The organism is Ancylobacter sp. TW_SC_1 (assembly GCF_056836805.1).
Map to the genome: position 1 here is coordinate 2,989,495 of NZ_CM166365.1, position 54,647 is coordinate 3,044,141.

56 protein-coding genes, 1 tRNA gene and 1 pseudogene (2 of these 58 only partly in view) are annotated in these 54,647 nt (G+C 68.0%); 18 read left to right on the forward strand and 40 right to left on the reverse strand.

All coding sequences use genetic code 11. The features are described from left to right. Positions 1-378 carry the 5' portion of a DUF2306 domain-containing protein gene (locus AC1PZ7_RS13800; RefSeq protein ID WP_482355785.1) on the reverse strand. The gene continues 21 nt to the left of window position 1, outside the view, so 378 of the gene's 399 nt are visible here — the first part of the coding sequence; the start codon lies at positions 376-378; the stop codon falls past the left edge of the window. A gap of 150 nt (positions 379-528) precedes the next feature. After that, positions 529-1,080 (reverse strand): single-stranded DNA-binding protein, encoded by a 552-nt coding sequence (gene ssb / locus AC1PZ7_RS13805; RefSeq protein WP_482355786.1) that lies wholly within the window; start codon positions 1,078-1,080, stop codon positions 529-531. A 260-nt stretch (positions 1,081-1,340) separates the two neighbouring features. Here ssb and AC1PZ7_RS13810 point away from each other — a divergent pair, with 260 nt between their 5' ends. Both AC1PZ7_RS13810 and uvrA read left to right on the forward strand, forming a co-directional pair. Then, positions 1,341-1,496: a hypothetical protein gene (locus tag AC1PZ7_RS13810; RefSeq protein ID WP_482355787.1), complete on the forward strand. Its 156-nt coding sequence runs from the start codon at positions 1,341-1,343 to the stop codon at positions 1,494-1,496. Positions 1,497-1,594: 98 nt separating this feature from the next. Further along, positions 1,595-4,498 carry an excinuclease ABC subunit UvrA gene (uvrA, locus tag AC1PZ7_RS13815; RefSeq protein WP_482355788.1) on the forward strand — a complete coding sequence of 968 codons (2,904 nt, stop codon included), beginning with the start codon at positions 1,595-1,597 and terminating at the stop codon, positions 4,496-4,498. A gap of 237 nt (positions 4,499-4,735) precedes the next feature. On the opposite strand, the gene AC1PZ7_RS13820 is transcribed toward uvrA, so the two are convergent. Further along, positions 4,736-5,818 (reverse strand): COX15/CtaA family protein, encoded by a 1,083-nt coding sequence (locus AC1PZ7_RS13820; RefSeq protein ID WP_482355789.1) that lies wholly within the window; start codon positions 5,816-5,818, stop codon positions 4,736-4,738. A 155-nt stretch (positions 5,819-5,973) separates the two neighbouring features. On the opposite strand from AC1PZ7_RS13820, the gene AC1PZ7_RS13825 reads away from it, so the two are divergent. After that, a complete protein-coding gene (locus AC1PZ7_RS13825) occupies positions 5,974-6,216 on the forward strand; it encodes a DUF2842 domain-containing protein (protein ID WP_482355790.1) in 243 nt (80 codons plus the stop codon). Positions 6,217-6,231: 15 nt separating this feature from the next. On the opposite strand, the gene AC1PZ7_RS13830 is transcribed toward AC1PZ7_RS13825, so the two are convergent. From AC1PZ7_RS13830 to AC1PZ7_RS13840, 3 genes are all read right to left on the reverse strand, one after another. Then, positions 6,232-7,707: a tyrosine-protein kinase family protein gene (locus AC1PZ7_RS13830; protein ID WP_482355791.1), complete on the reverse strand. Its 1,476-nt coding sequence runs from the start codon at positions 7,705-7,707 to the stop codon at positions 6,232-6,234. Between the two features lie 91 nt (positions 7,708-7,798). After that, positions 7,799-7,876 (reverse strand) — tRNA-Pro (locus AC1PZ7_RS13835). Positions 7,877-7,897: 21 nt separating this feature from the next. Continuing rightward, complete coding sequence (locus AC1PZ7_RS13840; RefSeq protein WP_482355792.1) at positions 7,898-8,425, reverse strand: GNAT family acetyltransferase; 528 nt, start codon at positions 8,423-8,425, stop codon at positions 7,898-7,900. Positions 8,426-8,561: 136 nt separating this feature from the next. On the opposite strand from AC1PZ7_RS13840, the gene AC1PZ7_RS13845 reads away from it, so the two are divergent. Next, the gene (locus AC1PZ7_RS13845; protein WP_482355793.1) at positions 8,562-9,227 is read left to right on the forward strand and encodes a nitroreductase family protein; all 666 of its coding nucleotides are present in this window, start codon (positions 8,562-8,564) and stop codon (positions 9,225-9,227) included. Here AC1PZ7_RS13845 and amaB read toward each other — a convergent pair. After that, complete coding sequence (gene amaB / locus AC1PZ7_RS13850; protein WP_482355794.1) at positions 9,200-10,744, reverse strand: L-piperidine-6-carboxylate dehydrogenase; 1,545 nt, start codon at positions 10,742-10,744, stop codon at positions 9,200-9,202. The genes AC1PZ7_RS13845 and amaB overlap by 28 nt on opposite strands. A gap of 367 nt (positions 10,745-11,111) precedes the next feature. Here amaB and AC1PZ7_RS13855 point away from each other — a divergent pair, with 367 nt between their 5' ends. Continuing rightward, positions 11,112-11,504 (forward strand): septal ring lytic transglycosylase RlpA family protein, encoded by a 393-nt coding sequence (locus tag AC1PZ7_RS13855; RefSeq protein ID WP_482355795.1) that lies wholly within the window; start codon positions 11,112-11,114, stop codon positions 11,502-11,504. Positions 11,505-12,267: 763 nt separating this feature from the next. On the opposite strand, the pseudogene AC1PZ7_RS13860 reads toward AC1PZ7_RS13855, so the two are convergent. The 6 genes and pseudogenes from AC1PZ7_RS13860 to AC1PZ7_RS13885 form a co-directional block, all read right to left on the reverse strand. Beyond that, positions 12,268-12,537, reverse strand: a pseudogene (locus AC1PZ7_RS13860) (MerR family transcriptional regulator); the annotation flags it as partial. 23 nt (positions 12,538-12,560) lie between these two features. Beyond that, the gene (locus tag AC1PZ7_RS13865) at positions 12,561-12,866 is read right to left on the reverse strand and encodes an integration host factor subunit alpha (protein WP_482355796.1); all 306 of its coding nucleotides are present in this window, start codon (positions 12,864-12,866) and stop codon (positions 12,561-12,563) included. Between the two features lie 99 nt (positions 12,867-12,965). Beyond that, positions 12,966-13,937 (reverse strand): beta-ketoacyl-ACP synthase III, encoded by a 972-nt coding sequence (locus AC1PZ7_RS13870; protein WP_482355797.1) that lies wholly within the window; start codon positions 13,935-13,937, stop codon positions 12,966-12,968. Continuing rightward, positions 13,934-15,010 carry a phosphate acyltransferase PlsX gene (plsX, locus tag AC1PZ7_RS13875; protein WP_482355798.1) on the reverse strand — a complete coding sequence of 359 codons (1,077 nt, stop codon included), beginning with the start codon at positions 15,008-15,010 and terminating at the stop codon, positions 13,934-13,936. Before plsX ends, AC1PZ7_RS13870 begins: the two co-directional genes overlap by 4 nt. A gap of 121 nt (positions 15,011-15,131) precedes the next feature. Continuing rightward, complete coding sequence (locus tag AC1PZ7_RS13880; protein ID WP_482355799.1) at positions 15,132-15,671, reverse strand: YceD family protein; 540 nt, start codon at positions 15,669-15,671, stop codon at positions 15,132-15,134. Further along, complete coding sequence (locus tag AC1PZ7_RS13885; protein ID WP_482355800.1) at positions 15,668-16,231, reverse strand: ubiquinol-cytochrome C chaperone family protein; 564 nt, start codon at positions 16,229-16,231, stop codon at positions 15,668-15,670. Before AC1PZ7_RS13885 ends, AC1PZ7_RS13880 begins: the two co-directional genes overlap by 4 nt. A gap of 215 nt (positions 16,232-16,446) precedes the next feature. Here AC1PZ7_RS13885 and AC1PZ7_RS13890 point away from each other — a divergent pair, with 215 nt between their 5' ends. Continuing rightward, on the forward strand, positions 16,447-16,983 hold the full coding sequence (locus AC1PZ7_RS13890; protein WP_482355801.1) for an outer membrane protein assembly factor BamE: 537 nt from the start codon (positions 16,447-16,449) through the stop codon (positions 16,981-16,983). Between the two features lie 33 nt (positions 16,984-17,016). Here AC1PZ7_RS13890 and AC1PZ7_RS13895 read toward each other — a convergent pair whose 3' ends face one another. The 9 genes from AC1PZ7_RS13895 to glyA all read right to left on the reverse strand — a co-directional run bounded on the left by AC1PZ7_RS13895 (position 17,017) and on the right by glyA (position 24,791). Next, a complete protein-coding gene (locus AC1PZ7_RS13895; RefSeq protein WP_482355802.1) occupies positions 17,017-18,258 on the reverse strand; it encodes an NAD(P)/FAD-dependent oxidoreductase in 1,242 nt (413 codons plus the stop codon). 61 nt (positions 18,259-18,319) lie between these two features. Next, positions 18,320-19,084 carry an ABC transporter substrate-binding protein gene (locus AC1PZ7_RS13900; protein WP_482355803.1) on the reverse strand — a complete coding sequence of 255 codons (765 nt, stop codon included), beginning with the start codon at positions 19,082-19,084 and terminating at the stop codon, positions 18,320-18,322. Between the two features lie 108 nt (positions 19,085-19,192). Then, a complete protein-coding gene (gene thiL / locus AC1PZ7_RS13905) occupies positions 19,193-20,188 on the reverse strand; it encodes a thiamine-phosphate kinase (protein WP_482355804.1) in 996 nt (331 codons plus the stop codon). 8 nt (positions 20,189-20,196) lie between these two features. Beyond that, positions 20,197-20,676 carry a transcription antitermination factor NusB gene (gene nusB, locus AC1PZ7_RS13910; RefSeq protein ID WP_482355805.1) on the reverse strand — a complete coding sequence of 160 codons (480 nt, stop codon included), beginning with the start codon at positions 20,674-20,676 and terminating at the stop codon, positions 20,197-20,199. A gap of 6 nt (positions 20,677-20,682) precedes the next feature. Then, positions 20,683-21,174 carry a 6,7-dimethyl-8-ribityllumazine synthase gene (ribH, locus tag AC1PZ7_RS13915; protein ID WP_482355806.1) on the reverse strand — a complete coding sequence of 164 codons (492 nt, stop codon included), beginning with the start codon at positions 21,172-21,174 and terminating at the stop codon, positions 20,683-20,685. A gap of 42 nt (positions 21,175-21,216) precedes the next feature. Beyond that, entirely contained in the window at positions 21,217-21,807 is a 591-nt protein-coding gene (locus AC1PZ7_RS13920; protein ID WP_482355807.1) for a riboflavin synthase, read from the reverse strand. Further along, on the reverse strand, positions 21,807-22,919 hold the full coding sequence (ribD, locus tag AC1PZ7_RS13925; RefSeq protein ID WP_482355808.1) for a bifunctional diaminohydroxyphosphoribosylaminopyrimidine deaminase/5-amino-6-(5-phosphoribosylamino)uracil reductase RibD: 1,113 nt from the start codon (positions 22,917-22,919) through the stop codon (positions 21,807-21,809). The genes AC1PZ7_RS13920 and ribD overlap by 1 nt, the downstream gene beginning before the upstream one ends. Positions 22,920-22,952: 33 nt before the next feature. Continuing rightward, entirely contained in the window at positions 22,953-23,477 is a 525-nt protein-coding gene (nrdR, locus tag AC1PZ7_RS13930) for a transcriptional regulator NrdR (protein ID WP_482355809.1), read from the reverse strand. Positions 23,478-23,486: 9 nt separating this feature from the next. Continuing rightward, positions 23,487-24,791, reverse strand: a complete 1,305-nt coding sequence (gene glyA / locus AC1PZ7_RS13935) for a serine hydroxymethyltransferase (protein WP_482355810.1) — start codon at positions 24,789-24,791, stop codon at positions 23,487-23,489. Positions 24,792-25,029: 238 nt separating this feature from the next. Here glyA and AC1PZ7_RS13940 point away from each other — a divergent pair, with 238 nt between their 5' ends. Continuing rightward, positions 25,030-26,058 carry a histone deacetylase family protein gene (locus tag AC1PZ7_RS13940; RefSeq protein WP_482355811.1) on the forward strand — a complete coding sequence of 343 codons (1,029 nt, stop codon included), beginning with the start codon at positions 25,030-25,032 and terminating at the stop codon, positions 26,056-26,058. A gap of 7 nt (positions 26,059-26,065) precedes the next feature. Here the strand turns inward: AC1PZ7_RS13940 and AC1PZ7_RS13945 are convergent, their stop codons facing one another. From AC1PZ7_RS13945 to AC1PZ7_RS13960, 4 genes are all read right to left on the reverse strand, one after another. Continuing rightward, positions 26,066-27,220 (reverse strand): GGDEF domain-containing protein, encoded by a 1,155-nt coding sequence (locus AC1PZ7_RS13945; RefSeq protein ID WP_482355812.1) that lies wholly within the window; start codon positions 27,218-27,220, stop codon positions 26,066-26,068. Between the two features lie 107 nt (positions 27,221-27,327). Next, positions 27,328-27,849, reverse strand: coding sequence for a transcriptional regulator LdtR (ldtR, locus tag AC1PZ7_RS13950; protein WP_482355813.1), 522 nt, complete (start codon positions 27,847-27,849; stop codon positions 27,328-27,330). A 138-nt stretch (positions 27,850-27,987) separates the two neighbouring features. Continuing rightward, positions 27,988-28,419 (reverse strand): DUF6163 family protein, encoded by a 432-nt coding sequence (locus AC1PZ7_RS13955; RefSeq protein ID WP_482355814.1) that lies wholly within the window; start codon positions 28,417-28,419, stop codon positions 27,988-27,990. A 25-nt stretch (positions 28,420-28,444) separates the two neighbouring features. Further along, positions 28,445-29,506: an enoyl-CoA hydratase/isomerase family protein gene (locus tag AC1PZ7_RS13960; protein ID WP_482355815.1), complete on the reverse strand. Its 1,062-nt coding sequence runs from the start codon at positions 29,504-29,506 to the stop codon at positions 28,445-28,447. Between the two features lie 246 nt (positions 29,507-29,752). Between AC1PZ7_RS13960 and hemB the strand changes: the two genes are divergently transcribed. From hemB to AC1PZ7_RS13990, 6 genes are all read left to right on the forward strand, one after another. Next, a complete protein-coding gene (hemB, locus tag AC1PZ7_RS13965) occupies positions 29,753-30,814 on the forward strand; it encodes a porphobilinogen synthase (RefSeq protein WP_482355816.1) in 1,062 nt (353 codons plus the stop codon). A 19-nt stretch (positions 30,815-30,833) separates the two neighbouring features. Further along, the gene (locus AC1PZ7_RS13970; RefSeq protein WP_482355817.1) at positions 30,834-32,177 is read left to right on the forward strand and encodes a branched-chain amino acid ABC transporter permease; all 1,344 of its coding nucleotides are present in this window, start codon (positions 30,834-30,836) and stop codon (positions 32,175-32,177) included. Between the two features lie 8 nt (positions 32,178-32,185). After that, positions 32,186-33,412, forward strand: coding sequence for a threonine ammonia-lyase (locus tag AC1PZ7_RS13975; protein ID WP_482355818.1), 1,227 nt, complete (start codon positions 32,186-32,188; stop codon positions 33,410-33,412). A gap of 78 nt (positions 33,413-33,490) precedes the next feature. After that, a complete protein-coding gene (locus AC1PZ7_RS13980) occupies positions 33,491-34,006 on the forward strand; it encodes an RDD family protein (protein ID WP_482355819.1) in 516 nt (171 codons plus the stop codon). Positions 34,007-34,089: 83 nt separating this feature from the next. Continuing rightward, entirely contained in the window at positions 34,090-34,839 is a 750-nt protein-coding gene (locus AC1PZ7_RS13985) for an arginyltransferase (RefSeq protein ID WP_482355820.1), read from the forward strand. 87 nt (positions 34,840-34,926) lie between these two features. After that, positions 34,927-36,939, forward strand: coding sequence for a PhoX family protein (locus AC1PZ7_RS13990; RefSeq protein ID WP_482355821.1), 2,013 nt, complete (start codon positions 34,927-34,929; stop codon positions 36,937-36,939). A gap of 283 nt (positions 36,940-37,222) precedes the next feature. Here AC1PZ7_RS13990 and parC read toward each other — a convergent pair whose 3' ends face one another. Continuing rightward, the gene (gene parC, locus AC1PZ7_RS13995; protein WP_482355822.1) at positions 37,223-39,457 is read right to left on the reverse strand and encodes a DNA topoisomerase IV subunit A; all 2,235 of its coding nucleotides are present in this window, start codon (positions 39,455-39,457) and stop codon (positions 37,223-37,225) included. A gap of 338 nt (positions 39,458-39,795) precedes the next feature. Here parC and AC1PZ7_RS14000 point away from each other — a divergent pair, with 338 nt between their 5' ends. Further along, on the forward strand, positions 39,796-40,140 hold the full coding sequence (locus AC1PZ7_RS14000; protein WP_482355823.1) for a hypothetical protein: 345 nt from the start codon (positions 39,796-39,798) through the stop codon (positions 40,138-40,140). Here AC1PZ7_RS14000 and recO read toward each other — a convergent pair. The 10 genes from recO to rpoZ form a co-directional block, all read right to left on the reverse strand. Continuing rightward, the gene (gene recO / locus AC1PZ7_RS14005) at positions 40,137-40,862 is read right to left on the reverse strand and encodes a DNA repair protein RecO (RefSeq protein WP_482355824.1); all 726 of its coding nucleotides are present in this window, start codon (positions 40,860-40,862) and stop codon (positions 40,137-40,139) included. The genes AC1PZ7_RS14000 and recO overlap by 4 nt on opposite strands. 9 nt (positions 40,863-40,871) lie before the next feature. Then, positions 40,872-41,786, reverse strand: a complete 915-nt coding sequence (gene era / locus AC1PZ7_RS14010; protein ID WP_482355825.1) for a GTPase Era — start codon at positions 41,784-41,786, stop codon at positions 40,872-40,874. Further along, complete coding sequence (rnc, locus tag AC1PZ7_RS14015; protein WP_482359651.1) at positions 41,783-42,502, reverse strand: ribonuclease III; 720 nt, start codon at positions 42,500-42,502, stop codon at positions 41,783-41,785. Before rnc ends, era begins: the two co-directional genes overlap by 4 nt. Beyond that, a complete protein-coding gene (gene lepB / locus AC1PZ7_RS14020) occupies positions 42,499-43,254 on the reverse strand; it encodes a signal peptidase I (RefSeq protein ID WP_482355826.1) in 756 nt (251 codons plus the stop codon). The genes rnc and lepB overlap by 4 nt, the downstream gene beginning before the upstream one ends. Before the next feature lie 122 nt (positions 43,255-43,376). Beyond that, complete coding sequence (gene acpS / locus AC1PZ7_RS14025) at positions 43,377-43,787, reverse strand: holo-ACP synthase (RefSeq protein WP_482355827.1); 411 nt, start codon at positions 43,785-43,787, stop codon at positions 43,377-43,379. Between the two features lie 7 nt (positions 43,788-43,794). Beyond that, a complete protein-coding gene (locus AC1PZ7_RS14030) occupies positions 43,795-44,571 on the reverse strand; it encodes a pyridoxine 5'-phosphate synthase (RefSeq protein ID WP_482355828.1) in 777 nt (258 codons plus the stop codon). Positions 44,572-44,576: 5 nt separating this feature from the next. After that, positions 44,577-45,170: an orotate phosphoribosyltransferase gene (gene pyrE, locus AC1PZ7_RS14035; protein ID WP_482355829.1), complete on the reverse strand. Its 594-nt coding sequence runs from the start codon at positions 45,168-45,170 to the stop codon at positions 44,577-44,579. A 67-nt stretch (positions 45,171-45,237) separates the two neighbouring features. After that, positions 45,238-45,432: a CsbD family protein gene (locus AC1PZ7_RS14040; protein WP_482355830.1), complete on the reverse strand. Its 195-nt coding sequence runs from the start codon at positions 45,430-45,432 to the stop codon at positions 45,238-45,240. A gap of 66 nt (positions 45,433-45,498) precedes the next feature. Beyond that, positions 45,499-47,700: a RelA/SpoT family protein gene (locus tag AC1PZ7_RS14045; protein WP_482355831.1), complete on the reverse strand. Its 2,202-nt coding sequence runs from the start codon at positions 47,698-47,700 to the stop codon at positions 45,499-45,501. 155 nt (positions 47,701-47,855) lie between these two features. Continuing rightward, a complete protein-coding gene (gene rpoZ / locus AC1PZ7_RS14050) occupies positions 47,856-48,236 on the reverse strand; it encodes a DNA-directed RNA polymerase subunit omega (RefSeq protein WP_482355832.1) in 381 nt (126 codons plus the stop codon). Between the two features lie 241 nt (positions 48,237-48,477). Here rpoZ and AC1PZ7_RS14055 point away from each other — a divergent pair, with 241 nt between their 5' ends. Further along, positions 48,478-49,101, forward strand: a complete 624-nt coding sequence (locus AC1PZ7_RS14055) for a LabA-like NYN domain-containing protein (protein ID WP_482355833.1) — start codon at positions 48,478-48,480, stop codon at positions 49,099-49,101. Positions 49,102-49,106: 5 nt separating this feature from the next. Beyond that, positions 49,107-49,778: a uracil-DNA glycosylase gene (locus AC1PZ7_RS14060; protein ID WP_482355834.1), complete on the forward strand. Its 672-nt coding sequence runs from the start codon at positions 49,107-49,109 to the stop codon at positions 49,776-49,778. Between the two features lie 6 nt (positions 49,779-49,784). Here AC1PZ7_RS14060 and epmA read toward each other — a convergent pair whose 3' ends face one another. After that, positions 49,785-50,828 (reverse strand): EF-P lysine aminoacylase EpmA, encoded by a 1,044-nt coding sequence (gene epmA, locus AC1PZ7_RS14065; RefSeq protein WP_482355835.1) that lies wholly within the window; start codon positions 50,826-50,828, stop codon positions 49,785-49,787. Between the two features lie 137 nt (positions 50,829-50,965). Between epmA and efp the strand changes: the two genes are divergently transcribed. Continuing rightward, positions 50,966-51,535 carry an elongation factor P gene (efp, locus tag AC1PZ7_RS14070; protein ID WP_482355836.1) on the forward strand — a complete coding sequence of 190 codons (570 nt, stop codon included), beginning with the start codon at positions 50,966-50,968 and terminating at the stop codon, positions 51,533-51,535. Between the two features lie 170 nt (positions 51,536-51,705). On the opposite strand, the gene smpB is transcribed toward efp, so the two are convergent. Both smpB and dapA read right to left on the reverse strand, forming a co-directional pair. Beyond that, positions 51,706-52,179, reverse strand: coding sequence for an SsrA-binding protein SmpB (smpB, locus tag AC1PZ7_RS14075; protein ID WP_482355837.1), 474 nt, complete (start codon positions 52,177-52,179; stop codon positions 51,706-51,708). A gap of 40 nt (positions 52,180-52,219) precedes the next feature. Continuing rightward, a complete protein-coding gene (gene dapA, locus AC1PZ7_RS14080; protein WP_482355838.1) occupies positions 52,220-53,110 on the reverse strand; it encodes a 4-hydroxy-tetrahydrodipicolinate synthase in 891 nt (296 codons plus the stop codon). A 408-nt stretch (positions 53,111-53,518) separates the two neighbouring features. On the opposite strand from dapA, the gene AC1PZ7_RS14085 reads away from it, so the two are divergent. Next, positions 53,519-54,647, forward strand: the 5' portion of a protein-coding gene (locus AC1PZ7_RS14085) for a transglycosylase SLT domain-containing protein (RefSeq protein WP_482355839.1). The gene runs 1,046 nt beyond the window's last position; the window shows 1,129 of its 2,175 coding nt (coding positions 1-1,129); the start codon lies at positions 53,519-53,521; the stop codon falls past the right edge of the window.

The window sequence follows — 54,647 nt, forward strand, 5'->3', positions numbered from 1 at the left end:
ATGCATGATGCGGCCAGGCCAGAAGGTGAACAGGCCGGCCAGAACCAGTCCCCAACAGAACAGGCCGGCCATCCCCGCGGCGTGGCGGGCAACCTCGCCCCGATGGGCCCGGATGAGCGCCATGGGAAGCGCCCACACGACGAACAGCGAGAGCAGATGGATCGGCCCGAACGGCCCGAACCAGCGCATCTGGTGGATCCAGAACGAGGACAGCGCCACCGTCGCCATCAGCCCGGACCAGAGCCAGCCGAACGCGCGATGCGGCAGCGTGCCCTTCGGCGCGGCAAGCTGCACGGCCCCCAGCCCCAGCGCGGCGAGGGCGCTGAAGGCGTGGAGGCGGATCGCCGGCGAAGCGTCAAGCAATGGTGCGAGGTTCATGCGGCAACCCACCCGACGGTTCGCTCGCCCGCAGCAGTACTCACCCGCAGGCGCGCGCCTGCCAGCGGCGCGGGCCCATGCCCTCGCGGAAGGAAGCCCCCCTCGATCGGCTCCCCCGGAAGCGATCCGGCGGGAGCCGGTCACTCCGGTTCAGAACGGAATTTCGTCGTCGAGATCGCCGCCGCCACTGGAACCGCCGCCGAACGTGCCGCCGCCGCTCCCGCTGCTGGCCGCCGCCGGTCTGCGCTCGCCGCCGAAGGAACGCCCGCTGCTCGATCCGCCGCCGCCGGATCCCGCGCCAAAGCCGCTGCCGGCGCTATAGTCGTCGCCGCTCTCGGAGCCGCCGCCGCTGCGGCTGTCGAGAATGGTGAGCTCGCCGCGGAAGGGCCGCAGCACCACCTCGGTGAAATAGCGCTCGCCGCCGTTCTGGTCGGTCGCCTTGCGGGTCTCGATCTGGCCTTCGATATAGACCTTGGAGCCCTTGCGCAGATACTGCTCGGCGACCCGCAGCAGGTTCTCGTTGAAGATCACCACGCTGTGCCACTCGGTGCGCTCCTTGCGCTCGCCCGACGCCTTGTCGCGCCAGGTTTCCGAGGTGGCGATGCGCAAATTGCACACCCGCCCGCCATTCTGGAACGTGCGCACTTCCGGATCGCGGCCGAGATTGCCGATCAGGATCACCTTGTTGACGCTGCCCGCCATCTTGTCCTCCGAAACAGTCGGACGCCCGCCGTGGCGCGCGCTCTAAAAAGGGAACGCATCCTAGACCAGCCGGCATCGCCCGGCACGGTGGTCGGACGCTTGTCCACATATTGCGCCGCCAAAGCGGGGCGCGTCAAATACGTTCTTGTTATGTTCCTAGCATTGCGTCTAGTCTGGTGCAAGAGCGCCGAGTCGCTCATTGCGAAGTGCCGGAGCGAGACTATGTTTACTTCGCGTTCTCAAGGGAGCTTCGTCCCATCATGACCCATATGCGCAACCGCCCGCGCGCCCGCGCCATCGCCATCCGCGCCGAGGAAGCCCGTCAGGTGCTGATCCGCCGCGCCTTTCTCGCCGTAGCCGGTGGATTGGTCGTGGCGGCCGGCCTCGCCGCCGTACTGAACGGCGTCGGGGGCTGATCCCCGCGCCGGGCGGTCCTTTTCTCGGGAGTGCGCCGCCCCGGAAGCGATGTATCTGGCGTAGCTGCCCGTAGAGAAACCGGCGAGAAGAGTTCGGAATGAAGGACCGCGTGGATATCCCGCGCCGCGATGCCCGTACGATTGCGATCCGCGGCGCGCGCGAGCACAACCTCAAGAATGTCGATCTCGAGATCCCGCGCGACAGCCTCGTGGTGTTCACCGGGCTGTCGGGCTCGGGCAAGTCGTCGCTCGCCTTCGACACCATCTATGCCGAGGGCCAGCGGCGCTATGTCGAGAGCCTGTCGGCCTATGCCCGCCAGTTCCTGGAGATGATGCAGAAGCCGGACGTCGACCAGATCGACGGCCTGTCGCCGGCCATTTCCATCGAGCAGAAGACCACCTCGAAGAATCCGCGCTCGACGGTCGGCACCGTCACCGAGATCTACGACTATATGCGCCTGCTCTGGGCGCGGGTCGGCGTGCCCTATTCGCCGGCCACCGGCCTGCCGATCGAGAGCCAGACGGTCAGCCAGATGGTCGACCGCGTACTCGCTTTGCCGGAGAAGGCGCGCCTCTATCTGCTGGCGCCGGTGGTGCGCGGGCGCAAGGGCGAGTACCGCAAGGAACTCGCCGAGTTCCAGAAGAAGGGCTTCCAGCGGGTCAAGGTCGACGGCGAGTTCCACGAGATCGCCGAGGCGCCGGCGCTGGACAAGAAGTTCAAGCACGACATCGACGTGGTGGTGGACCGCCTCGTCGTGCGCCCGGACATCGCCAGCCGCCTCGCCGATTCCTTCGAGACGGCGCTCGGCCTTGCCGACGGCATCGCGGTGATCGAGTTCGCCGACGAGAAGGAAGAGAACGGCGAGCCGCGCCGCATCGTCTTCTCCGAGAAGTTCGCCTGCCCGGTCTCCGGCTTCACCATTTCCGAGATCGAGCCGCGGCTGTTCTCCTTCAACAATCCGTTCGGCGCCTGCCCGACCTGCGACGGGCTCGGCCATGAGAGCAAGATCGACCCGGACCTCATCGTGCCGGACAAGTCGCGCTCGCTGAAGCAGGGCGCCATCGCGCCGTGGGCGAAGTCGACCTCGCCCTATTACGGCCAGACGCTCGACGCCATCGCCCGCCATTACGGGGTGAAGCTGACCGTGCCGTGGGCGGACCTGCCGGAGAAGGTGCAGAAGGTGATCCTGCACGGCTCCGGGCCGGACGTGATCCGCTTCGTCTATGACGACGGCATGCGAGCCTACGAGACCTCCAAGACCTTCGAGGGCATCGTCACCAATCTGGAGCGGCGCTGGCGCGAGACCGAGAGCGACTGGGCGCGCGAGGAGATCGGCAAGTATTTCTCCGCCGTGCCTTGCGCCGCCTGCGATGGCTACCGCCTGAAGCCCGAGGCGCGGGCGGTGAAGATCGCCGGCCGGCACATCGGCCAGGCGGCCGAGCTTTCGGTGCGCACCGCGCTCGACTGGTTCGCCGCCCTGCCCGGCCAGCTCACCGACAAGCAGAACGAGATCGCCGCGCGCATCCTCAAGGAAATCCGCGAGCGCCTCGCCTTCCTGCTCGATGTCGGGCTGGACTATCTCACCCTGGCCCGCGCCTCCGGCACGCTGTCGGGCGGCGAGAGCCAGCGCATCCGCCTCGCCTCGCAGATCGGCTCGGGGCTGACCGGGGTGCTCTATGTGCTGGACGAACCCTCCATCGGCCTGCACCAGCGCGACAATGAGCGGCTGCTCGGCACGCTGCGCCGGCTGCGCGACCTCGGCAACACGGTGATCGTGGTCGAGCATGACGAGGACGCGATCCTCGCCGCCGATTATGTCGTCGATGTCGGCCCCGGCGCCGGCGTGCATGGCGGGCGCATCGTCGCCCAGGGCACGCCGCAGGAAATCCTCGCCAACCCGAACTCGCTCACCGGCAAATACCTGACCGGCGAGTTGACGGTGCCGGTGCCAAGGCGCCGCAAGCCGGACCGCAAGCGCCTGCTGCGCGTGGTCAATGCGCGCGCCAACAACCTGAAGAACGTCACCGCGGAGATTCCGCTCGGCCTGTTCACCGCCGTCACCGGCGTGTCCGGCGGCGGCAAGTCGACGCTGCTGGTCGACACGCTCTACCGCGCCGTGGCACGCCGGCTCAACGGCGCCTCCGAGCCGCCCCTCGCCCATGACGGGCTGGAGGGGCTGGAGCACCTCGACAAGGTGATCGACATCGACCAGTCGCCGATCGGCCGCACGCCGCGCTCGAACCCGGCGACCTATACCGGCGCCTTCACGCCGATCCGCGAATGGTTCTCCGGCCTGCCGGAGGCGAAGGCGCGCGGCTACGGGCCCGGGCGCTTCTCCTTCAACGTCAAGGGCGGGCGCTGCGAGGCGTGCCAGGGCGACGGCGTCATCAAGATCGAGATGCACTTCCTGCCCGACGTCTACGTCACCTGCGACGTCTGCAAGGGCAAGCGCTACAACCGCGAGACGCTGGAAGTCACCTTCAAGAACAAGTCGATCGCCGACGTGCTCGACATGACGGTCGACGAGGGGGCCGAGTTCTTCAAGGCGGTGCCGGCGGTGCGCGACAAGCTGGAGACGCTGGCCCGCGTCGGGCTCGGCTACATCCATGTCGGCCAGCAGGCCAACACGCTGTCGGGCGGCGAGGCGCAGCGGGTGAAGCTCTCCAAGGAGCTCTCCAAGCGCGCCACCGGCCGCACGCTCTACATTCTCGACGAGCCGACCACCGGCCTGCATTTCCACGACGTCGCCAAGCTTCTTGAAGTGCTGCACGAGCTGGTCGAGCAGGGCAATACGGTGGTGGTGATCGAGCACAATCTCGAAGTCATCAAGACCGCCGACTGGGTCATCGACCTCGGGCCGGAAGGCGGCGACGGTGGCGGCGAGATCGTCGCGGCGGGGCCGCCGGAGGTGATCGCCAAGGCTGAGCGCAGCCATACCGGCCGCTTCCTCGCCGAGGTTCTGGCGCGGCGGCCGCTGAAGCCGCGCAGCGCGGCGGAATAGGCGCGGCCCGCCGGCCGTCGCTGGCGCGCAACGTCATCCCGGACGGTTCGCAGGACCGATCCGGGATCGTTCCCCCTGCAGAAGGTCATCCCGGACGGTCGGCAGGACCGATCCGGGATCGTCCTCCAGCCTCTCCGCAGCCGGATGAAGAAGCAGCCGGACGGCGGCGGAATTGCAGCTTGAGGTGGCAGCAGCGATTGCAGCGCCCTCGGCAGCCTGCGCCGCAGCGTGGCGCGCTTACGCGCCTTGCCTGAGCCGCACCAGATGTACCGTCACCGCGATCAGCACCAGCGTCGCGCCGAACTGGTGCGCCAGGGCGATGTCGATCGGCACCTGGTGGATCAGCGTCAGCACGCCGAGGGTGGCCTGGGCGAGCACCAGCAGGAGGATCAGCCCGGCGCGCCGGGCCACGGCTCCGCGCACCCGCCGCGCGCCGATCCAGTGCCCCAGCGCCAGTGCGACGAGCACATAGGCGACGGTGCGGTGGTTGAACTGCACGGTGAGGACGTTCTCGAAGAAATTGCGCCAAACGGGTTGCTGGACAAGAAGATTCTCGATCGGCGGCATGATCTTGCCGTCGATCAGCGGCCAGGTCGTGTAGGTCAGGCCGGCATCCAGGCCGGCGACCAGCCCGCCGAGGAAGATCTGCACCAGCACGACGATCAGCAGCAGCCGCGCCATGCCGCGGACGGTGTCCGGCACGCCCGGCGCCGGCCGCGCCGGCTTCAGCGTGGTCGCCACCGCGACCGTGGCGGCGAGGATGATGCAGGCGAGCGTCAGATGCGTCGCGAGCCGGTACTGGCTCACATCGACCCGATGCACGAGGCCGGAGGCCACCATCCACCAGCCGACCGCCCCCTGCAGCCCGCCGAGCACGAACAATCCGCCGAGTTTCCAGCGTAATGGACGGTCGATCAGCCCGCGCCAGAGAAAAAATAGGAAGGGAACAAGAAAAACAAAGCCGATGAGCCGGCCGAGAAGCCTATGTCCCCATTCCCACCAGAAGATGTACTTGAACTCGGCGAGGCTCATGCCCCGGTTGATCTGCTGGTACTGCGGAATCTGCCGATATTTGTCGAACTCGGCCTGCCACGCGCTGTCGCTCAGCGGCGGCAGGGTGCCGGTCACCGGCTTCCATTCGGTGATGGAGAGGCCGGATTCGGTGAGCCGCGTGGCGCCGCCGACCACCACCATCAGCACGATCAGCGCCGCTACGGCGTAGAGCCACAGGCGCACCGGCCGCAGCCGGTCCTTCCCAGCCTTCTCGATGTCCCCACCGGCCGAGATGGCGGCGTGCGTTGCGACATGGTCGTGAGCCATGGGCCTGCGCTCCCTGCAATGGCGTCCGCCCGCCCCTCGGCCGCCGCGCGCCGGGCGGCTTCCTCCCGGGCGCCGCGAGCGATATAGAGGCGGGCGCCCACATGCAACGGGACTCTTTGTCCCGCGCGCCGCCCTCGTCCTGCCGGAGCCCGCTCATGACCGCCCCCCGCACTGGCATGTCCGCCCGCCTGCGCAAGTTCATCGGCACGGTTCTGATGGTCGTGCTGGTGCTGGCCTGGGCGCTCGGCGCCATGGCGCTGGCGCAGGGACGCGTCACCACCCTGCCCGCCTTCTGGCAGTTCGTCGCCTATGTGATCCTGGGGGCCGGCTGGATCGTGCCGGCCGGCTGGCTCATACGCTGGATGCAGAAATACGCCCGTCGCCCCGACACTCTGTGATGGCGCTGTCCCGTCTCACGCGGCGCGCGACAGGGCATTCTCCGCGCCTTCCGGCGTGAAGCTGATCATGGCGATCTCGCCAAACCCCTGAGCCGCCAGCGCATCGAAGGCCTGAACCGCATCGGTCGCCATGCCGCCGGGCTGCGTCACCAGAATCGTCGTCGGTCCCAGCGCGGCGATGCGGTCGGCGCCCTCCACGCCGCCGAGCGGCGGCGCCGCTACCACGACGTGGTCATAGGTGTGCTTCAGAGCCGTGAGGATGAGCGGCAGCCGGTCGGAGGCGACGAGGCCGCCGGATTCGCGGGCGCCGCGCCCCGGCGGAATGACGTGGCAGCGCGAGGCGTTCTCGCGATGGATGGCCTCGGAGAAGCTGGCGACGCCGAACAGCAGGTCGGTCAGGCCCGGTGCGCGCGGGTCGCCGGTGAGCTGTTCGAGGGTGTCGACCGCCATGTCGAGGCAGACGAGGACCACCCGCCGCTCGGCGGCGACCGCCAGCGACCGGCCGAGTGCCACGGCGCAGCGGGCAATCGATTCGTCGGCGCGGGTTCCCGTCACGATCACCAGCCGGGCGGCCGGGCCGCGCAATTCGATCAGCCGGGAGAGATCGGCCAGCTCACGCTCGCGCGACAGCAGCCGCAGCGACGTCGACATCTCGGCATTGCCGGGATAGCCCCCATCCGAAGCGCCGATCCAGGGCAGGTGCTGGTGCGAGGGCGGCGCGGTCTCCGGCATGGGCACGGCGCCCACCTCCTGCCCGGCCCAGGCATTGCGGCGGCGGGTCCAGGCCTGGAAGCCGAAGACCAGCAGGAAGGTGCCGATGCCGGCGGCAAGGCTGGAGATCAGCGGTGTCGGCCAGCGCGGCGCGGAGGCGGGCACCGCCGAGGCGACGATTCGACCCGGTGTGATCGCCGGCCCGTTCGGATCCATGTTGAACGGTCCGCGGCTCTCGCGCAGTTCGACATAGGTCGCGGCGAAGGCATTGGCGACGTCGGCCGAAAGCCGGGCATCGGGCGAAACGAAGTCGATGGAAATCTGTCCGCCGCCGATCTCGCGCGTGGTCAGGCCACGCTCAACGGTGCGCAGCGCCAGCGTCTCGCGTGAGCTGGGGGCGGCTTCCGGCAGCATGGCGAAGCCGGCCAGCCGCAGCGCGGCGCCGGAGAGCGCGCCGGTGGCGGCGTCGACCGGCGCGGCGAGGCGCCTGGCGAGCCGGTGGCTTTCGATCACCTGGCGGGCGAAGTCGCGCGAGGAAAGCACCTGAACGCCGTCGCTGCCGGCGACCGCGTTGCGGCTGTCGATCCACAGGCGGGCTTCTGCCTGATAGCGCGGGGTGGAGACCTGGCTCGTCACGCCGCCGACGAGGAGGCCGGCCAGAGCGGGGGCGAGCATATGGCGGAGCAGGCGTCCCGCACGGGCCCGCCGAATCGGTTCGGCCGGCGTCGCTGCCTCATCGGCCGTCGCCGTCTCCGGGGAGATTTCGCTCTGATCCATCATGGTGCCCATTAGGCACCGTCATGGTTTCCACCGTGTTAAAGCGGATTGATGCGTCGCGGGCTGTGTATCCGGCCCATGATCGGGCGCGGAATGGTCGGAGCGAGAGGATTTGAACCTCCGACCCCTAGTCCCCCAGACTAGTGCGCTAACCGGGCTGCGCTACGCTCCGACGCCGCGAGGCGCCGTCTGTCTAGCCATTTGCCGGTCGCGATGCAAGCCGGCCGTCGCCTCCGGTCGATTCCTCCCCATCTTGCTTGGTGTCCGGCTCGGGGCCGACCTGCTTTTCGGTCGCCGCGCTGAGGCGCTGGAAGACGCCGAGGGAGACCAGCGTGACGCAGCCCGCCAGCACCAGAAGCGCGGCGTACTTCACGTCGGGCACCTCCTCGCGCGCGGTCTCGAAGACCAGCACAAGCGCCTCGAGGAAAATGGCGATGATGATGGTCGAGACGAACTTGGTCAGCCCGCGCCGGGCGTCGGCGGCGGTGCGCTTTTCCCGCCCGGCCGGCACTTCCTCCTCGAAGAAGTACTTGGCGACGTCGAACAGCGCGATGGCGACGATGAGATAGCCCACGGCGCCGAGCAGCGACTGGTGCAGCCGGGCCTCGCCAGCCAGACTCTCGCGGAGCACGACATAGGGCGCGTAGACCAGAAGCGTAGCGGCGACCGCCATCAGGGCGCAGGCGGCGACGGCGAAGACCAGGCGGATGACGAGGCTCATGCGGGGCTCCACGCCACGGTGCGGCGGTAACTAGGGCGAGGCCTCGCGCCGGCAAGCGGGGATCACGATGCGCGGGGGTGCCATGCGGCACCGCGTGGGCCATATGATGGAGCACCACCGGACCCGGAAACGCGCCATGAACCATCACAGCCACGGCCAGCCCCTGCCCGCCGACGACGGCGCGCCGCCGCTGGAGACCACACTCTCGCAGGAGATGCTGGCACGGCTCGAATCGCGGCGCTCCGCCCCGCTGCGCGGCCTCGTCGAGCCCGGCCCGACGCCGCAGGAGCTCGAGCGCCTGCTGCAGCTCGCCGTCCGCGTACCGGATCACGGCCGTCTCGCGCCGTGGCGGCTCATTGTGATCGAAGGCGAGGCGAGGCGCGCCCTCGGCGTCCGGCTCGATCAGCTCTATGCCCGACAGAATCCCTACCTGCCGGCCGCCAAGGCGGACATGTGGACGCTGTATCTGCTGCGCGCGCCGGTGACGGTCGTGCTGGTCAGCCGGCCGGACCGCTCGTCCAAGGTGCCGGAGTGGAATCAGGCCCTGTCGGCAGGTGCGGCCGGAATGGCGCTGACCGTCGCCGCCTCCGCGATGGGATTCGCCACGCAATGGCTGCTCAAATGGCCGGGCCGCGATCCGGAGGCCGCGGCGCTCGTCGGCGTGGCGCCGGGGGAAAAGGTCGCCGGCTTCATCCATATCGGTCGACCGGTGCGCACGAACGAGGACCGGCCGCGGCCGGTCCTCGACGAGGTGGTGCGCTTCTGGACGCCCGATCAGTCGATGTCGAACGACACGCCCTGAGCCAGCGGCAGCGAGCGCGAATAGTTGATGGTGTTGGTGGCACGCCGCATATAGGCCTTCCACGCATCCGAGCCGGACTCGCGCCCGCCGCCGGTTTCCTTCTCGCCGCCGAAGGCGCCGCCGATCTCGGCGCCCGAGGGGCCGATATTGACGTTGGCGATGCCGCAATCCGAGCCTTCGGCCGAGAGGAAGGTCTCCGCCTCGCGCAGGTCATTGGTGAAGATGGACGAGGACAGCCCCTGCGGCACGCCGTTGTGCAGCTTGATCGCCTCCGGCAGACCGGTGCAGCGCAGGACATAGAGGATCGGCGCGAAGGTCTCGTGCTTCACGACGTCGATCTGCTCGTCGATCTCGACCAGCGCCGGCCGGACGTAATAGGCGTCCGGCCATTGCGCCGCGTTCACGCGCTCGCCGCCGTGGATGCGGGCCCCGGCGGCGCGGGCGGCCTCCAGCGCCTTCTGCATGCCCTCATAGGCGGCGGCGTCGATCAGCGGGCCGATCAGCGTGCCGGCCTCGCGCGGGTCGCCGATGCCGACCGAGCCATAGGCCTTTGCCAGACGCGGCACGAGGGTGTCGTAGACGCTCTCATTGACGATGAGGCGGCGCAGCGTGGTGCAGCGCTGGCCGGCGGTGCCCATGGCGGCGAAGGCGATGCCGCGCAGGGCGAGGTCGAGATCGGCCGAGGGGCAGACGATGGCGGCGTTGTTGCCGCCGAGTTCGAGAATGGAGCGGCCGAAACGGCGCGCCACGCGCTCGCCGACGATGCGGCCCATGCGCGTCGAGCCGGTCGCCGAGACGAGCGGCACGCGGGGATCGTCGGTCAGCGCCGCGCCGACCTCGGCGCCACCGACGAGAAGCTGCGAGAGCCCCTCCGGCGCGCCGCCGAAGGCCACCGCCGCGCGCTCGAACAGCGCCTGCACGGCCAGCGCGGTGAGCGGCGTCTTCTCGGAGGGCTTCCACAGCACGCTGTTGCCGCACACCAGCGCCAGCGCCGTGTTCCACGACCACACCGCGACGGGAAAGTTGAAGGCGGTGATGATGCCGACCGGGCCGATCGGATGCCAGGTCTCCATCATCCGGTGGCCGGGACGCTCGGAGGCGATGGTGAGACCGTAGAGTTGGCGCGACAGGCCGACGGCGAAGTCGCAGATGTCGATCATCTCCTGCACCTCGCCGAGGCCTTCGGAGACGATCTTGCCGGCTTCCAGTGTCACCAGCCGGCCGAGCTCGGCCTTGTGGGCGCGCAGTTCCTCGCCAAGCAGACGGACCAGTTCGCCGCGCCGGGGTGCCGGCACGGTCCGCCACGCCTCGAAGGCGGCCACGGAGCGATCGACCGCATGGGCGACATCGTCGGCGCCGGCCTCGGCGACATGGGCGACCACCTCGCCGGTGATCGGCGAGCGGACGGGCCGGGTGCCATTGCGCCAGCTGGAATCGGGCACGCCGAGGGTTCGCAACAGGTGCGCGACCTCGTTGGCAACCGGCTCCTGGACCTTGTGCGTCTCGTTCGTCGCCATCGTCACGCTCCTCATGGAATGGGCTCTTGCCTTGGCGCGCTCAATAGCACCGGCGGGCCCGTGAAATCCATCATGGCTTTGGACGAAGATCCATGTCGCCAATATCCGAGAGCATTATCCCGGACCTCTCCCAAAGGTTCTCGAAGCGTACAAAATCAACGGGTTAACGTCTCGGCTACAGCCGTTGCGCGCCGACCGGACGGAGGTCATCATCTTGGGGAGAAGCACAAGACTAGCGTGACTATGCGTTCCGTATTTCTTATCATGCATGCCACGATAGTTCGGCTGCTCCAACTTATAGCCACATTGTCGTGATGCCCTGGCCATAATTCCTTTCCATGCACGTCCTGGATGCAATTGGAGAAGGATGAAGGTATTGACGGCTTGGGGAATAGGACGGGTTGCCGGCGCGGCGTGCGCGGCGGGGATCATCTTTATCGCCGGCGGTAATGCTGCCCTTGCTGACAAGAAGAATGAAGGCCCGACGACCGGCATGGCGTCGTATTACGGCTATGGCGGGCGTACCGCCAATGGCGAGCGGCACAGCGCTCAGGCGAGGACCGCCGCGCATCGCAGCCTGCCCTTCAACACCAGGGTTCGCGTCACCAACCGGGCCAATGGCCGCTCGGTCGTGGTGCGGATCAACGATCGCGGCCCCTTCGTGAAGGGACGGATCATCGACGTGTCGACGGCCGTCGCCGAAGAACTGGGTTTCCGCAAGCGCGGCGTCGCCAAGGTCGAGATCGCCGTCGTCGACTGAACGGCGACCGACCCATGTCCGGGAGACGCGTTCAGTCGTCCCGGTCACGCACGGCGTCGAGCAGACGCCGGCAATCCTGCAACTCATAGAGTGCCGCCTGCAGCCGCTGGACATCGTCGCGGCTCAGTTTCGTCCGGGCGGGGGGCTCGTCATCATGTACCCCGCCCGCGCGCAGCGGCGCCTGCCCCATTGGCGGCGCGGTAACGGGACGCGCCGGGGCGGCGTGCGCCGGCCGGGCCCGCTCGGGCACGTAGCTCACATCCTCGCGAAAATCGTCACCATCCCGGAAGACGCCGGGCGCAGGCTCCGGCGAGACCGTCCGGAACGGAAACACCGGACGCGCCCCAGGCGGCGGCGCTTCCGGCAGGGGCGCGGTTTCGCGCGGCTCCTGCGTGTGGCGCGGCTGAACGTCCTGACGCGGCTGGGGTTCCACGAAAGGCGGCATGTGCCGCAGCACAGGCTCGGCGCGCGGTGGCTTCACCTGCGGTTCCAGATCCGGCAGAAGCGGCAGTTCCAGAAGATCGGGTTCGTTCTCCGGCCGCCGGCGCGCGCGGCGTTGGGCCGGCTCCTCGGGCGTCTCGCGCTGGCGGGTGGGCAGCAGATTAAGGATGCCGCTAAGCGGACCGCTGCGTGGCGCCTGATCCTCGCGCGGCCGTCCGGGATGTCCGGAATCGGGCGGGGCAGTGTCGCGCGGGCCGGCGTGGCGCACGGCACGTTCCTCGCGCTCTTCCAGCGCGGTGACGGCCAGATCATCCGCCTCGACATCGCGCCAGATCGCCTGGACGTAGCGCGGCCCCTCTTCCTTGAGGATGCGCTGGACGCCGCGGATGGTGTAGCCCTCCCCGTACAGAAGGTGACGGATGCCGCGCAGCAGCTCGACATCGTCGGGGCGGTAATAGCGCCGGCCGCCGCCGCGCTTGAGCGGGCGGATCTGCGGAAACCGGGTTTCCCAGAAGCGCAGGACGTGCTGCGGCAGATCGAGATCGTCGGCGACCTCGCTGATCGTGCGAAAGGCGTCGGGCCCTTTCTCCACGCTCTGCTGCTCCTGTCGCGGGCTCACGACTCGGGCGAGTCCCCGTTGATCTGCTGCTTGAGGATGTTGGAGGGCTTGAACACCATGACCCGGCGCGGCGCGATGGGCACCTCCTCGCCGGTCTTCGGATTGCGGCCGACGCGCTCGCCTTTCTGGCGCACGACGAAGGAGCCGAAGGAGGATAGCTTCACCGTCTCCCCCCGGGCCACGCAGTCCGCGATCTCGGTAAGAACCGTCTCGACCAATGCCGCCGACTCGGTCCGCGACAGCCCAACCCGCTGATACACCGCCTCACACAGATCGGCGCGCGTGATGGTACGACCCGCCATTGCCGTCTTCCCTATCCCGTCGGTTCTGATGTTGTCGAACAACCAAACTAGGCGCCGTCGCCATGGCCGGTCAACGGCGCATCGCGCGAGATCCGTACATTACCAGCGAAGGAGCGCCGATCCCCAGGTAAAGCCGCCTCCCATCGCCTCCAGAAGCACCAGATCGCCCCGCTTGATGCGGCCATCGGCATGGGCCGCCGCCAGCGCGAGGGGAATGGAGGCCGCCGAGGTATTGCCGTGCTGGTCGACCGTGATCACCACCTTCTCCGGCGCGATGGCGAGTTTCACCGCGCTGGCATCGATGATGCGCCGGTTGGCCTGGTGCGGCACGAACCAGTCGATGGTGTCGGCGGATTCGCCGGTCGCCTCGAAGGCATCGACGACCACGTCGGTGATCATGCCGACCGCGTGGCGGAACACCTCGCGCCCCTCCATGCGCAGATAGCCCACGCTGCGGGTGGAGGAGACGCCGCCGTCGACATAGAGCTTGTTCTTGTGGCGCCCGTCCGAGCGCAGATGCGTGGTCAGCACGCCGCGCCCTTCCGTCTCGTCCCTCACCGCCTCCAGCACCATCGCGCCGGCGCCATCGCCGAACAGGACGCAGGTGGTGCGGTCGGACCAGTCGAGGATGCGCGAGAAAGTCTCCGCGCCGATGACGAGACAGCGCCGGTAGGCACCCGACTTGAGGAAGTTGTCGGCGGTCGCCAATGCGAAGACGAAGCCGGAGCACACCGCCTGAAGATCGAACGCCGCGCCGTGGGTGATGCCGAGGCCGGCCTGCACGCTCACCGCCGTCGCCGGGAAGGTGTTGTCCGGGGTGGAGGTGGCAAGGATGATCAGATCGATGTCGCCCGGTTCCAGCCCCGCATCGGCCAGGGCGGCGCGCGCGGCGTGCAACGCGAGATCGGACGTCACCTCGCCCTCGGCGGCAATGTGGCGCGTGCGGATGCCGGTGCGCTGGACGATCCATTCGTCGGAAGTGTCGACCATCTGGGCAAGGTCGGCATTGGTCAGGCAACGGGCGGGCAGATACGAGCCCACGCCTCGCACCACGGAACGGATTGCACTCACGATGAAACCTGTAACTCAGAGGCGGTGGCATCCACAGCGGCGGTCGCGCCGACCTGCGGACGATCGTTCATTCCCGCCGCGATGCGGGAGAGAAGCTGGTAGCGGACCATGTCGTAGCCGATATCGACCGCCGAAGCGAAACCTTCGGCGTCGGTGCCGCCATGGCTCTTGATGACGACGCCGTTGAGGCCGAGAAACACCCCGCCATTTGACTTGCGCGGGTCGAGTTTCTCGCGCAAGGCGCGGAACGCGCCGCGTGCCAGCACGTAGCCGATCTTCGCGATGAAGCTGCGGTTGATGGCGCCGCGCAGGAACTCCGCCACCTGCTTGGCGGTGCCCTCGGCGGTCTTCAGCGCGATATTGCCGGAAAAGCCTTCGGTGACGACCACGTCGACGACGCCTTGGCCGATGTCGTCGCCCTCGACGAAACCGTGATAGGCAAGGCCGGGATGGTCCGCCTCGCGCAGCGCCGCGGCGGCGTGCTTGACCTCCTCGACGCCCTTGATCTCCTCGACGCCGATATTGAGCAGACCGACGGTCGGCCGCTCGATGTCGAACACGATGCGGGCCATGGCGGCGCCCATGACCGCCATGTCGACCAGGTGCTGCGCCGTCGCGCCGATCGAGGCGCCGACATCCAGCACAACGCTTTCGCCGCGCATGGTCGGCCACAGGCAGGCGATGGCGGGGCGGGAAATACCGGCCATCATCTTGAGGTTGACCTTGGCCATCGCCATCAGCGCGCCGGTGTTGCCGGCCGAGACGGCGCAATCGGCCTCGTGCAGCCGCACCGCGTCGATGGCGCGCCACATCGAGGAGACCCGCCGGCCTTGCCGCAGCGCTTGGCTCGGCTTGTCGTCCATGCGCACGACGACGTCGGTATGGATCACCTTGCTGGCGGCGGCGAGGCGCGGGTGACGCTTCAGGATCTCGTTGATCCGGGCGGCGTCGCCGTAAAGGAGATAGCTGATGTCGGGATGACGGGTCAGGGCGATGTCCGCCCCGGGAAGAACCACGTCGGGACCATGATCTCCGCCCATGACGTCGAGCGCTATTCGGACGGTCGAAGACATCTAGCGGCGCGGTCTCATTGGTCGTGGGGGCGGCGGTGCGACGCCGTGGCCGCGCAGACGGCATGCCTCACTTGAGGCGCCATGACAATAGCGACGTTTAAATTCCCCGGCCCGACGCGGCTCATTCGGAGCCTTCGCCGTCCTTGTCGCGCAGCTTGGCGAGGGCGCCGAAGGGCGAGGTCTGCTCGGGCGTGGGCGCGGCCGGACCCTTGAACTTCGCCCCTGGCTTGCGCGGATAGGGGTCGAGGCCGAGCGCGAGAAACTCTGCCACGACGGCGCCGACATCGACGGTGCCGTCGACCAGCGGATCGGGAATGTCGACCTCGCTGACGTCGATCTCCGCACCGGGCCGGATCTCGGGGAGCCGCTCCTCCGGCGCGAAGTGCATGTCGATGTCCTCCGACACCGGGGTGTCGAAATCCTCCAGCGTGACCACGCAGGTCTGCGTGACCACCGCGTCGACATGACCGGTCACATGCACGCCGCCCGCCCGTTCCGGCGTCAGGATGACGCGCGCGGTGAGCGCGGGAATGCCGGGAATGCCGAAATCCTTCGCCAGATCGGCGCGGATCCGGGCGTCGGGTGCGAGCGTGAACGTCAGCCCCTCGTCGGGAAGGCTGGCCACGATTACGGGTTTGGAAAGCGGCAAGGCGTCCGTCATGACGACGCAGTCTCCGTGGAACTCAATGCAGCCGGCGCGGCCAACGGGAACTCTCCGGCGGCGAATGTCTCGGAGGGGGCCGCCTTCAGTTCGTCGGCCGCCCCGATCATATAGGCCGCGAGGGCCGTTGCCTGAAGCGTGCGATCGGCATTCGATCCGAAAACATTGCGCAGCACCGCCTCGGCGAGCACATCGGCCTCGCCGGCGTCGAGAGGCGCGTCATAGGCGCCCACCCGGCCATAGAAGGCTTCCGCGACCTTCTTCATCTTCTTCGGAACGGTGAGGTCGCCGACACCCATCTCGCGCAGGTTGGCGTCCATATCGGTGCAGAAGGCGTCGAACACGCGTTGGCCGAGCGCGCGGCGCCCCTCATCCTCGTTCTTCAGCCGGTGAAGCAGGAGGAAAGTATGGACGAGGATCATCTCGAAGCGCCCTTCAATCGTGTCAGGCACGCCAAAATCGGTATAGAGCGCCGGATCTCGCGATCGTGCCACGATCGCGCCATAGAGCCGCTGAATCGTCTCGCTTCCGTCATTCCGGCGGAAGAAACGCAGAATCATGGACGGCTCCCGCCTCGTTGCCGCTGCCTCGCCACCTTGCGCGGATACGGCATGGAAGGCGGGTTAGCGCGGGCGGATGGCGCTGGCAACCCCGAATGGTTGCCTCGGCACGACGGGACCAGTCAGGTTGCGTTATGCCCCCGCCCTGTGCTTTCTGCCATGGACGCGGTCGGCGGGCTTGCCTTGCCGGACGGCGAAGCTTTGGAGTTGAGTGGATGGCATCGACGCGCGTGACGCAGCAGAAGGCGCCCGGCGCCCGGATCACTGCACTGACCGCAGTCGCGGCGGCCGGGATCGCGGCAGTCGGACTCTCCGCCTGCTCGGGTGGTGCGCCGATGGCCACGGCGAGCATGGGTCTGCCGCGCAGCCCGACGAGCTTCGTCTCGGAACAGCAGCGCGGCTATGTGATCAGCCAAGGCGCGCTCGACCAGATCCCGATCGGGTCGAGCCAGGAGCAGGTGCTGCTGGTGCTTGGCTCGCCCTCCACCATCGCGACCGTCGACGGCGAGGTCTTCTACTACATCTCGCAGAAGGCCAAGAAGGTGATGTTCCTGCGGCCGGAAATCACCGAACAGCGCGTGATTGCCGTCTATTTCGATCCGAAGGACAAGCGCGTCACCCGCGTCGCAGACTACGGGCTGAAGGACGGCAAGGTGTTCGACTTCGTCAGCCGCAGCACCCCGACCGGCGGGCAGGAAGTCTCGCTGCTCGGCCAGATCTTCAACGCGACGACGTTCCGGCCGGGCATGTAGTCCCCGGCCGCCGCCGGACGGCGGCTTGCAGCGTCAGCGAAAGCGCTCGGCGGAGAACGGCGCGGGATCGGCGCAGAGTTCTTCGCCGGTCATCATTTCCGCCAGCAGGCGGCCGGTGATCGGCCCCAGCGTGAAGCCCAGATGCTGGTGGCCGATGGCGAGCCACATGCCCTTCTGGCCCGGCGCCGGGCCGATCGCCGGGAGCATGTCCGGGAAAGCCGGCCGGGAACCCATCCAGGGCTCGGGCTCCGCCCGCGGCCCGAGCGGGAACAGTTCACGCGCCAGCAGCTCCGTCTTATCCAGCTGGACCGGTGTCTTCGGCGCGTCGCGCCGGGCGAACTCGACGCCTGTGGTCAGGCGGACGCCCCCGACCATCGGGGTGATGACGTAACCACCCTCCTCATCCAGTACCGGGCGCGACAAGGCCGCATTGCCCTCGGCATGGTAGTGCATGTGGTAGCCGCGCTTGACCTGCAGCGGCAGGCGCAGGCCGAACGGGCGGACCACGTCCATCGCCCACGGGCCGAGCGCCACCACCACGTCGGGGGCCTCGACGCTGCCTTGGTCCGTCGTGACCGCCCAGCCTGAGCCAAGACGCGCCAGGGTGCGCGCATCTCCCTGTCGCACATGGCCGCCAATATCGGCGAAATGCGCGGCGTAGGCCTGCGTCACCCCGCCGGGGCTCGACACCGAATGCGGATCGGACCAGATCACCGCACCGCTGAACACCTGGCGCAGGAACGGCTCCATCGCCAAGGCCTCGTCGACGCCGATCTCGCGGGCGCTGAGGCCATAGCTGCGGGCCAGAGGGAATTCGCTGCGCTCATTGGCGAGCCCGGCCTCGGTGCGGTACAGCTTCAGCCATCCGCCCTCGCGGAAGAAATGCTCGGCGCCGCTGGCGCGGGCAAGCCGCTCATGCTCCGCGAGGCTATGCGTCAGCAGCGTCTCGATGTGGCGGGCGTAATCGAGGATGCGGGCCGGCGCCGAGGCGCGCCAGTAGGCATACATCCACGGCACAAGGCCCGGCAGCGCGTTCCAGTGGTAGTTCGCCGCCGGGTTGCGGCCGCGGGCCACGTCCATCAGCATCGCCAGCTTGCGCGGGAAGGCGACCGGATAGATCGAGGCGCGCTCGACCAGGCCGGCATTGCCGTAGGAGGTTTCCTCGCCCGGTCCCCTCCGGTCGACGAGGACGACCGACCGGCCGCGCATCGCGAGGTTGAGGGCGACGCTGGTGCCGACGATGCCGGCACCGAGTACGATCGTGTCGGTCTTCATGGGCGAGATACTTCCGCGGAAGAAAATGGCGGCGGACAGGGTGCCCGCCGCCCGGAGAGGGTCAGTTGATCGGGAACGGGAAGTACTTGGCGTTGATCTTCGCGTAGGTCCCGTCCGCCTCGATCTCCTTGATCGCCTTGTTGATCATCTCGCGCAGCTCGTTGTCCTCCTTGCGGACGGCGATGCCCGTGCCCTGCGGGTTCATGTCCTTCAGGTCCGGACCGAGGAACTTGCAGCACTTGCCGTCGGCCGACTTCTCCAGCCATTCGTAGAGCACGAACTTGTCGGCGAGGATCGCGTCCAGCCGGCCGGCGGCGAGGTCCGCATTGGCCTCGTCCTGGGTCGGGTAGAGCTTGATCTCGGAGCCCTTGTACTTGTCCTCGAGATAGGTCGCGCCGGTGGTGGCCGACTGGGCGCCGATCACCTTGTCCTTCAGCGCCGCCGGCGTGATGTCGGTGAGCTTGGTGTCCTTCGGCGCGATGAAGCTGCCCGGCGTCAGGTAATAGGGGATGGTGAAGGCCACCTTCTCCTTGCGCTCGTCGGTGATCGACATGGAGGCGACGATGGCGTCGTACTTCTTGGCGAGGAGCGCCGGAATGATGCCGTCCCAATCCTGCGCCACGAAGGTGCACTCCACCTTCATCTTCGCGCACAGGGCGTTGGCGATATCGATGTCGAAACCGACCAGCTTGCCGGCCGAGTCGACCGAGTTGAAGGGCGGATAGGCGCCTTCGGTGCCGATGCGGACCTTCTTGATCTCGGCCTGCGCGGCTCCCGCGCCAATGGCGAGCGCGGCGGCCGCGAGCAGAATCTTGGCGATTTTCATTTGGCTGTTCCCGATGTCCGACACCGGGTGCTCCGGCGCCTCGCCAGAGGCTAGGTCGCCGCAAGGTGACAGGCAATCGCGGAATCGCCCGACCTTTGGCGGGGCTTGTCAGAAGTGACTGAAGCTGCCTTGAGCGAAATTCACCGGCGCACCGTTGGCCGCGCGCATGACGAGCCCCTCGCCCGCATGCGTGCGCCCGATCACCGCCACGCCGATGCCCGCCGCGGTCGCGAAGGTGTTGAAGGCATCGAGTTCGTGGTCCGGCAGCACGGCGAGGATCTCGTAGTCGTCACCGCCGGTGAGCGCCGTTTCCAGCAGTGCCGGCTCCGCCGCCACCGCCGCCCGCGCCGCCGCGCTCAGTGGCACGCGGTCAATGTCGATCTCGCCACCAACGCCGGAGGCCGCCAGCATCTTGGTCAGGTCGCCGACGAGACCGTCGGAGACGTCCATCGCGGCGCTGGCACGGCCGCGCAGGGCGCGGGCGATCGCCAGGCGGGGGCGCGGCAGGAGATAGCGATCCTTCAGGAAGGCGATCGCATCCGCGCCGAGGTCCGCGAAGCCCGGGCGCTTCGGATCGAGACGGAGACAAAGTCCGAGCGCGGCGTCGCCGATGGTGCCGCTCACCACGATGGCCTGATCGGGCCTTGCCGTGGCACGGCGAACCATCTGCCCGGACGGCACGACGCCAAGGGCGGTGATCGAGACGGTGAAGGGACCGGGCGTGCGAACCGTATCGCCGCCGAGCAGCGGCGCGCCATACAGCGCTGCGTCGGCGCCGATGCCGCGCGCGAACGCCTCGAGCGCTGCCGGTTCCATGTCGGGGGGAATAGCGAAGGCGAGCAGCACGCCGAGCGGGTCGGCGCCCTTGGCGGCGAGGTCCGACAGGTTCACCCGCATCGCCTTGCGGGCGATCGATTCGGGAGGGTCGTCGGCGAAGAAATGCACGCCGGCGACGAGCGCGTCCTTGGTCAGCACCAGTTCATGGCCGGGCGGAACCGCCAGCAGGGCTGCGTCGTCCTGCAGGCCAAGCGCGCCGGGATGGGTCGCGATCGGCGCGAACAGCCGGGCGATCAACCTGTCCTCGCCGGAGCCGCCCGCCGTCATGCTGCCTCCTAACCGGCGAATTCAGCCGACCTCTTCTCGCGCGCGATGCCATCCAGCACGGCATTGACCATGCCGGTTTCCTCGCGGTCGAGAAAGGCGGCGGCGACATTCACATATTCCGCGATCACCACGCGGGCGGGGACATCCGGGCGGGCCGAAAGCTCATAGGTGCCCGCGCGCAACACGGCACGCAGCACCGCCTCGATCCGCTTGAGCGGCCAGCCCTGCACCAGCGCCGCCTCGAGCTCGGGGTCGATGGAACGCTGATCGCGCACCACGCCGCCGACGATGTCGCGGAAGAGATTGAGGTCGGCCGAGGCGATCTCCTCGCCCTCGATCTCCTGCCCGATCCAGTGGCTCTCGAACTGGGCGAGGATTTCCGTCAGCGGAGTCGCCGCGAGGTCCATCTGGTAGAGCGCCTGCACGGCGTTGAGCCGCGCGGCGCTCTTGCGCAGAGGTTTATGGTTGATCGGCTTTGCGGTGGTCATGATGCCTCACCCCACCCGGCGCTTGAGACGCAGCAGGGCCAGCGCGGCCTCGGTCGCGCCGCCGCCCTTGTTGCCGTCGGACACGCGGGCGCGGACCCAGGCCTGCTCGTCATTCTCGACTGTCAGGATGCCGTTGCCGAGCGGCACCTTGCGGGCGACGGCGAGGTCCATCAGGGCGCGCGAGGATTGCTCGGCGACGATCTCGAAATGATAGGTCTCGCCGCGCACCACGCAACCGAGCGCCACGACGGCGTCATATGGTGTTCCGGCCGCGGCTGCCGCGTCGAGTGCGATGGCGATGGCGGTCGGAATTTCGAGAGCGCCGGGCATCGAGATCACCTCGGCGCTCGCGCCGGCGGCGGCGACCGCCTGCGTGGCACCGGCCAGCAGTTCGTCGGCGATGTCGTCGTAGAAGCGCGCCTCGACGACGAGGACGCGGGCTCCGGTCAGTGGAAGGGCGGCGGCATCGGATGCGCGCGGCGGGCGGGGGCTCGCCATGGAACTACCTCATGAAACTGGTCGGCCGACGACGTACAGGCGTCAACGGAACTCCGCAAGCCGCGCAGCATAGCGGGCCATCATGTCGACTTCGATATTGACACGGCTTTCCGCCCGCACATCGCCCCATGTCGTGTGGGCAAGGGTGTGCGGAATGAGCAGGCAGGAGAAGCGAGGGCCATCGACCTCGTTGACCGTCAGCGAGGTACCGTCGAGCGCCACCGAGCCCTTCGTGGCGATGAAGGGCGCCAGTGCAGCAGGCGCCTCGAAGGTGAAGCGCGTCGTCTCGCCGAGATCGTCGCGCGCCAGAACCCTGGCCACGCCGTCGACGTGCCCCTGAACAATATGGCCGCCCAGCTCGTCGCCGATCTTGAGCGCGCGTTCGAGATTCAGGCGGCGGCCGGCGGTCCAGCCGCCCACGGTCGTCACCGCGAGTGTCTCAGGCGCCGCCTCAACCTCGAAGGCGTCGGGCTGCGTCGCGACGACGGTGAGGCACACGCCCGAACAGGCGATGGACGCGCCCAGCTCGATCGTCGCCGTGTCGTAGCGCGTGGCGATGGTCAGGCGCCGGACCTCGTTGCGCGGTGCCACCGCGCGCAGGGTTCCGATGTCGGTGATGATACCGGTGAACATTAGCGACGCCTCATGATGCGCAGGCGATCCTCGCCGTGCCATTCGATTTCCGCGTCGCTCAGATAGTCATCGAGGGCCGAAAGCGGCAGTCCCTCAAGCGCATCGAGCGCGTCTTCGCTCAGACGCACGGGCGCCTCGAAGAGGTTCGCCTCGTCGACGAGTTGCGCGCGCAGGAAGGACGCGGCGACGCGTGGCCCCGCCTCGACCATCACGCGGGTGAGACCCCGCAGCGCCAGCAGCTTCAGCATCTCATTGAGATCAAGACTGCCATCCGGGCGCCGGCGGACACGCATGACCTCGACGCCCATGGCGCCCAGCATCTCTTCGGGGGCATTCGGCGCATCCTCGGCCGCGACGATCCACAACGGCGCGACATTGAGGCTGCGCGCCAGCGCGCTGGTCGGCGGCAGGCGCAGGTCGGCATCGAGCACGATGCGCAGGGGCGAACGGTCCTGCATGCCCGGCAGCCGGCAGGTCAGCAGCGGATCGTCGGCGAGCACCGTGCCGATGCCGGTGATCACCACGTCATGCGTGGCGCGCAACATGTGCACGCGCCCGCGCGCCACCTCGCCGGTGATCGCCGCCGGCCGCCTGCCTGCGAGGCCGACCTTGCCATCGGCCGAAACCGCCAGCTTGAGCATCACATGCGGACGCCCCTCGGTAACGCGGCGGATATGGCCGGCATGGCTGATCCGCGCCTCTGCGGCGCCGATGCCGACGTCGACCTCGATACCCGCCTCGCGCAGGATGGCAAAGCCGCGGCCGGCGACGCGGAAATCCGGGTCCTCTATGGCGGCCACCACGCGCGCGATGCCGGCGGCGCGCACGGCATCCACGCAGGGCGGCGTGCCGCCATGATGTGAGCAGGGCTCCAGCGTGACGTAGAGCGTCGCCCCGCGGGCCGCCTCCCCCGCCTGCTCGAGCGCCCGTGGCTCGGCATGGGGACGTCCCCCCTTGCTGGTCCAGCCGCGGCCGAGCACCACCGGCCCTTTCGCCGTCTCACGGACGACGAGCGCGCCCACGGCGGGGTTCGGCCAGGTGTGGCCGAGTTCGCGGCGCCCGACATTGAGCGCCGTCGCCATCAGGGCATCGTCATGTGCAGTTCTGGTCATGGCTCAAATGCGCCGCCGTACGGATGGACGGCATCAATCGTCAGACGCCACGCCGCCCGGGCTGCGCGCGGTGACAGGTTCAGTCTCGTCGGCAGCACCTTCCGCAGGCTTGGTCTCGAGCTCGCCCAACAGGGTCTCGAAATCCTTTGCCTCGCGGAAATTGCGATAGACGGAGGCGAAGCGGACATAGGCGACGTCGTCGAGCTGCTTCAGGCTTTCCATCACCCGCTCGCCGATCATCTCGGAGGAAATCTCGCTCTCGCCCATGCTCTCCAGCCGGCGCACGAGGCCGGAGACGAGGCGCTCCACCCGCTCCGGATCGACCGGACGCTTCCTGAGCGCCACCTCGATGGAGCGGGCGAGCTTGTCGCGGTCGAAGGGGACGCGGCGGCCCGAGCGCTTGAGCACGGTCAGCTCGCGCAACTGCACGCGTTCAAACGTCGTGAAGCGGCCGCCGCAATCGGGACAGATGCGGCGGCGGCGTATGGCGGCGCTGTCCTCGGTGGGACGGGAGTCCTTGACCTGGGTGTCGAGGCTTCCGCAGTAGGGACAGCGCATCGTGTGGCCTCAGCTGTAGATGGGGAAGCGGGCGAGCAGGTCGGCGACCTTGCCGCGCACCGCGCCTTCCACGAGGCTATCCTCCTCCGTGCCCTTCTGCGAGAGCACGTCGAGCACTTCGGCGATCATGTCGCCGACCTGCTGGAACTCCGCGACGCCGAAGCCGCGCGTGGTGCCGGCCGGCGTGCCGAGACGCACGCCCGACGTCACCATCGGCTTCTCGGGGTCGAAGGGGATGCCGTTCTTGTTGCAGGTGATGTGGGCGCGGCCGAGCGCGATCTCCGAGACCTTGCCGGTGAGCTTCTTCGGACGCAGATCGACCAGCAGCAGATGCGTGTCGGTGCCGCCGGAGACGATCTCGAAGCCGTGGCCCTTGAGGTTTTCCGCAAGCGCCTTCGCGTTCTCCACCACGTTCTTCGCGTAGACCTTGAACTCCGGCTGCAGCGCTTCGCCGAAGGCCACCGCCTTCGCCGCGATCACATGCATCAGCGGTCCGCCCTGGGTGCCGGGGAAGATGGCGGAGTTGAACTTCTTCGCCAGATCCTCGTCATTGGTCAGGATCATGCCACCGCGCGGGCCGCGCAGCGTCTTGTGAGTCGTCGTTGTCGTGACATGCGCATGCGGCACCGGGTTGGGGTGCACGCCGCCCGCCACGAGGCCGGCGAAATGGGCCATGTCGACCATCAGATAGGCTCCGACCGAATCGGCGATGGCGCGCATCTTCGCGAAGTCGATATGCCGCGGATAGGCCGAGCCACCGGCGATGATCACCTTCGGCTTGTGCTCGTCGGCGAGCTTGGCGACCTCTTCGTAGTCGATGCGCTGGTCGTCGCGGCGCACATTGTAGGGCACCGGCTTGAACCACTTGCCGGACAGGCTCACCGGCGCGCCATGCGTCAGGTGTCCGCCGGCGGCGAGGTTGAGGCCGAGGAAGGTATCGCCCGGCTGCATCAGCGCGAAGAATACGGCGGTGTTGGCCTGCGCGCCCGAATGGGGCTGCACATTGGCGAAGCCGGCGCCGAAGAGCTTCTTGGCACGGTCGATGGCGAGCTGCTCGGCCACGTCAACGAACTGGCAGCCACCATAGTAGCGACGGCCCGGATAGCCCTCGGCGTACTTGTTGGTGAGTACCGAACCCTGCGCCTCGAGTACGGCGCGCGAGACGATGTTCTCCGACGCGATCAGCTCGATCTCGTCGCGCTGGCGGCCGAGTTCGGCGGTGATGGCGCCGGCGAGCTCCGGGTCGGTCTCGGCCAGCGGCGCCGAGAAGAAACGATTGATGAAATTGGAAGAAGCGTGCGCTTCGGACGACATAGACCGGCCTCCCTGGGCGGTGGCGATGCCTCCCGGCCGGCGGCGTGCCGACCGCGAAATCGAGGCGGGTCGCTTAGCACAGCACCCGGTGCTTTCAAAGCACGCTGCCCGCAGGGATGCCTTGCATCCACGCGGCAGCTCGTGCGGAGCTGCGCGACACCGCCGCTGGACGGATGACATTTCCAACCCCGCCCGCCTATCGTGACCGCCCCTCCTCCCGCGAATCTGGAAGGGCGCCATGAAGATCATCCACTCACCGCGCCATCTCGGCCATTCCGGCCATGTCGAGCTCATGAACGGCCAGGTCGTGCCGGCCTTCGAGAAGCCCGAACGCGTCGCGATGATCCTCAATGCCATCGGCGAGCGTGGTCTCGGACCGCTGGTCGCCCCGGACGCGCATGGCCTCGAGCCCGTGCTCAAGGTGCATGACGCGGCCTATGTCCGCTTCCTCTCGACTGCCTGGGAGATGTGGACCGCCGACGGCCGCGACTTTCCGGCGCTGCCGAGCTTCTGGCGCGCGCCGGGCATGCGCTACATCGAGCCGGAGAACATCGACGGCAAGCTCGGTCATTTCTCGTTCGATGCCGGCTGCTGCATGGTGGCCGGCACCTGGGACGCGGTGCAGGCGGGTGCCGACATCGCGCTGACCGGAGTGGATCTGATCGCGCAGGGCGAGAAGACGGCCTTCGCCCTCTGCCGTCCGCCCGGCCATCATGCCCATCAGGCGACCATGGGTGGCTACTGCTTCGTCAACAACGCCGCCGTCGCGGCTCAGAGCTTTCGCGATCGTGGCGCCGCGCGTGTCGGCATCCTCGACGTCGACTATCACCATGGCAACGGCACGCAGGCGATCTTCTACGAGCGCGCCGACGTGCTCGTGTGCAACATCCACGCCGATCCGCTGCAGGAGTTTCCCTATTTCCTCGGCTATGCCGACGAGACCGGCGCCGGAGCGGGCGACGGCTTCAACGCCAATTTCCCGCTGCGCTGGGGCGCCGACTTTGCCGTCTGGGGTGCGGCGCTGGAGGCGGCCTGCCGGCGCCTCGAAGCCTACGCGCCGGACGTGGTGATCGTCTCGCTCGGCGTCGACACCTACAAGGAGGATCCGATCTCGCAGTTCCGGCTCGACAGCCCGGACTATCTGAAGATCGGCGCGCGCATCGCGAAACTCGGCCTGCCGGCCCTGTTCGTCATGGAAGGCGGCTACGCCGTGGAGGCCATCGGCACCAACGTCGCCAACACGCTGGAGGGGTTCGAGCAGGGGTGAGCGGCGCTCACCCTTCGACCCGGTTCCGTCCGCCGCGCTTGGCGCGATAAAGCATCTCGTCGGCGCGGTGCATCACCTCGTCCAGCGACTCGTCGGAGCCGGCCTCCGCGACGCCGAAGCTCGCCGTGATCGTCGTGATCGTCGTGCCGCCGAGCGCTTCGACATGTGTTTCCGCGATACACGCGCGCAGCCGTTCGGCGAGGATGCGAGCCTCGTGCAGGCGATGGTGCGGAAGCAGGACGACGAACTCCTCGCCGCCGATGCGCCCCGCGACATCGTCGTGCCGGAGCGCTTCGGCGATGACCCGCCCGATGGTGCGGATCACCTCGTCACCGGTTGCATGGCCATGACCGTCATTGATCGCCTTGAAACGGTCGATGTCGCAGAAGATCACACTGGCCGGCGCGCCGTGCAGGCGGACCAGCCGCCGGTCGGCCTCCTCCTCGAAGCCACGTCGATTCAGCAGGGGCGTCAGGCTGTCCCGGTTCCGCTCCCGCTGCAGGTCATCGAAAACGTCCAGTGCGATGGCGAGCAGGAAGGTGAGGCAGAGCAGCAGCGCCAGGATGACGAGCGCGAAGCTCAGCGCCGAATAGAACAGCGAGCGCCCGAAATTCTCCGGCGTGATCATGCCGGCCGGCACGTCGACGAGCATCGTCATCACGGTACGCGGCAGGAAATGCAGCCCGGTCAGCAGCACGACCGAGAACAGCACCCGGTCGATCGGCTTCCATGCCGGAGCCGCGAGAAGGCGGAACGCGGCGAAGAGCAGCATCGCCCCCGCACCGAAATTCTGCACGTAGATGCGGGTGCTCAGGCTATCGTCGACGTAGAAGAAATAGGCCATCAGCGTCAGGATCACCGCCGAGATCGCGACGAGCCATCGGCGGTTGCCGCCGACGCCGACGCGCGTCAGCAAGGCCTCGACGAACAGGCTGAGGGCGAGCTGGTAGAGCACCGCCGATATCATCGTGTTCAGGCCGATCCTCGGCATGGCCGGGATCGTGATCTGCGCCGTGACGGCAAGCGCAAAAGCCGCCGTGGCGCCGGCCATCAGCAGGATGTAGGGGCGATTGCGCTGGTTGAGCCACAGCACAAGGAACACCGTCGCGAAGACGATGCCTATGGCTGGGTTCAGCAGGATGAACAGGCGAAACGGAGTCACGGTCGCGGCTCTGATCGACAGCGGAGGCGGCGCCCGCGCCTTTGTCCCGCTGTATCAGATCGCTGCGCCGGAGGCGAAAGCCGCGCCGCGCCGGACGTCGTGTCCCGCTAGAGCCGATAAAGGATCTGGTCGGTCCAGAAGCGTTCCAGCCGATTGAGAGCCTTGTTGATCTGCTGGAACTCCAGCGGCCCGATGCCGCCGATCTGCTCGATCGTGGTGATGTGCTTGGCGTGCAGCGCCTCGACGACGGAACGAACCTCCTCGCCCTTTTCGGTGAGCTTGATGCGCACTGACCGCCGGTCGATGCGCGAGCGACGGTGGTCGAGATAGCCGGTCTCGACCAGCTTCTTGAGATTGTAGGAGACGTTCGCGCCGAGATAGTAACCGCGCGTGCGTAGCTCGCTGGCCGTCAGTTCGGAATCGCCGATATTGAACAGCAGCAGCGCCTGCACGGCATTGACGTCATCGCGCCCGCGCCGGTCGAATTCGTCCTTCACGACGTCGAGAAGGCGCCGGTGCAGCCGCTCCACCAGGGTGACGGCCTCGCGGTACAATGGGCGCAACTCGTCGCGCCGGGTTTCCTCGACTTCGCTCAACCGAACGACGTTCGTCGCCTGTCCTGCTCGCATGGATCACATCCCGGTCTCGAAAGTGGGGATTGGCTCCCTCTCGTGAGGACCGGAGTGTGGATCGGCGCCGCTAAGATCGGTTTAAGCGACAGGCTGAATCTTTCGTCACCGCAATGCGTTAACGAAAGCTGAAGATACCTACCCCTCGCTTTCGCGTGCCGCCTTGTAGGTCAGGAAGGCATAGATCGCGACCAGCAAGGTCTCAATGGCGGCGACAATCATCAGCCGGCCGACACCCTCCGGCGCGGAGGCGTTGATCAGGATCTGCACCATCGCCGTCACCAGCCACAGCACCACGCCCCACGAGGCGCCGAGCCAGAGCCCGACCGCTGCCACGGGGTTCATGATCGCCGCCCAGATGACCGCGGACTGGGCTGCGAGCGAGAGCATCTCGAAGCGGCTGGTGTCGCCGTCCCACACGCCGCAGATCAGCGTCCAGCTATAGACGGTCTTCAGCATGAGGAAGCCGGCCAGTCCACGCAGATAGACCAGCACGCGCCATTGCCAGGGCGGCATCCGCGCGCCGGCGGGCCCGAGCGTGGCGTCGATGGGATCGTAGGGCGAACTCATGCCGCTTCCATACTCCAAAACGCACTCAGGCAAGCAGCAATTCGTCGGGAAGCGGCGCGTCGAACATCGCGGCGATGGCGGCAGGGTCGACATCCTCCAGCCGCGAGGGGCGCCAGACCGGCTTCTGGTCCTTGTCGACCAGCAGCGCGCGCACGCCCTCATAGAAGTCGTGCTGGTCGAGCAGATGCGTGACCAGCCGGAACTCCAGCTTCAGGCAGCCGGCGAGATCGGCGCCGAGGCCGCGCTGCATTTGTTGAAACGCGATGTGCACGCTGGTCGGCGAGGCGCGCCGGATCGTGTCGCGCTGCACGCGGGCGAAGGCGGCGACCGGCCCCTCGCCCTCGCCCACCTTGTCGAGCGCGATCAGGATCGCCTCGGCCGAGCCGCCGGCGAAGATGCGGTCGATGTGCGGAAAGAGCGCTCCGAGCGCCGGTGGCGGCGGGACGATGGCGAAGCGGGCGAGCGTGGCCTCCATCGCCTCGCCCGCCGCGAGGGCGTCGATGAGTTCCGGCCAGCGGGCGGTCGGGATGTGATGGGTGTAGAGCCCGAGCGCCATGGCATCCGCCATGCCGATGCGCGCGCCGGTCATGGCGAGCCAGGTGCCGCTCCAGCCGGGCAGCCGCGGCAGGACGAAGGTGCCGCCGACATCCGGGAACAGGCCGATGGCGACCTCCGGCATGGCGAAGCCGAGATTCTCTCCCGCCACCCGGTAGCGCCCATGGCCGGACATGCCGAAGCCGCCGCCGAAGCACATGCCGTCCACCAGCGAGACGAAGGGCTTGGGATAGCGCGAGATGAGGTAGTCGAGCGCGTATTCGTCCCGCCAGTAGTCGCGTGCCTCCTCCTTGCGGCCGGTGCGTCCCAATTCGGCCATGGCCCGCACATCGCCGCCGACGCAGAAGGCGCGTTCATGCGCCGAACGCAGCACCACATGGGCGATACGCCCGTCCTCGATCCATGTGCCGAGCTGGGCGTGCAGCGCCCTGACCATGGGATGGTCGAGCGCGTTGAGCGCGCGCGGACGGTCGAGCGTCACGATGCCTGCGGCGCCGCGCCGCTCGAACCTGATGCCGATGTCTGTGGTCACGTCTGCCGGCCTCGCTTCGGTTGTCGCACCGCCACTTAAGCGGTTCCGCGCGCCGGGAAAAGCCGGCCGTCCGGCTAAGGCGCGTCAACATGCCCTGCGGCGTGTTGGCGGGCCTATACGCAATCGCCCGGCTGAACGGGTCGCGCTCCACCGCGTATGAAGCTATAAGCATTCGAAACTGCCGCAGTCCTAGACGATCGCATCCTGGGTCGTCCGCGACCGAACCCGTCTTCCGCGAGCATGCCCATGACCGTTCCCTTCGCCCGTCCGCGTCCCGTCTATCCCGAGCCCGCCAATCGGTCGGACGTGTCGTCGAAGCTCGACCTGGTGCAGCGCCCCCGGCGCAACCGCAAGTCCGAATGGGCGCGCCAGCTCATGCGTGAGAACACGCTGACGGTGGCGGACCTGATCTGGCCGATCTTCGTCATGGATGGCCATGGCGAGCGCGCGCCGGTCGGTTCCATGCCGGGCGTGGAGCGACTCACCGTCGACGAGTCGGTGCGCGAGGCGGAGCGGGCGGCGAAGCTCGGCATTCCGGCCCTGGCGCTGTTCCCCTACACCGATCCGGCGTTGCGCACCGTCGACGGGCGCGAGGCGCTCAACCGCGACAACCTCGTCTGCCGCGCGCTTCGCGCCATCAAGGACGCCGTGCCGCAGATCGGCCTCATCACCGACGTCGCGCTCGACCCCTACACCAGCCACGGCCATGATGGTCTGCTCGATTGCGACGGGCGCATCCTCAACGACGAGAGCGTGGCCGTGCTGGTCGAGCAGGCGCTGGTGCAGGCCGATGCCGGCGCCGATGTCATCGCGCCGTCCGACATGATGGACGGCCGCGTCGGCGCCATCCGCCGCGCGCTCGACGCGAGCGGCCATCTCGACGCGCAGATCCTTGCCTACAGTGCCAAATACGCCTCGGCCTTCTACGGCCCGTTCCGCGATGCGGTGGGCTCGTCGGGCTGCCTGAAGGGCGACAAGCGCACCTATCAGATGGACCCGGCCAACGGCGTCGAGGCGCTGCGCGAGGCCGCGCTCGACATCGAGGAAGGCGCGGACATGCTGATGGTGAAGCCTGGCCTGCCCTATCTCGACATCGTCTACCGGCTGAAGGAAGCCTTCGGCCTGCCGACCTTCGCCTATCAGGTGTCGGGCGAATACGCGATGATCGAGGCCGCCGCCCGCAATGGCTGGCTCGACGGCGAGCGCGCCATGATGGAGAGCCTGATGGCGTTCAAGCGCGCCGGGGCCGACGGCGTGCTGACCTATTTCGCTCCGCGCGTCGCCGAAAAGCTCGTCCGCGAAGCCTGAGCGGCGGCGCGGGCATCCCATGCCGGACTGCACGCGCTGCTGCCATCTCCTGCTGCATCTTGCCCTGATCTGCATCGGTTTGCAGCTGGCCGGCTGCGGATCGGTGATCGACGCCGATCAGGCGCGCATCTGCCGTGCGGTCGCTCCGGCGCTGCACGGCGAGGATACCGAGATCATCGAATCCTCGCTCAATCCCGTTCCCGGCGACGCGACGGCGCTGCGCTACGGCTACCGCGCGCGTGGGCCACTCGGCAGCGCGCCGCATTGGCTGATCTGTCACTTCGCCGCACAAACCGGTGCCGGGCGCTTCGACCTCGTGGCGGTGAATACCGATCGCGGGCCGCTGAGCGACGTCAAGCTCTACATCCTCAAGCGCTGGTGGCTCGAGGGAAGCGCGGGACAGGTGGCGCGCCCTCCCCTGTTTGCCCTTTCCGCCCGTAGCGCCTACTGGCTGCAGCAGGCGCTGGGCGGGATCGTGATGGCGGGGGTGTACGGTCTCATCGCCACCGGCTTCGCGCTGGTGCACGGCCTGTATGGCCGCATCAACCTGGCCTTCGGCGAGATCGCGGTCGCCGGCGGCATCTACATGCTGATCACGGTCGGCGTCGTCAGCCTCGGCGGACGCATCGGTCCGGGCGGGTTGGCGCTGGCGCTCGTCGCCGGCGTGGCGGCGGCGGCGCTGCTGAGCGGGGTGATCGGGCGGGTCGTGTTCGCACCGGTCGCCGAACGGTCGCGATCGCCGCAGCCGGTGTTGATCGCCACCGTCGCGGTCGCCATCGTGCTGGCGGAAGCCTTCCGCCTCACATCAGGAGGTCGGGAGAACTGGCTGCCCGCCCTGCTCAATCGTCCGATCTACATCGCCGGGCAACACGGCTTCGTCGCCACGGCGACGCCCGCGCAGTTTCTGGCCGCCGGTCTCACCCTCTCCGGCATCTCCGCCCTTCTCGGGCTGATCTCCTTCACCGGCTTCGGCCGGGCGTGGCGGGCCTATGCCGACGATCCGCTGATGGCGGCGCTGATCGGGGTGCGGGTGCCGGCGTTGATCGGCGCCACCTTCGCCCTCGCCGGCGCCTGCGCCGGGCTGGCGGGCGTCGCCATCGTGATCGCCTATGGCAGCATCTCGCCCGGCGACGGGCTTTCGATTACGCTCAAAGCCTTGATTTCGGCAATTATTGGCGGCATTGGCTCCGTACCGGGGGCGTTCCTCGGCGCCGCCCTCGTCGCCGGCGTCGAAATCGTGTGGTCCTCGACCTTCGACATCGCGTATCGCGACGTGGTGATCTATTCCCTCCTGGCGGCATTCCTGGTCCTGCGACCGGGCGGCCTCCTCAATCGTGCGGCGCCGTCGCCGCGAGAATTCTGAGTGGTTCTATGACCCTGCCCGTTTCCCCCGCCGACGTCGCCGCCGCCCGCAAGGTGCTGGACGGCGCGGTGCTGCGCACGCCCACACTGCCGGCGCCGCGCCTTTCGGCGATTACGGGCGCGCATGTCTACGTGAAATACGAGAACCTTCAGGTGACGGCGAGCTTCAAGGAGCGCGGCGCGCTGGTGAAGCTCTCCAGCCTGTCGCCGCAGGAACGCGCCGCCGGCGTCGTCGCCATGTCGGCCGGCAACCACGCGCAGGCCGTCGCCTATCACGCCGCCCGGCTCGGCATCCGCGCCACCATCGTCATGCCCAAGCATACGCCGATGGTGAAGGTCGCCGCCACCGAGGCGCATGGCGCGCGCGTCGTGCTGCACGGCGAGTCGGTGGGAGACGCCAGCGAGGAGGCGGATCGCATCGCCCGGCAGGAGAGCCTCGTCTGGGTCCATCCCTATGACGACGCCCATGTCATCGCCGGCCAGGGCTCGATCGCCGTCGAGATGCTGGAGGACGCGCCCGACCTCGACGCGCTGCTGGTGCCGATCGGCGGCGGCGGACTGATCTCGGGCATGGCGGTCGCCGCGCGCGACATGCGCCCCGACATCGAAATCGTCGGCGTCGAGACCCGGCTCTACCCTTCCATGTGGAACGCGCTCCACCAGCAGTCCCTGCCCTGCGAGGGCGCGACGCTGGCCGAGGGCATCGCGGTCAAGCAGGCCGGCACGCTGACGCGCGAACTGGTTTCCGCCCTCGTGTCCGATGTCGTGCTGGTCAGCGAGCCGACCATCGAACGGGCGGTCAATCTCTTCCTGACCCAGCAGAAGACGCTGGCCGAGGGCGCCGGCGCGGCCGGCCTCGCCGCGCTTCTGGCCGAGCCCGACCGCTATCGCGGCCGCAAGGTCGGTCTTGTCGTGTCCGGCGGCAATATCGACCCGCGCATCGTCGCCTCGATCATGATGCGCGAGCTGGAGCGCGAGGAACGCATCGTGTCGTTCCGCTTCTCCATGCTCGACCGTCCGGGCGAGCTCGGCATCATCGCCTCGCTGCTCGGAAATCTGGGCGCCAACATTCTCGAAGTCGAGCACAAGCGCCACTTCCTCGACGTCCACGCCAAGGGCGCGCGGCTCGACGTGACGGTGGAAACGCGCGACCGCGCCCACGCCGACGAGGTGCAGCGGGCGTTGATCGAGAACGGCATGGATGTCGAGCGCATCGACTGGCGCACCGGCGGCTGAGCGGGCGCGCGACAGGGCACGCCGGCTCTTGTCGTCGCGGCGCGCCGCCACCACCTGATGACGCGGGAGGAGACCGGCATGTCCGACGCGCAGTATTACGGTGAGCCCAAGCCTTACGCCTTCGATCCGGTGGCGGAGCCGGAATATTTCCAGGGCGTGCTGTTCCGCCGTTTCATCGCGTTCCTGATCGACGCGGTGATCATCTGCGTGCCGATCGGCATGGCGGCGCTGCTGATCTTCGTCTTCGGGTTCATCACCCTCGGGCTCGGCTGGCTCCTGTTCAGCCTGCTCAGCCCGGCGCTGGTGATCTGGGCGCTGGTCTATACCGGCCTCACCCTCGGGGGACCGCATTCGGCGACCATCGGCATGCGTGCCATGGGGATCGAGATGCGGCTGTGGTACGGCGCGCCGATGTATCCGCTGCTCGCCGTGGTGAGCCTCGTGCTGTTCTGGGTCGCGGCGAGTGTGCTGACGCCGCTGGTCGCCATTGTCGGCCTGTTCAACGGCCGCAAGCGGCTGCTGCACGATCTCGTCATCGGCACCGTCGTGACCAACAACGAGGAGCGGGCGGCCTTGCTGCGCCGCTATCGCTGACGCCGATAGGGGGATGCAAATTGGGGCTTTGACGCGGGGGCCGCGTCGCGCAATCCTTGGTGCATTCTCATCGTGAAGAGCCCGTGACCGAACACTCGCGCGATACACCGCAATTCTATCTTACCGCTCCCTCGCCCTGCCCCTATCTGGCGGGACGCTCGGAGCGGAAGGTCTTCACGCATCTCGTCGGTGAGCGGGCGACGCAGCTCAACGACGTGCTGACCCATGGCGGATTCCGCCGCAGCCAGTCCATCGCCTACCGCCCGGCCTGCGAGCAGTGCCGCGCCTGCGTGTCGGTGCGGGTATGCGTCGACGATTTCCGCGAGACGCGCAGCTTCCGGCGGGTACGGCAGGCCAATATCGACCTGCTCGGCGACATCCGCGCCGCCGTGCCGACCGCCGAGCAGTATTCCCTGTTCCGCGGCTATCTCGACAGCCGCCACAGCGATGGCGGCATGGCCGACATGACCGTGCTCGACTACGCGATGATGGTGGAGGACAGCCATGTCCGCACCCGGCTCATCGAATACCGCCGGCGCGGGCCGGGCACGGCGGTCAACGGCCGCGGCCAGGGCTCGCTCTACGCGGTCGCGCTGACCGACGTGCTCGCCGACGGGCTGTCCATGGTCTACTCGTTCTACGACCCGGACGAGGTGGGCCGTTCGCTCGGCACCTTCATGATCCTCGACCATGTGACCAAGGCGAAGGCCATGGGCCTGCCCTATGTCTATCTCGGCTACTGGGTCGAGGGCTCGGAGAAGATGGCCTACAAGTGCCGTTTCCTGCCGCAGGAGCGGCTCGCCCCGGCCGGCTGGACGCGCGTCGACGAATAGGTCGCGTGTCATGGGACTGTGATCCGGCGGGCATAGCAGACTGGAACGTCTCCAATCCGGAGCGGATCAATCTTGCCGGAGCCCCCCATGACCGACGATTCCATTGATCACGCGTCCCCCTTCCGCACCAGCCTGCTCGAGGAAGCCGATGGTGCGGGCAGCAATCCCACCGTCAACCCGACCATGGGCGAGCTGATCTCGATTCGCTTCTCCCGTCGCGGCCTGCTGAAAGGCTCGCTCGCCGTTTCCGCCATCGCCGCGACCGTCGGCCCGGCGGCGCTGCTCTCCGCCGATAGGGCGCAGGCCGCGAGCGACGCTCCCGCCGGCAACGGCTCGGCCTTCAGCTTCAACGAGGTCGAGGCCGGCGTCGACCAGACCCACCATGTCGCCGAGGGCTACGACGCCGAAGTGCTGCTGCGCTGGGGCGACCCGCTCTTTCCCGATTCGCCGGCCTTCGACCCGAAGAACCAGAGCGCCGAGGCCCAGCGCCGGCAGTTCGGCTACAACAATGATTATGTCGGCTTCATCCCGCTCGACGGTTCGTCCGAGCACGGGCTGCTGGTGGTGAACCACGAATACACCAACGAGCACCTGATGTTCCCCGGCATCGTCAATGTCGCGGAGGGCAAGCTGAAGGTGGCGCCGGCCGACAAGGCGCGCGTCGATATCGAGATGGCGGCGCATGGCGGCACCATCGTCGAGATTCGCAAGGTCGGCGGCAAATGGCAGGTGGTGCGCGAGGGCACGCTCAACCGCCGCATCACCTCGACGACGCCCATGCAGGTGACGGGCCCGGCCGCCGGCGACGACCGCCTGAAGACCTCGGAAGACCCGACCGGCACCAAGGTGTCCGGTACGCTGAACAACTGCGCCGGCGGCGTCACGCCCTGGGGCACCTATGTGATGGCCGAGGAGAATTTCCACGGCTATTTCCTCGGCACGCTGCCCGAGGGCCACAGGGAGGCCGCCAACTACAAGCGCTACGGCGTGCCGGAAGGCGCCTATGAGTGGGGCAACATCTACGACCGCTTCGACCTCGCCAAGGAGCCGAACGAGCCGAACCGCTTCGGCTGGATCGTCGAAGTGGACGTGAACGATCCCAATTCGGTGCCGAAGAAGCGCACCGCGCTCGGCCGCTTCAAGCATGAGGGCGCCGAGTCGATCGTCGCCAAGGACGGGCGCGTCGTGTTCTATCTCGGCGACGATGAGCGCTTCGACTACGTCTACAAGTTCGTCACGTCAGGCACGTTCAACCCGAACGACCGCGCCGCCAACATGGACCTGCTCGACACCGGCACGCTCCATGTCGCCAAGTTCGACGCCGACGGCGCGCTGGAATGGATGCCGCTGGTGTTCGGCCAGGGGCCGCTGACGGCGGCCAACGGCTTCAACAGCCAGGCCGACGTGCTGATCGAGACCCGCCGCGCCGCCGACCTGCTCGGCGCCACCAAGATGGACCGTCCCGAGGACATCCAGCCGAACGGCGTCAACGGCAAGGTCTACGTGATGCTGACCAACAATACGAAGCGCAAGGACGACCAGGTCGACGCCGCCAATCCGCGGGCCAAGAACGCCTTCGGCCACATCATCGAGATCACCGAGGCGGGGGGCGACTTCGCCGCGACGAAGGGCACATGGGAAGTGCTGCTGAAGTGCGGCGACCCGTCGGTGGCGGCGGTCGGCGCCTCCTTCTCCACCGACACCACCCGCAATGGCTGGTTCGGCATGCCGGACAATTGCGCGGTCGATTCGGCCGGCCGGCTCTGGGTGGCGACGGACGGCAACGGCCCGAAGGAGACCGGCCGCACGGACGGGCTCTGGGCGGTGGACACCGAGGGCGGCGCGCGGGCGACCTCCAAGCTGTTCTTCCGCGTGCCGGTGGGCGCCGAACTGTGCGGCCCGCTGATCGCGCCGGACGACCGCACCGCCTTCGTCGCCGTCCAGCATCCCGGCGACGGCGGCACCGACTGGGCGCCGTTCGGCCGGCCGTCCTATTACGAGGATCTGTCCACTCGCTGGCCGGACTTCCGCGACGACATGCCGGTGCGCCCGGCCGTGGTCGTCATCACCAAGCAGGATGGCGGCAAGATCGGCTCCTGAGGCATACGGGCGGGCAGTGCGAGGCCCCTCACCCCAGCCCTCTCCCCGACGGGGAGAGGGCTTTGGCCTTCCCCATACGCAGCCTTCGCACCTCTCCCTCATCCCCGGGCTCGACCCGGGGACCCAGCCTTGCCGCATGCGGCCGGTCACAGGCCTGGGTGGCCGGGGTCAAATCCGGCCATCAGGGGGAATGCCCTGAAGGGAGAGAAGCGGCGATGTCGGGCCGATTTTAAGGCAGAGCACGCCCCTCTGAGAGGGAGTTCGCGAAGCCGCGCGGCGGCGCTCAGCCGAACTTGTTGTTGCGCGGAAAGCCCTTGGGCGGCAGACGCCCGGCACCGGCGCGCTCGCCGCGCCACTCGGTGAGGTCCGCCACCGTCCAGGTGCGGCCCGACGTGTCGGTCCAGGTCAGGCCGTCGGCGGCACCGAACACCTTCACATCCGACATCGCGCCGTCCTTGTAACGCTGCAGCCGCACGCCGCGCCCGCGCACCATCTCCGGAATCTGCGAGAGCGGAAAGACCAGCAGCTTGCGGTTCTCGCCGATCACCGCGACGGTGTCGCCCGCAGCCGGGACGACCTTCACCGCATCCTGCCCGTCGACGCCGAGCACCTGCTTGCCCTTGCGGGTATTGGCGAGGCAATCATCCTCGGCGACGACGAAGCCGCGGCCTTCCTTCGCCGCCACCAGCAGCTTGCCGCCGCTCTGATAGGGCCGCACGTCGACGATGTCGGCCTCCTGCTCGAGCTCGATCGACAGGCGCAGCGGCTCGCCATGGCCTCGCCCGCCCGGCAGCTTGGAGGCGTCGAGCGTGTAGAAGCGGCCATTGGTGGCGAATACCAGCAGCTTCGCGGTGGTCTCGGTCAGGAAGCTGATCTTCAGCTTGTCGTCGCCCTTGAAGGTGAGCGTCGAGAGGTCGGCGACGTGGCCCTTGAGGGCGCGGATCCAGCCCTTGTCCGACACCACGACGGTGATCGGCTCGCGCTCCACCAGCGCCTCGATCACCGCATCCGCCTTGTGCGCCGAGGCCTCGCCGAAGGTGGTGCGGCGGCGGCCGAGCGCCGTCTCGGGCGCGAACATCTTGCGCGTCTCGCCGAGCTGCCAGGCGACCGTCTTCCACTGCTTGGCCTCTGAGGCGAGCAGTTGCTCGATGCCGTCCTTCTCCTTGGACAAGGCATCGTGCTCCTTGCGGATCTCGAATTCCTCGAGCTTGCGCAGCGAGCGCAGCCGCATGTTGAGGATCGCTTCCGCCTGCACGTCGGTCAGCTCGAAGCGGGCCATCAGCACGGGCTTGGGCGCGTCCTCCTCGCGGATGATGGCGATCACCTCGTCGAGATTGAGATAGGCGACGAGGTAGCCGCCCAGCACTTCGAGCCGATGCTCGATCTCATTGAGGCGGAAGCGCGAGCGGCGCAGCAGCACCTCGCGGCGATGGTCGACCCATTCGCGCAGCGCATCGACCAGGCCGACCACCTTCGGCACCTGGCCGCCGACCAGCACGTTCATGTTCAGCGGGAAGCGGGTTTCCAGCTCGGTCAGCCGGAACAGGCTCTCCATCAGCAGCTCGGCGTCGACATTTCGCGCGCGCGGTTCGAGAACCAGCCGCACATCCTCGGCGCTCTCGTCGCGCACATCGGCGAGCAGCGGCAGCTTCTTCTCGTTGAGCAGGTCGGCGATCTTCTCCACCAGACGCGATTTGGGCACGCCATAGGGAATCCCGGTGACGACGATCACATAGGTGCCGCGCCCGGTCTCTTCCTTCTCCCAGCGCGCCCGCAGGCGGAAGCCGCCGCGTCCGGTCGCATAGGCATCAGCGATCGAGGACGGGGATTCGATGATGACGCCGCCGGTGGGGAAATCCGGACCCTTCACGAACCTCAGAAGGTCGTCGGTGGTGGCCTGCGGGTTCTCGATGAGATGCAGGCTGGCGTCGATCAGCTCGGCCGCATTGTGCGGCGGGATGGAGGTCGCCATGCCGACGGCGATGCCGGTCGAGCCGTTGGCGAGCAGGTTCGGGAAGGCGCCGGGCATGACGACCGGCTCTTCGGTCGTGCCGTCATAGTTCGGGCGGAAATCGACCGCGTCCTCGTCGATGCCGTCGAGGATCAGCCGGGCGACCTCGGTCAGGCGCGCCTCGGTGTAGCGTTCGGCGGCGGCGTTGTCGCCGTCGATATTGCCGAAGTTCCCCTGCCCGTCGACCAGCGGATAACGCTGCGAGAAATCCTGCGCCAGGCGGACCATGGCGTCGTAGATCGCCATGTTGCCGTGCGGATGGAACGAGCCCATCACGTCGCCGACGATCTTGGCGCTCTTGCGGAAGCCGCCGCCGGGATCGAGCCGCAGCAGCCGCATGCCATAGAGGATGCGCCGGTGCACCGGCTTCAGCCCGTCGCGGGCGTCCGGCAGGGCGCGATGCATGATGGTCGAGAGCGCATAGGCGAGGTAGCGCTCCTCGAGCGCCGCCTTCAGGCCGATCGGTTCGATCGTGCCGTCATCGGTCGGAATCGGTGGCTCTCCCATGTCCTCTGGCTACATCGAAGCGCCGCCGGGAACAAGACGCGAACGCAGCATGAGTCGCACTACGCACAACCGGAAGATGACGACGTGATTCGGACATGGGCGCCGCGCTGCCGTTGACGGGCGTTGAAGAAACGAAAGCTCCGGCATTTCGACTGAATGCACTCGAAAGGGATTTCGCGCCGGCGACGCCGTCTCGCGTTTCGCTTCCCTTTCGCCTGGGTATCGTTTCGGTTTCTCTTCCAATGAAACGAAACTGATATGAAAGTCGAACTAAATTAGGTGCGTTTTGTCTGGTGTTGGGGTAAGTTAGTTAAGGCGACTTTTCGGGGGAACAGTCGATGAGACTCACGCTAGCCGGCCTGCTGCTTGCAGCGGGTGCGGGGATTTATGCCGATCAGGCGGCCGCGCAGCCGCCGACATATCTTTATCTCGGCCCGCCACGGACGGAGCTGCCGCGTGCCGGCGCGAACGGCACGCAGGATACGGGCGGGCAGGATATAGGCGGGACGGGCACCACCGGATGGATGAACATCTGCCGCGAGCGCGTCGCCGTCCGCTCTGACATACGCGGCCATGCGGTCCGCGTGGTGGTTCCCAGCTGCAACATGGTCTGGGTCGGCCGCCGCTATTTCTACAACGGCAACTACTACGCCGATCCAACCTTCACCACGCCGATCAACTAGACGGCGCGGCGCAGCGCCGACAGAAGCGCCGCGCGCGAGTCCGGCAGCGGCAGGCCGCGCGGCTCGAACACTCGCCGGGCGAGGAAGTGCCCGGTGAGTTCGAAGGCGGCCTGGACGTCGCTCGGCTGCGGCGGCTCGGCGACTTCGCTGATCAGGAAATACGGCAGGTTGAGCAATTGCGCCCGCCAGGGCTCGCCGGCGTCGCGGCTGACCGCGCGGCCGGATTTCGGCGAGACGTAGAGCAGATCGTTGCGCCCACCGGTGGCGGCGCAGCTTTCGAGGTCGAGGCCGAAGCCGAGCTCCGCCAGCATCGTCAGCTCGAGCCGCGCGATCATCATCCCGGTGAGCCGCACCTCGTCGAGATGCTCGACCATGGTCACCAGCAGCTCGTGCAGCGCCGGATGCGGATCGCGCTCGGGCAGCAGGCGCACGAGGCTGCCGATGTGGCTGAGCGCGAAGGCGGAATGCGCCTGCGCCATCAGCCGGCCGGCGCGCGGTGCGGTGACCTCCAGCGCGAAGGCGCCGAGATGTTCGTCGAGGCGCGCGCGCCACACCACCCGCACGCCATTGCCGGGCTGCAGCGAGGCCGCCTGACGACGCGAGCCGCCGCCCCGGACGAGACCGAGATGCCGCCCGTGCCGGGCCGTCATCAGCTCGACGATGGCATTGGCCTCGCCATGGCGGCGCAGGCCGAGGATGATGCCATCGTCGGACCATTCCACGGCAGGCCCCTAGTCGGACTGCGGAAAATCGAGCCCCATCTCGCGGTAGCGTTCGGGGTCGTCGGCCCAGTTCTCGCGCACCTTCACGAACAGGAACAGGTGCACCGGCGCCTCGACGATCCCGGTCAGCTCCTTGCGGGCCGCCATGGAGATCGCCTTGATGGTCTCGCCGCCCTTGCCGAGCACGATCTTCCGCTGGCTTTCGCGCTCGACGAAGATGGTCTGCTCGATCCGCACCGAGCCGTCCTTGCGCTCCTGCCAGGAATCCGTCTCCACGGTGGAGCGGTAGGGAAGTTCCTCGTGCAGCCGGTGGAACAGCTTCTCGCGGGTGATCTCGGCCGCCAGCATGCGCATGGGGGCGTCGGAGATCTGGTCCTCGGGATAGAGCCACGGGCCGAGCGGCAGGGTCTGCGCCAGCCATTGGCGAAGCTCGGTCAGGCCGTCGCCGCCGAGGGCGGAGACCATGAACAGCCGGTCGAAGCTGATCAGCTCGGCGACCTTGGCGGCGAGCTCCAGAAGGTTCTCGCGCTTCACCAGATCGATCTTGTTGAGCAGGATCGCCCGCGGGCGGCGCACGTCGGCGAGGCCCCGGATGATCGCCTCGACATCCTCGGTGAGGCCGGCGCGGGCGTCGATCAGCAGCACCACGGCGTCGGCATCGCCCGCGCCGTTCCAGGCGGAGCGCACCATCGCCTTTTCCAATCGGCGCTTCGGCGCGAAGATGCCGGGCGTGTCGACGAGGATGATCTGCGTGACGCCTTCGAGCGCGATGCCGCGCACCAGCGAGCGCGTGGTCTGCACCTTGTGCGAGACGATCGACACCTTGGTGCCGACCAGCGCATTGGTGAGCGTCGACTTGCCCGCATTCGGCGCCCCGATCAGGGCAACGAAGCCGCAGCGCGTCTCTTCGGTGGTTTCGTTCATGAATTGACCCGTTGGAGAAACGCCGCCGCGGCGGTTTTCTGCGCGTTCTGCTTGGAGGAGCCGGTAGCCTCGACCGGATCGAAGCCGGGCACCTCGACGGCGATCCGGAACTCGGGATTATGGTCCGGTCCCGAGCGATCCACCAGCCGGTAGTGCGGCGGCGCAAGTCCCCGCCCCTGCGCCCATTCCTGCAGCGCCGTCTTGGGATCACGGGCCGAGCTGCCGGGGGTGGCGAGGCGTGGCCGCCAGAACCGCTCGACAAGCGCCTCGGCGGCGGGATAGCCGGCGTCGAGATAGACCGCCGCCAGCACGGCCTCGGCGACATCGGCGAGGATCGCCGGGCGGTCGCGGCCGCCGGTGCGGTCCTCGCCCGCTCCGAGGCGCAGATGGGGACCAAGGCCCATCGTCCGGGCGACATCGGCGCAGGCGTCCTCGCAGACGAGATCGGCCAGACGGCGCGACAGCTCGCCCTCCTCCGCGTTCGGATAGGCGCGGTAGAGCATGTCCGAGACGACCAGCCCCAGCACATGGTCGCCGAGGAATTCGAGGCGCTGATAGGAGCGCACGCGGATCTTCGAGCCCTGCCCGCCGCTGACCGAGCTGATATGCGTCAGCGCCAGCCGCAGATGCGCGCGGTCGGAGAAGCTGTGGCCGAGCGCCGCCTCGAGCGCGTCGAGGTCGGCATCGTCGTCGGCGCGGGTCTTGCCGCGCGTCATCGCACGAAGGAGAAGATGCGATCCCAGCGCACCGTCCAAGGCCATTTCCAGAACTGCCAGGCGGCGTCGCCTTCCTTCACCGAGAAGAAGATCACCTGCGCGCGGCCGATGAGGTTCTCATAGGGAACGTAGCCGACCTGGCTGAGGACGCGGCTGTCGGTGGAGTTGTCGCGGTTGTCGCCCATCATGAAATAGTGGTCGGGCGGCACCTTGTAGACCGGGGTGTTGTCGTAGAAGCCGTTGTCGACGAGGTCGAGCGTGTAATAGCTGACGCCGTTGGGCAGGGTCTCGGTCCAGCGCTTCACGCGCTCGACACGCCCGCCACCCTCGTCATCCATCCAGTAGCCGGCATCCTCGCGTTTTACCGGCACGCCGCTGATGTGCAGCAGGCCGCCGATCATCTGGATCTCGTCGCCCGGCAGGCCGATGACCCGCTTGATGTAGTCGGTGCTCTGGTCGCGCGGCAGCTTGAACACCACGACGTCGCCACGGTTCGGCGGCGAGCCGAGCAGGCGGCCGTCGAACAGGTCCGGCGAGAAGGGCAGCGAGAAGCGGCTGTAGCCGTAGCTGAACTTCGACACGAACAGGTAGTCGCCGACGAGCAGCGTCTCCTTCATCGAGCCGGAGGGAATGTTGAAGGGCTGGAAAAGGAAGGTACGGATCAGAATGGCGATGAGAAACGCCTGAAGGATGACCTTGACGGTCTCGCCGAGCCCGCCTTCCTTCTTCTTCGGTTGGGTCGTCGAAGTCATGTCGCCTTCCGGTGCGCTCGCGGCGCGGCATGCGCCGCACGAGGCGGCCGTGCGGCTCCTATAGCCGCTCGGCGAGGCGGCGGCAACGCGCGCCGCTCACGATCGCACGAGGTGACGGCAGGTCAGCCGCCATTGGCTTTCGGGACAGCACTGATAATGACGAAGGCCTGCGCGAGCGGGCCGTCATCGGTGATGGTCAGGTCGATGCGCGCCTCGCAGCCTGGCGGCGTGATCGCGTCGAGCCGTTCCCGGGCGCCGCCGGTCAGCTCCATGGTGGGGCGGCCGGACGGCAGGTTGACGACGCCCATGTCGCGCCAGAACACGCCCTGCGCCAGTCCGGTTCCGAGCGCCTTGGCGCAGGCCTCCTTGGCGGCGAAACGCTTGGCATAGCTCTCCACCCGGCGCGCCCGGCGATCGGACTTGGCGCGCTCGACCGGCGTGAAGACGCGGTCGAGGAAACGCTCGCCATGACGCTCCAGCACCTCGGCGACGCGCCGCGCGTCGGTGATGTCGGAGCCGATGCCGATGATCATGCCAGCCTCACGCGGCCTGCGGCGCGCCGATGCCCGCCCGCCCGCGCGCCATGGCCGCCCGCATGTGGCGAATCGTGCCCTCCAGGCCGCCGAAGATCGCCTCGCCGATGAGGAAGTGGCCGATGTTCAGCTCGCGCACGGCTTCGATGCCGGCCATCGTCTCGGCCGTCGCGTAATCGAGGCCGTGGCCGGCATGGATCTCCAGCCCGAGTGAGGCGCCCTGCCCCGCGGCACGCAGCAGCCGCGCATATTCCGCCTCGGCCTTGTCGGTCTCGCCGGCAGCGATGAAATCGCACCACGCACCGGTGTGCAGCTCGATCACCGCCGCGCCGATGTCGGCGGCGCGGGCAATCTGGTCCTCGTCCGGAGCGACGAAAAGCGAGACGCGGATGCCGGCATGGGCCAGCGTCTCGACCTTGCGGGCGAGGTCGATGCCGCCGCCGATCACGTCGAGCCCGCCCTCGGTGGTGCGTTCCTCGCGCCGCTCGGGCACGAGGCAGCAGGCATGCGGCCGGTGCTCGAGGGCGATGGCGACCATTTCGTCGGTCGCCGCCATCTCGAAGTTCAGCGGCACGGTCAGCTGCTCGCGCAGGCGCCGCATGTCGCTGTCGCGGATATGGCGGCGGTCCTCGCGCAGATGCGCGGTGATGCCGTCGGCCCCCGCCGCGCAGGCGAGCTGGGCCGCGCGCACCGGATCCGGCAGGTCGCCGCCGCGGGCGTTGCGGATGGTGGCGACGTGGTCGACGTTCACGCCGAGACGGATGGGCGGGATGATGGGGGTCATGGCGGTCACGCCTTCGCGCCCTGGATGCCGCGCGAGCCGGGCTTGACCGGCGACAGGGCGGCCAGCTCCGGCGGCAGCGCGTCGGCCGGATAGGCCGGGATGTCGAGACGGGCGAGCGCCACCAGCTTCACGCCGAGATCGGCCTTGCCGTTCGAGCGGTCGATGAGGCAAGCCGCGCCGACGACGTTCCCGGTGTGCTCGGCGATCGAGGCGAGGCATTCACGCGACGACAGGCCCGTGGTGACGATGTCCTCCACCATCAGCACTTTTGCCTCGGGGGGAATGGTGAAGCCGCGACGCAGCTGGAACTTACCCTCCTCGCGCTCCACGAACACCGCCTTGGCGCCGAGATGGCGCGCGGTCTCGTAGCCCGGCACGATGCCGCCGACGGCGGGGGAGACGACATAGTCGATCTTGCCGAAGGCCGCCTCGGCCTTTTCCGCGAGAGCCTTGCACAACCGGGCGGTGCGCACCGGATCCTGGAAGATGAACATCTTCTGCAGGAAGACCGGGCTGCGCAGGCCCGACGACAGAATGAAATGGCCCTCAAGCAGCGCGCCGGCCGCACGGAACTCGGCCACGACCTCGTCTTGTGTCATCTGAATGCCCGAAGGAAGTTACTGAATGGCTGCGGTGATAGCCCATCCGCCGGTCCGCGTCACCCGCTCAGGCACCGGTCGACGGCAGCCTGCGCCCAACCGTCCGGCTGCGCGCCCGCACACAGGCGAGCGACACCTCGCCGGCCAGCTGCTCGACCCGGCCGCTGGCCGCGAGCATGGCGTCGCCGGCGATGCGTCCCCAGAATTCCTTGGCGGCGCCCGAGACGATGCGGAGATTGGCCTGAAGCTGCTCGGTGGGCATGGATGTCTCCTCTGATCGTCCCGCGGGACTGCCGAGGAAACGCGAAGCAGGGTTAACGATTCCCTATCAACCGTTGACGCGCTCGACGCTGGAGACGACCGGCCGCGCCCGCAGATCGGTGATGATGCCGTTGAGGTGGCGCAGGTCGTAGACGCCTATGTCGATGACCATGCGGGTGAAATCGGCCGAGCGCGAGGACATGCGCAGATTTTCGATATTGCCGTCGCGCTCGCCGATCACCTGCGCGACCTGCGCGAGCGAGCCGGGCTCGTTCGTCGCCACCACGACGATCTGCACCGGGAAACGCTGCGGGTCGTCCTCGTCGACGTCCCAGCGCACGTCGAGCCAGCGTTCCGGCTCCTCCTCGAAGTCCTGCAGGGCCGGCGACTGGATCGGGTAGATGGTGATTCCCTCGCCGGGAGACAGGATGCCGACGATGCGGTCGCCCGGAACGGCGCCGCCATTCGGCGCGAAGCGCACCGGCAGCTCCCGGTTGATGCCGCGAATGGGAATGGCGGTCTTCGGGTCCGGATCGCTCTCGATGCCGGGGATCTTGAACTTGAGGCTCTGGCCCTGCTCCAGCTCGAACCAGCCCTCGCCCTTCGGCGCGGCGCGCTCTTCCGGGCGTGGGCCGGTCCATTCGGGATGGACCGCCTTCACCACGTCGTCGGAGCGCATCTCGCCGCGCCCGACCGCCGCATAAACGTCCTCCAGCGACTGGCGCGCCAGCCGGCCGACGGAGCCGGCAAGCTTCTCCTCCGAGAACACCTTGCCGGCGCGCACCACGGCCCGCTCGACGATCTTCTTGCCGAGACCGGCATATTGCGCCCGCACCGCGGCGCGGGTGGCGCGCCGGATGGCGGCGCGCGCCTTGCCGGTGACGACGATCGATTCCCACGCGGCCGGCGGCGTCTGGCCGGCGGCGGTGATGACCTCCACCTCGTCGCCGTTCTGCAGCTCGGAGACCAGCGGCGAGATCTTGCCGTTGATCTTCGCTCCGACGGCGCGGTCGCCCACCCCGGTATGGACGGCATAGGCGAAATCGATCGGCGTCGCCCGGCGCGGCAGGATGATCAACCGTCCCTTCGGCGTGAAGCAGAACACCTGGTCGTGGAACAGTTCGAGCTTGGTGTGCTCGAGGAATTCCTCCGGGCTCGATCCCTCCGCCAGCAGCTCGATGGTCCGCCTCAGCCAGGCATAGGCGCTGGAGTCGCGCGTCAGCACGTCGGAGCCGTTGCTGTCCTTGTAGAGCGCGTGCGCGGCGATGCCGTATTCGGCGATCTCGTGCATCAGCCGGGTGCGGATCTGCAGCTCGACGCGCTGGCGGCCGGGCCCGACGACCGTGGTGTGGAGCGAGCGGTAATCGTTCTGCTTGGGCGTCGAGACGTAGTCCTTGAAGCGGCCCGGCACCAGCGGCCACTTGGTATGGACGACGCCGAGCGCGGCGTAGCAATCCTCGACGCTCTCCACGAGGATGCGGAAGGCGTAGATGTCGGAGAGCTGCTCGAAGGCGACGGACTTCTGCTCCATCTTCCGCCAGATCGAATAGGGGCGCTTCTCGCGCCCCTTCACGACGGCGGAAATGCCTTTCTGCGCAATGGCGTCGGACAGTTCCTTCTCAATCGAGGCGACGAGCTCGCCATTGTTCTCCTTCAGCGCCTGGAGGCGGCTGCGGATCGATTCATAGGCTTCCGCGGAAAGCTGCCGGAAGGAAAGGTCCTCCAGCTCCTCGCGCATGTCGTGCATGCCCATGCGCCCGGCGAGCGGGGCGTAGATGTCGAGCGTTTCCTGCGCGACGCGCGAACGCTTCTCCTCCGGCACCCATTTCAGGGTGCGCATGTTGTGCAGGCGGTCGGCGAGCTTGACCAGCAGGACCCGCACATCGTCGGCGATGGCGAGCAGCAGCTTGCGCAGGTTCTCGGCCTGCTTGGCCTGCTTGGAGACGAGATCGAGCTTCTTGATCTTGGTGAGGCCCTCGACCAGCGCGCCGATCTGCGGGCCGAAGATCTTGTCAATCTCGTCGCGCGTCGCGTCGGTGTCCTCGATCGTGTCGTGCAGCAGGGCCGCGACGATGGTGGCATCGTCGAGCTTGAGGTCGGTCAGGATGGCGGCGACTTCGAGCGGATGCGAGAAGTAGGGATCGCCGGAGGCGCGCTTCTGCGTGCCGTGAGCACGCATCGCATAGACGTAAGCGCGGTCAAGCAGCGCCTCGTCGGTATTGGGATTGTACCGGCGTACGCGCTCGACGAGCTCGTACTGCCGCATCATGACAGGGACTCGCGAGAATGGTCGGCCGACAGGGCCGATCGGCTAGATATTGTCCGCGGCGCAAGCCGGCGCAAGCTGCATGTCGCGGAAAAGCCAAGCAAAATGCAAACGGCCCGGCACTAGGCCGGGCCGCGTGACACAATCGCCTCAGGCGATCAGCCTTCGTCGTCGTCGCTCGGCTCCGGCGGCACGAGGCCCTGGAGACCGGCCAGCAGTTCTTCCTCGGTCATGCGGTCGAGCATGACGTCGGAATCGTCCGAGCTGGCCGAGGCGATCATCGGAACGGTTTCGGGCTCCGGCTCGTCCACCTCGGTGAACTTCTGGAGCGAGTGAATCAGTTCTTCGCGCAAGTCTTCCGGCGAAATCGTCTCGTCGGCGATCTCGCGCAACGCGACGACGGGGTTCTTGTCGTTGTCGCGATCGACCGTGATCGGCGAGCCGGACGCGATCATCCGGGCGCGATGGCCGGCAAGAAGAACGAGCTCGAAGCGATTGTCGACCTTGTCGATGCAGTCCTCGACGGTGACGCGAGCCATGCTTCGGCACTCCTGACGGTGTAAAGGAAGCGGCCTCAATAGACCAACGGGGCCGGCGGGGCAAGCGTTCCACGCAGGGGGCGGGCATTCCCGCGCAGCGGATTCTTAAAATGGCGGACAACCGCCGCCGCCGTCTCGCGGGTGCCACAAATGCGTTATGTCTATGGGCGGGGGCCGGCACATCGTTTCGCGATGCGCCGCAACGCGTTTCAACCCCTCTGATTCAGGGTCATTGCCCAGTATGGTTCACGGTATGGAAAAGATCGCCCTTTTTATTGATGGGGCCAATCTCTATTCGGCCACCAAGTCACTTGGATTTGATATCGACTACAAGCGCCTGCTGAAGGATTTTCAGGGGCGCGGCTACGTCCTGCGGGCATTCTACTACACCACGCTGGTGGAAGATTCGGAATATTCCTCGATCCGCCCGCTACTCGACTGGCTGGACTACAACGGCTACTCCGTCGTCACCAAGCCGGCGCGCGAGTTCACCGACAGCCAGGGCCGCCGCCGCGTGCGCGGCAACATGGATATCGAGCTGGCAGTGAACGCCATGGAGCTCGCCGGCCATGTCGACCACATCGTGATCTTCTCCGGCGATGGCGACTTCCGCTCGCTGGTCGAGGCGATCCAGCGCAAGGGCGTGCGCGTCACCGTGGTTTCCAGCATCCACACCCAGCCGCCGATGATCGCCGACGAACTGCGCCGGCAGGCGGACGTGTTCCTCGACCTCGTCGACCTGCAGGCGCGCGTCGGCCGCGACCCCGCCGACCGTTCCGGCCGCATGCAGGAAACGCCGCGCTTCCTGGAGCGGCGGACCGCGCCCCCGTCGGGCGACGGCGACGACGAAATGCCGGACTCCTGAGGACGATGGACGCAACCACCTTCAGGACGCCGGCGCCGGCCGACGCCGAACCCGGCCGCGACTGTCCGCTCTGCCCGCGGCTCGTCGCCTTTCGCGAACATTGGCGCGGACAGGAGACCGGCTGGCACAACGCGCCGGTCCCCTCCTTCGGACCGATCGACGGGCGGCTGCTCATCGTCGGCCTCGCCCCGGGTCTGCGCGGCGCCAACCGCACCGGGCGGCCGTTCACCGGCGACTATGCCGGCGAGCTGCTCTATTCGACGCTGATCCGCTTCGGCTTCGCCACCGGCCGCTTCGAGGCGCGGGCGGACGATTCGCTGCGGCTGCGCGATTCACGGCTCACCAATGCGGTGCGCTGCGTGCCGCCGGAGAACAAGCCGACGACCGAGGAAATGCGCGCCTGCCGCCCCTTCCTCGCCGCCACGATCGGCCTGCTGCCGAGCCTCAGCGCCATCGTCGCGCTCGGCAAGATCGCCCATGACCAGGTGCTGGCCGCGCATGGCGAGAAGCTCTCGCACCACAAATTCGCCCATGGCGCGGTGCATCGCCTCGGCGAAGTGGTGCTTTTCGACAGCTATCACTGCTCGCGCTACAACACGAACACCGGCGTGCTGACGACCGAGATGTTCCACGCCGTCTTCGCCAAGGTGCGCGCGCATATCGACGCGCTGGGCTGACTCCGGTCAGGGCGCTACCGGCGCCCACAGCACATCCTCGATCCGCCGCGCGCCGGCCGCCAGCATCACCAGCCGATCAAAGCCCAGCGCGATGCCGGAGGCTTCCGGCATCGTCGCCAGCGCCGCGAGGAAGTCCTCGTCGATCGGGACGCGCGTGCCGTAGAGGCGCTCCTTCTCGTCCATCCACTGGTTGAAGCGGCGACGCTGCTCGGCCGCGTCGGTCAACTCTCCGAAAGCGTTGGCCAGCTCGACGGCGCAGACATAGAGCTCGAAACGCTCGGCGACGCGCGGATCCTCGGGCTTCGGCCGCGCCAGTGCCGCTTCCGATACCGGGTATTCGCACAGGATGGTCGGGCGACCGATACCCAGATGCGGCTCGATCTTCTCGACCATCACCCGGGTGAAGACGTCCGCCCAACCGTCGTCATCCGCAACCCGGATTCCGGCCGCACGCGCCGCGTGCCAGAGGCTGTCGCGGTCGTTGGCCTCGATGCCGACGCTCGCCATAAGGTCGATGCCGGCAAACCGCGCGAAGGCTTCCGTCACGGTCAGGCGCTCCGGTGCCACGCCGATGTCGCAGGCATGCCCGCCAAAATGGAACACCCGTACGCCGACCGTCTCTGCGGTGACGGCCAGCAGCGCCGTGCAGTCGCGCATCAGGGAGCCGTAGCCTTCATGCGCCCGATACCATTCCAGCATGGTGAACTCGGGATGGTGGAGCGCGGTGCGCTCGCCGTTGCGGAACACGCGGGCGAAGGTGAACAGGCGCTCCTCGCCGGCCGCCAGCAGCTTCTTGGCGGTGAATTCCGGCGAGGTGTGCAGGTAGCGCGGCACGCGCGTGCCGTCCGGCCGCTCCAGTTCCGTGGCGAAGGCCTTGAGATGCGTCTCGTTGCCCGGCGAGACCTGGAGGATCGGCGTTTCCACCTCGATGAAGTCGCGCGCGGCGAAGAAGGCGCGCAGCGCCGCCTGGATGCGCTGGCGCGCCAGCAGGAAGGGGCGCCGGTCGGCGTGGCGTTCGGGCGACCACCAGGGTGAAATCGAAACGGACATAGGACGGTCCTCCGGCGCGCGCACGGGCGGGTTGCGGGCGGGGTTGGCGGAAAGCGGGCGCGCTTGTATAGGAGGCGCCAACGGAATCCCAGCGGTGCCCCGCGTGATGCGACGCACCCAACAGCCAGAGGACCGCAATGGTCAAGGTCATCGCCAGCACGCTGCGCAAGGGCAACGTGGTCGACATGGACGGCAAGCTCTACGTCGTGCTCACCGCCGAGAACATCCACCCCGGCAAGGGCACCCCGGTGACCCAGCTCGACATGCGCCGCATCTCCGACGGCACCAAGGTCTCCGAGCGCTACCGCACCACCGAGCAGGTCGAGCGCGCCCTCGTCGAGGACCGCCCCTACACCTTCCTCTATTCGGACGGTGAGGGCTACCACTTCATGAACCCGGAAAACTACGACCAGATCGCGGTGTCGCCGGACGTGATCGGCGACCAGGCCGCCTATCTGAGCGACGGCATGCAGGTCCATCTGTCGGTGCACGAGGGCATTGCCATCGCCATCGAGCTGCCGCAGCGCATGGTGCTCGAAGTGGTCGAGACCGAGCCGGCGATGAAGGGGCAGACCGCCTCCTCCTCCTACAAGCCGGCCATTCTCTCCAACGGCGTGCGTTCGGCCGTGCCGCCGCACATCGCGGTCGGCACCCGCATCGTGGTGATGACCGCCGACGGCTCCTATGTCGAGCGCGCCAAGGACTGAGCGGCGCTGACAGGCCGAATCAAAAAGCCCGGCCAAGTACCGGGCTTTTCTTTTGAATCGGGCTTGGCGGCGGCGTGGGGCCTGGCCCGGCGACGCTGTCGTCGTTCCGGACGACCGGAGGTCGATCCGGGCTCTACGGCTCCCCCTTCGGGCGGGATGACAAGACGCCGTTACCCGCGGTCGCGCATCAGCCGCTGCTTGTCGCGGGCCCAGTCCTTGGCCTTCAGCGCCTCGCGCTTGTCGTGCGCCTTGCGGCCGCGGGCGATGGCGATCTCAACCTTGGCCCGCCCCTGCTCGTTGAAGAAGATGCGCAGCGGCACCACGGTCATGCCTTCGCGCTCGACCGCCTGCCAGAGCTTGGCGATCTCGCGCTTGTGCAGCAGCAGTTTTCGCGGGCGGCGCGGCTCGTGGTTGAAGCGATTGGCCTGAAGATATTCAGGAATGAAGGAATTGTAGAGGATCGCCTCGCCCGTCTTGGCGGAAACATAGCTCTCGGCCACGGTCGCGCGACCGCCGCGCAGGCTTTTGACCTCCGTGCCCGAGAGCGAGATTCCGGCCTCGAAGACCTCGCCGATCTCATAGTCGAACCGCGCCCGCCGGTTATCGGCGACGACCTTGCGCGGCAGCGTCTTCTTTTCGGCCATTACACTTGCCCCTCATCGGGGCGCCGGCCCCGATGGAACGTCAGTTGAGCAGCCCGGCGTGGCGCATGGCCTCGCGGACGGTCTCCTTGGTCTTCTCGGTCACCGGCACCATCGGCAGGCGCGCCTCGTCGGCAATCTTGCCGAGGAGGCTCAGCGCATATTTGGTGGGGCTCGGATTGGTTTCAACGAACAGCGCCTGGAACAGCGGGAACAGACGGTCCTGAATTTCCAGCGCCTTGGCGTAGTTGCCGGCGATGCAGGCGTCGATCAGCTGCGCGCAGAGCTTGGGCGCCACGTTGGAGGCGACCGAGATGCAGCCGTCGCCGCCATGCGCCATGAAGGCCAGCGCCGTGGCGTCCTCGCCGGAGAGCTGGTTGAAGCCCGCCCCCATGGCCTGGCGCTGCTGGCTGACGCGCGCGAGATTCGCGGTCGCGTCCTTCACGCCGGCGATGTTGGGCAGTTCGTACAGCCGGGCCATCGTCTCCACCGACATGTCGACGACCGACCGGCCGGGGATGTTGTAGATGAAGATCGGAAGGCCGACCGCATCGTTGATGGCCTTGTAGTGCTGGTACAGGCCCTCCTGCCCCGGCTTGTTGTAGTAGGGCGTGACGACGAGCACCGCGTCGGCGCCCGCCTGCTCGGCATGGCGCGCGAGGTCGATGGCCTCGATCGTGTTGTTCGAGCCGGCCCCGGCGATCACCGGCACGCGGCCGGCCGACTGGGCGACGGTCCATTCCACCACGCGCTTGTGCTCGTCATGCGAGACGGTCGGGCTTTCGCCCGTCGTGCCCACCGGCACGAGGCCGTGGATGCCTTCCTCGATCTGCCAGTCGACGAGCCCGCGAAACGCTTTCTCGTCCAGCGCGCCGTCGCGGAACGGCGTCACGAGCGCCGTAAAGGATCCACGGAAGGGCAGCGAGTGGGACATGGAGCGCTCCTGAAGCTTTCATTCGTCCTTGTCGCGCGCCATGCCCGGCATGGCGCTGCAAAGGGGCCATCAGATATCGCGTCGGCGCGGCCGAAGGAAGGGCGTTGTTGCGGAAGCCTTGGCAAAGCGCGTCAGGTGCGGCACCCTGCCCCTGTTTCGCCGGGTTGGACGCTTACAGCGGAAGGCGATGAAGGGCGATTGAACCCTCCGGCGGCGAAGACGCGGGGTAGTGGTTAGCAATTCGTCAATAAGATCGCGGGACAACAGACGACATCGGGTCCTTCAGGGACCGCCGCATGATCCGGCTTCGTCGGTTTGTCAGGAGTGCGAGAGCCCATGAGCGAGTACGTGAACGAATTCGCGATCCTGCGTCCTGACGTCCGTTGCGGACGGAGGGCGCGTGCCGGCATGATTCTGCCGGTCGCCGCCGCGCTGCTGCTTGGCTCCGCCGGCTTCGTCCTGCCGCTCGCCACCACATCCGTGCAGGCGGCGACGCCCGTGCCGACGCCGGCGCCGAAGCCCAAATCCGCCGCCAAGCCCCCGGCCAAGCCCTCGACGGTGAAGTCCGCCAAGGCGAAGACCAAGCCGGCGAAGACCGCCGCCAAGCCAACGGTCACCCCCTCGTCCAAGGTCACGGCGGCGTCGGCTGCGGCAGGCACCGCCCTCGCCGCGCCTGCCCTGGCCCGTGCGCCGGGCGACCTTCAGCAGGCCGTGAGCCTGATCGACAAGGGACAGTCGGCCCAGGCGCTCGCCATCGCCGACCAGATGCGCGATCCCGGCGCGCAGGCGCTGGTGCGCTGGCTGGCGCTGCGCGTCACGGCCCGCGACGTCGGCTATGACCGCGCCGTCGCTATCCTGCGGGCCCATCCGACCCTCCCCACCCCGATCGTGCTGCGCCGGCGGCTCGAATATCTGCTCTATGCCGAGAACAAGGATCCGCAGACGATCCTGACCTTCTTCGCCGAGCAGGCGCCCTTCTCCGGCGAAGGCAAGATCGCCCTCGCCCGGGCGCTGTTCGCCGCCGGCGACCAGAAGGCCGGCGCGGCCTGGCTGCGCAATGCCTGGCAGGAGGACGCGCTGTCCTCCGAGGCCGAATCCACCGTCATGGTCGAGTTCGGCGGGCTGCTGACGCGCACCGATCACAAGTACCGCGCCGACAAGCTGCTCTATGCCGAGGATTCCGAGCGCGGCCTGCGGGCGGCACAGCGGGCAGGCGACGATGTCACCGCCCTCGCCCGCGCCCGCATCGCCCTGTCCTCCGGCAAGGGAGACGCGGCGAAGCTGCTGGCGTCGGTGCCGGGCTCGCTGCGCTCGGATCCCGCCTATCTGTACACGCTCGCCAAGATCCAGCGCCGCAAGGACGACCACGTCGCCGCCGCCCGCACGCTCGCCAGCGCGCCGCGGGATTCCGCCGTGCTGATCGACCCCGACGAGTGGTGGATCGAGCGTCGGCTCGTGGCACGCGGCCTGCTCGACAAGGGCGACGCCCGCACCGCCTACAAGGTGGCGCGCGACGCCGCGGTGCCGGAAGACGAGC

Excerpts from the sequence above, each read along its gene's own strand:
- ssb (WP_482355786.1), bottom strand. The coding sequence starts at position 1,080 with ATGGCGGGCAGCGTCAACAAGGTGATCCTGATCGGCAATCTCGGCCGC.
- AC1PZ7_RS13810 (WP_482355787.1), top strand. The coding sequence starts at position 1,341 with ATGACCCATATGCGCAACCGCCCGCGCGCCCGCGCCATCGCCATCCGC.
- uvrA (WP_482355788.1), top strand. The coding sequence starts at position 1,595 with ATGAAGGACCGCGTGGATATCCCGCGCCGCGATGCCCGTACGATTGCG.
- AC1PZ7_RS13820 (WP_482355789.1), bottom strand. The coding sequence starts at position 5,818 with ATGGCTCACGACCATGTCGCAACGCACGCCGCCATCTCGGCCGGTGGG.
- AC1PZ7_RS13825 (WP_482355790.1), top strand. The coding sequence starts at position 5,974 with ATGACCGCCCCCCGCACTGGCATGTCCGCCCGCCTGCGCAAGTTCATC.
- AC1PZ7_RS13830 (WP_482355791.1), bottom strand. The coding sequence starts at position 7,707 with ATGATGGATCAGAGCGAAATCTCCCCGGAGACGGCGACGGCCGATGAG.
- AC1PZ7_RS13840 (WP_482355792.1), bottom strand. The coding sequence starts at position 8,425 with ATGAGCCTCGTCATCCGCCTGGTCTTCGCCGTCGCCGCCTGCGCCCTG.
- AC1PZ7_RS13845 (WP_482355793.1), top strand. The coding sequence starts at position 8,562 with ATGAACCATCACAGCCACGGCCAGCCCCTGCCCGCCGACGACGGCGCG.
- amaB (WP_482355794.1), bottom strand. The coding sequence starts at position 10,744 with ATGGCGACGAACGAGACGCACAAGGTCCAGGAGCCGGTTGCCAACGAG.
- AC1PZ7_RS13855 (WP_482355795.1), top strand. The coding sequence starts at position 11,112 with ATGAAGGTATTGACGGCTTGGGGAATAGGACGGGTTGCCGGCGCGGCG.
- AC1PZ7_RS13865 (WP_482355796.1), bottom strand. The coding sequence starts at position 12,866 with ATGGCGGGTCGTACCATCACGCGCGCCGATCTGTGTGAGGCGGTGTAT.
- plsX (WP_482355798.1), bottom strand. The coding sequence starts at position 15,010 with ATGTCTTCGACCGTCCGAATAGCGCTCGACGTCATGGGCGGAGATCAT.
- AC1PZ7_RS13880 (WP_482355799.1), bottom strand. The coding sequence starts at position 15,671 with ATGACGGACGCCTTGCCGCTTTCCAAACCCGTAATCGTGGCCAGCCTT.
- AC1PZ7_RS13885 (WP_482355800.1), bottom strand. The coding sequence starts at position 16,231 with ATGATTCTGCGTTTCTTCCGCCGGAATGACGGAAGCGAGACGATTCAG.
- AC1PZ7_RS13890 (WP_482355801.1), top strand. The coding sequence starts at position 16,447 with ATGGCATCGACGCGCGTGACGCAGCAGAAGGCGCCCGGCGCCCGGATC.
- AC1PZ7_RS13895 (WP_482355802.1), bottom strand. The coding sequence starts at position 18,258 with ATGAAGACCGACACGATCGTACTCGGTGCCGGCATCGTCGGCACCAGC.
- AC1PZ7_RS13900 (WP_482355803.1), bottom strand. The coding sequence starts at position 19,084 with ATGAAAATCGCCAAGATTCTGCTCGCGGCCGCCGCGCTCGCCATTGGC.
- thiL (WP_482355804.1), bottom strand. The coding sequence starts at position 20,188 with ATGACGGCGGGCGGCTCCGGCGAGGACAGGTTGATCGCCCGGCTGTTC.
- nusB (WP_482355805.1), bottom strand. The coding sequence starts at position 20,676 with ATGACCACCGCAAAGCCGATCAACCATAAACCTCTGCGCAAGAGCGCC.
- ribH (WP_482355806.1), bottom strand. The coding sequence starts at position 21,174 with ATGGCGAGCCCCCGCCCGCCGCGCGCATCCGATGCCGCCGCCCTTCCA.
- AC1PZ7_RS13920 (WP_482355807.1), bottom strand. The coding sequence starts at position 21,807 with ATGTTCACCGGTATCATCACCGACATCGGAACCCTGCGCGCGGTGGCA.
- ribD (WP_482355808.1), bottom strand. The coding sequence starts at position 22,919 with ATGACCAGAACTGCACATGACGATGCCCTGATGGCGACGGCGCTCAAT.
- nrdR (WP_482355809.1), bottom strand. The coding sequence starts at position 23,477 with ATGCGCTGTCCCTACTGCGGAAGCCTCGACACCCAGGTCAAGGACTCC.
- glyA (WP_482355810.1), bottom strand. The coding sequence starts at position 24,791 with ATGTCGTCCGAAGCGCACGCTTCTTCCAATTTCATCAATCGTTTCTTC.
- AC1PZ7_RS13940 (WP_482355811.1), top strand. The coding sequence starts at position 25,030 with ATGAAGATCATCCACTCACCGCGCCATCTCGGCCATTCCGGCCATGTC.
- ldtR (WP_482355813.1), bottom strand. The coding sequence starts at position 27,849 with ATGCGAGCAGGACAGGCGACGAACGTCGTTCGGTTGAGCGAAGTCGAG.
- AC1PZ7_RS13955 (WP_482355814.1), bottom strand. The coding sequence starts at position 28,419 with ATGAGTTCGCCCTACGATCCCATCGACGCCACGCTCGGGCCCGCCGGC.
- hemB (WP_482355816.1), top strand. The coding sequence starts at position 29,753 with ATGACCGTTCCCTTCGCCCGTCCGCGTCCCGTCTATCCCGAGCCCGCC.
- AC1PZ7_RS13970 (WP_482355817.1), top strand. The coding sequence starts at position 30,834 with ATGCCGGACTGCACGCGCTGCTGCCATCTCCTGCTGCATCTTGCCCTG.
- AC1PZ7_RS13975 (WP_482355818.1), top strand. The coding sequence starts at position 32,186 with ATGACCCTGCCCGTTTCCCCCGCCGACGTCGCCGCCGCCCGCAAGGTG.
- AC1PZ7_RS13980 (WP_482355819.1), top strand. The coding sequence starts at position 33,491 with ATGTCCGACGCGCAGTATTACGGTGAGCCCAAGCCTTACGCCTTCGAT.
- AC1PZ7_RS13990 (WP_482355821.1), top strand. The coding sequence starts at position 34,927 with ATGACCGACGATTCCATTGATCACGCGTCCCCCTTCCGCACCAGCCTG.
- parC (WP_482355822.1), bottom strand. The coding sequence starts at position 39,457 with ATGGGAGAGCCACCGATTCCGACCGATGACGGCACGATCGAACCGATC.
- AC1PZ7_RS14000 (WP_482355823.1), top strand. The coding sequence starts at position 39,796 with ATGAGACTCACGCTAGCCGGCCTGCTGCTTGCAGCGGGTGCGGGGATT.
- era (WP_482355825.1), bottom strand. The coding sequence starts at position 41,786 with ATGAACGAAACCACCGAAGAGACGCGCTGCGGCTTCGTTGCCCTGATC.
- rnc (WP_482359651.1), bottom strand. The coding sequence starts at position 42,502 with ATGACGCGCGGCAAGACCCGCGCCGACGACGATGCCGACCTCGACGCG.
- lepB (WP_482355826.1), bottom strand. The coding sequence starts at position 43,254 with ATGACTTCGACGACCCAACCGAAGAAGAAGGAAGGCGGGCTCGGCGAG.
- acpS (WP_482355827.1), bottom strand. The coding sequence starts at position 43,787 with ATGATCATCGGCATCGGCTCCGACATCACCGACGCGCGGCGCGTCGCC.
- AC1PZ7_RS14030 (WP_482355828.1), bottom strand. The coding sequence starts at position 44,571 with ATGACCCCCATCATCCCGCCCATCCGTCTCGGCGTGAACGTCGACCAC.
- pyrE (WP_482355829.1), bottom strand. The coding sequence starts at position 45,170 with ATGACACAAGACGAGGTCGTGGCCGAGTTCCGTGCGGCCGGCGCGCTG.
- AC1PZ7_RS14040 (WP_482355830.1), bottom strand. The coding sequence starts at position 45,432 with ATGCCCACCGAGCAGCTTCAGGCCAATCTCCGCATCGTCTCGGGCGCC.
- AC1PZ7_RS14045 (WP_482355831.1), bottom strand. The coding sequence starts at position 47,700 with ATGATGCGGCAGTACGAGCTCGTCGAGCGCGTACGCCGGTACAATCCC.
- rpoZ (WP_482355832.1), bottom strand. The coding sequence starts at position 48,236 with ATGGCTCGCGTCACCGTCGAGGACTGCATCGACAAGGTCGACAATCGC.
- AC1PZ7_RS14055 (WP_482355833.1), top strand. The coding sequence starts at position 48,478 with ATGGTTCACGGTATGGAAAAGATCGCCCTTTTTATTGATGGGGCCAAT.
- AC1PZ7_RS14060 (WP_482355834.1), top strand. The coding sequence starts at position 49,107 with ATGGACGCAACCACCTTCAGGACGCCGGCGCCGGCCGACGCCGAACCC.
- epmA (WP_482355835.1), bottom strand. The coding sequence starts at position 50,828 with ATGTCCGTTTCGATTTCACCCTGGTGGTCGCCCGAACGCCACGCCGAC.
- efp (WP_482355836.1), top strand. The coding sequence starts at position 50,966 with ATGGTCAAGGTCATCGCCAGCACGCTGCGCAAGGGCAACGTGGTCGAC.
- smpB (WP_482355837.1), bottom strand. The coding sequence starts at position 52,179 with ATGGCCGAAAAGAAGACGCTGCCGCGCAAGGTCGTCGCCGATAACCGG.
- dapA (WP_482355838.1), bottom strand. The coding sequence starts at position 53,110 with ATGTCCCACTCGCTGCCCTTCCGTGGATCCTTTACGGCGCTCGTGACG.